General features: G+C 53.6%; 47 protein-coding genes and 1 pseudogene (2 of these 48 cut by a window edge). 25 read left to right on the forward strand and 23 right to left on the reverse strand.

The genetic code is table 11. From position 1 onward, the window contains the following. Both ftsH and rsfS read right to left on the reverse strand, forming a co-directional pair. Positions 1-2,010, reverse strand: the 5' portion of a protein-coding gene (ftsH, locus tag KIS77_20625) for an ATP-dependent zinc metalloprotease FtsH (GenBank protein ID MCW5924736.1). Its footprint begins 30 nt before the window's first position; the window shows 2,010 of its 2,040 coding nt (coding positions 1-2,010); it begins with the start codon at positions 2,008-2,010; its stop codon lies off the left edge, out of view. 24 nt (positions 2,011-2,034) lie between these two features. After that, complete coding sequence (gene rsfS / locus KIS77_20630; protein MCW5924737.1) at positions 2,035-2,382, reverse strand: ribosome silencing factor; 348 nt, start codon at positions 2,380-2,382, stop codon at positions 2,035-2,037. Positions 2,383-2,602: 220 nt separating this feature from the next. Between rsfS and KIS77_20635 the strand changes: the two genes are divergently transcribed. Together KIS77_20635 and KIS77_20640 are read left to right on the forward strand one after the other, a co-directional pair. Next, positions 2,603-3,412 (forward strand): biotin--[acetyl-CoA-carboxylase] ligase, encoded by an 810-nt coding sequence (locus tag KIS77_20635; GenBank protein ID MCW5924738.1) that lies wholly within the window; start codon positions 2,603-2,605, stop codon positions 3,410-3,412. Between the two features lie 409 nt (positions 3,413-3,821). Continuing rightward, positions 3,822-6,248, forward strand: a complete 2,427-nt coding sequence (locus KIS77_20640; GenBank protein MCW5924739.1) for a TonB-dependent receptor — start codon at positions 3,822-3,824, stop codon at positions 6,246-6,248. A gap of 180 nt (positions 6,249-6,428) precedes the next feature. Here the strand turns inward: KIS77_20640 and KIS77_20645 are convergent, their stop codons facing one another. The 12 genes and pseudogenes from KIS77_20645 to KIS77_20700 form a co-directional block, all read right to left on the reverse strand. Further along, on the reverse strand, positions 6,429-6,995 hold the full coding sequence (locus tag KIS77_20645; GenBank protein MCW5924740.1) for a 50S ribosomal protein L25: 567 nt from the start codon (positions 6,993-6,995) through the stop codon (positions 6,429-6,431). Between the two features lie 107 nt (positions 6,996-7,102). Further along, positions 7,103-7,783, reverse strand: coding sequence for a hypothetical protein (locus KIS77_20650; GenBank protein ID MCW5924741.1), 681 nt, complete (start codon positions 7,781-7,783; stop codon positions 7,103-7,105). 54 nt (positions 7,784-7,837) lie between these two features. Further along, a complete protein-coding gene (locus KIS77_20655; protein MCW5924742.1) occupies positions 7,838-9,196 on the reverse strand; it encodes a 4Fe-4S binding protein in 1,359 nt (452 codons plus the stop codon). Between the two features lie 15 nt (positions 9,197-9,211). Continuing rightward, a complete protein-coding gene (locus KIS77_20660; GenBank protein ID MCW5924743.1) occupies positions 9,212-10,555 on the reverse strand; it encodes an NAD(P)/FAD-dependent oxidoreductase in 1,344 nt (447 codons plus the stop codon). A gap of 475 nt (positions 10,556-11,030) precedes the next feature. After that, positions 11,031-11,477 (reverse strand): NfeD family protein, encoded by a 447-nt coding sequence (locus tag KIS77_20665; GenBank protein MCW5924744.1) that lies wholly within the window; start codon positions 11,475-11,477, stop codon positions 11,031-11,033. Positions 11,478-11,486: 9 nt separating this feature from the next. Further along, on the reverse strand, positions 11,487-12,401 hold the full coding sequence (locus tag KIS77_20670; protein ID MCW5924745.1) for a paraslipin: 915 nt from the start codon (positions 12,399-12,401) through the stop codon (positions 11,487-11,489). Positions 12,402-12,529: 128 nt separating this feature from the next. Beyond that, positions 12,530-13,330, reverse strand: coding sequence for an SUMF1/EgtB/PvdO family nonheme iron enzyme (locus KIS77_20675; protein MCW5924746.1), 801 nt, complete (start codon positions 13,328-13,330; stop codon positions 12,530-12,532). Positions 13,331-13,453: 123 nt separating this feature from the next. Then, on the reverse strand, positions 13,454-15,709 hold the full coding sequence (locus KIS77_20680) for a class I tRNA ligase family protein (protein MCW5924747.1): 2,256 nt from the start codon (positions 15,707-15,709) through the stop codon (positions 13,454-13,456). 6 nt (positions 15,710-15,715) lie between these two features. Next, positions 15,716-17,395, reverse strand: a pseudogene (locus tag KIS77_20685) (class I tRNA ligase family protein). A 29-nt stretch (positions 17,396-17,424) separates the two neighbouring features. Continuing rightward, entirely contained in the window at positions 17,425-18,462 is a 1,038-nt protein-coding gene (locus KIS77_20690; GenBank protein ID MCW5924748.1) for a DUF1016 family protein, read from the reverse strand. Between the two features lie 379 nt (positions 18,463-18,841). Then, positions 18,842-19,798: a methylenetetrahydrofolate reductase [NAD(P)H] gene (gene metF / locus KIS77_20695; GenBank protein MCW5924749.1), complete on the reverse strand. Its 957-nt coding sequence runs from the start codon at positions 19,796-19,798 to the stop codon at positions 18,842-18,844. A 76-nt stretch (positions 19,799-19,874) separates the two neighbouring features. Next, the gene (locus tag KIS77_20700) at positions 19,875-21,842 is read right to left on the reverse strand and encodes a hypothetical protein (GenBank protein ID MCW5924750.1); all 1,968 of its coding nucleotides are present in this window, start codon (positions 21,840-21,842) and stop codon (positions 19,875-19,877) included. A 539-nt stretch (positions 21,843-22,381) separates the two neighbouring features. Between KIS77_20700 and KIS77_20705 the strand changes: the two genes are divergently transcribed. From KIS77_20705 to KIS77_20760, 12 genes are all read left to right on the forward strand, one after another. Further along, positions 22,382-24,097, forward strand: a complete 1,716-nt coding sequence (locus KIS77_20705; GenBank protein MCW5924751.1) for a PDZ domain-containing protein — start codon at positions 22,382-22,384, stop codon at positions 24,095-24,097. Between the two features lie 233 nt (positions 24,098-24,330). Next, positions 24,331-27,000, forward strand: coding sequence for a carbohydrate binding family 9 domain-containing protein (locus KIS77_20710; protein ID MCW5924752.1), 2,670 nt, complete (start codon positions 24,331-24,333; stop codon positions 26,998-27,000). A 472-nt stretch (positions 27,001-27,472) separates the two neighbouring features. Further along, positions 27,473-29,710 (forward strand): S9 family peptidase, encoded by a 2,238-nt coding sequence (locus tag KIS77_20715; GenBank protein MCW5924753.1) that lies wholly within the window; start codon positions 27,473-27,475, stop codon positions 29,708-29,710. 101 nt (positions 29,711-29,811) lie between these two features. Continuing rightward, positions 29,812-30,504, forward strand: a complete 693-nt coding sequence (locus KIS77_20720; GenBank protein ID MCW5924754.1) for a hypothetical protein — start codon at positions 29,812-29,814, stop codon at positions 30,502-30,504. Positions 30,505-30,586: 82 nt separating this feature from the next. Next, positions 30,587-31,030, forward strand: coding sequence for a hypothetical protein (locus KIS77_20725; protein ID MCW5924755.1), 444 nt, complete (start codon positions 30,587-30,589; stop codon positions 31,028-31,030). A gap of 131 nt (positions 31,031-31,161) precedes the next feature. After that, positions 31,162-31,905: a subclass B1 metallo-beta-lactamase gene (bla, locus tag KIS77_20730; GenBank protein ID MCW5924756.1), complete on the forward strand. Its 744-nt coding sequence runs from the start codon at positions 31,162-31,164 to the stop codon at positions 31,903-31,905. 380 nt (positions 31,906-32,285) lie between these two features. Continuing rightward, positions 32,286-34,262, forward strand: a complete 1,977-nt coding sequence (locus KIS77_20735) for a sensor histidine kinase (GenBank protein MCW5924757.1) — start codon at positions 32,286-32,288, stop codon at positions 34,260-34,262. A 33-nt stretch (positions 34,263-34,295) separates the two neighbouring features. Further along, the gene (locus KIS77_20740) at positions 34,296-34,937 is read left to right on the forward strand and encodes a response regulator transcription factor (protein ID MCW5924758.1); all 642 of its coding nucleotides are present in this window, start codon (positions 34,296-34,298) and stop codon (positions 34,935-34,937) included. A 150-nt stretch (positions 34,938-35,087) separates the two neighbouring features. Further along, on the forward strand, positions 35,088-36,044 hold the full coding sequence (locus KIS77_20745) for a hypothetical protein (protein MCW5924759.1): 957 nt from the start codon (positions 35,088-35,090) through the stop codon (positions 36,042-36,044). Between the two features lie 224 nt (positions 36,045-36,268). Next, positions 36,269-36,751 carry a nuclear transport factor 2 family protein gene (locus KIS77_20750; GenBank protein ID MCW5924760.1) on the forward strand — a complete coding sequence of 161 codons (483 nt, stop codon included), beginning with the start codon at positions 36,269-36,271 and terminating at the stop codon, positions 36,749-36,751. A gap of 605 nt (positions 36,752-37,356) precedes the next feature. Next, positions 37,357-37,899 (forward strand): hypothetical protein, encoded by a 543-nt coding sequence (locus tag KIS77_20755; GenBank protein MCW5924761.1) that lies wholly within the window; start codon positions 37,357-37,359, stop codon positions 37,897-37,899. A gap of 114 nt (positions 37,900-38,013) precedes the next feature. Further along, positions 38,014-39,039 carry a DUF1016 family protein gene (locus KIS77_20760; protein ID MCW5924762.1) on the forward strand — a complete coding sequence of 342 codons (1,026 nt, stop codon included), beginning with the start codon at positions 38,014-38,016 and terminating at the stop codon, positions 39,037-39,039. Positions 39,040-39,070: 31 nt separating this feature from the next. Here the strand turns inward: KIS77_20760 and KIS77_20765 are convergent, their stop codons facing one another. Next, positions 39,071-40,006, reverse strand: a complete 936-nt coding sequence (locus tag KIS77_20765) for a DUF2236 domain-containing protein (protein ID MCW5924763.1) — start codon at positions 40,004-40,006, stop codon at positions 39,071-39,073. A gap of 251 nt (positions 40,007-40,257) precedes the next feature. On the opposite strand from KIS77_20765, the gene KIS77_20770 reads away from it, so the two are divergent. Next, positions 40,258-40,752: a DinB family protein gene (locus KIS77_20770; GenBank protein MCW5924764.1), complete on the forward strand. Its 495-nt coding sequence runs from the start codon at positions 40,258-40,260 to the stop codon at positions 40,750-40,752. Positions 40,753-40,765: 13 nt separating this feature from the next. Continuing rightward, the gene (locus KIS77_20775; protein MCW5924765.1) at positions 40,766-41,806 is read left to right on the forward strand and encodes a proline iminopeptidase-family hydrolase; all 1,041 of its coding nucleotides are present in this window, start codon (positions 40,766-40,768) and stop codon (positions 41,804-41,806) included. A gap of 12 nt (positions 41,807-41,818) precedes the next feature. Here the strand turns inward: KIS77_20775 and KIS77_20780 are convergent, their stop codons facing one another. Next, positions 41,819-42,229 carry a hypothetical protein gene (locus KIS77_20780; protein MCW5924766.1) on the reverse strand — a complete coding sequence of 137 codons (411 nt, stop codon included), beginning with the start codon at positions 42,227-42,229 and terminating at the stop codon, positions 41,819-41,821. 182 nt (positions 42,230-42,411) lie between these two features. Here KIS77_20780 and KIS77_20785 point away from each other — a divergent pair, with 182 nt between their 5' ends. From KIS77_20785 to KIS77_20795, 3 genes are all read left to right on the forward strand, one after another. After that, positions 42,412-42,990, forward strand: a complete 579-nt coding sequence (locus KIS77_20785) for a protogloblin ApPgb (protein MCW5924767.1) — start codon at positions 42,412-42,414, stop codon at positions 42,988-42,990. 351 nt (positions 42,991-43,341) lie between these two features. After that, complete coding sequence (locus tag KIS77_20790) at positions 43,342-43,605, forward strand: DUF2024 family protein (protein ID MCW5924768.1); 264 nt, start codon at positions 43,342-43,344, stop codon at positions 43,603-43,605. A gap of 236 nt (positions 43,606-43,841) precedes the next feature. Then, positions 43,842-44,324 (forward strand): winged helix-turn-helix transcriptional regulator, encoded by a 483-nt coding sequence (locus tag KIS77_20795; protein MCW5924769.1) that lies wholly within the window; start codon positions 43,842-43,844, stop codon positions 44,322-44,324. 147 nt (positions 44,325-44,471) lie between these two features. Here KIS77_20795 and KIS77_20800 read toward each other — a convergent pair whose 3' ends face one another. Continuing rightward, positions 44,472-45,179, reverse strand: coding sequence for an SAM-dependent methyltransferase (locus KIS77_20800; protein MCW5924770.1), 708 nt, complete (start codon positions 45,177-45,179; stop codon positions 44,472-44,474). Positions 45,180-45,510: 331 nt separating this feature from the next. Between KIS77_20800 and KIS77_20805 the strand changes: the two genes are divergently transcribed. Further along, positions 45,511-46,311, forward strand: a complete 801-nt coding sequence (locus tag KIS77_20805) for a segregation/condensation protein A (GenBank protein ID MCW5924771.1) — start codon at positions 45,511-45,513, stop codon at positions 46,309-46,311. 30 nt (positions 46,312-46,341) lie between these two features. Here KIS77_20805 and KIS77_20810 read toward each other — a convergent pair whose 3' ends face one another. Then, positions 46,342-46,812 (reverse strand): hypothetical protein, encoded by a 471-nt coding sequence (locus tag KIS77_20810; protein ID MCW5924772.1) that lies wholly within the window; start codon positions 46,810-46,812, stop codon positions 46,342-46,344. An 85-nt stretch (positions 46,813-46,897) separates the two neighbouring features. Between KIS77_20810 and KIS77_20815 the strand changes: the two genes are divergently transcribed. The 5 genes from KIS77_20815 to KIS77_20835 all read left to right on the forward strand — a co-directional run bounded on the left by KIS77_20815 (position 46,898) and on the right by KIS77_20835 (position 53,140). Next, positions 46,898-47,284, forward strand: a complete 387-nt coding sequence (locus KIS77_20815) for a MerR family transcriptional regulator (GenBank protein MCW5924773.1) — start codon at positions 46,898-46,900, stop codon at positions 47,282-47,284. Positions 47,285-47,384: 100 nt separating this feature from the next. Beyond that, positions 47,385-50,099: a 4-alpha-glucanotransferase gene (locus KIS77_20820; protein ID MCW5924774.1), complete on the forward strand. Its 2,715-nt coding sequence runs from the start codon at positions 47,385-47,387 to the stop codon at positions 50,097-50,099. A 72-nt stretch (positions 50,100-50,171) separates the two neighbouring features. Next, positions 50,172-51,065 carry a hypothetical protein gene (locus KIS77_20825; protein MCW5924775.1) on the forward strand — a complete coding sequence of 298 codons (894 nt, stop codon included), beginning with the start codon at positions 50,172-50,174 and terminating at the stop codon, positions 51,063-51,065. Continuing rightward, positions 51,062-51,349, forward strand: a complete 288-nt coding sequence (locus KIS77_20830) for a hypothetical protein (protein MCW5924776.1) — start codon at positions 51,062-51,064, stop codon at positions 51,347-51,349. Before KIS77_20825 ends, KIS77_20830 begins: the two co-directional genes overlap by 4 nt. Positions 51,350-51,352: 3 nt before the next feature. Beyond that, positions 51,353-53,140 (forward strand): DUF2326 domain-containing protein, encoded by a 1,788-nt coding sequence (locus KIS77_20835; GenBank protein MCW5924777.1) that lies wholly within the window; start codon positions 51,353-51,355, stop codon positions 53,138-53,140. A 103-nt stretch (positions 53,141-53,243) separates the two neighbouring features. Here KIS77_20835 and KIS77_20840 read toward each other — a convergent pair whose 3' ends face one another. The 5 genes from KIS77_20840 to KIS77_20860 form a co-directional block, all read right to left on the reverse strand. Further along, entirely contained in the window at positions 53,244-53,567 is a 324-nt protein-coding gene (locus tag KIS77_20840; protein MCW5924778.1) for a hypothetical protein, read from the reverse strand. Between the two features lie 12 nt (positions 53,568-53,579). Beyond that, entirely contained in the window at positions 53,580-54,899 is a 1,320-nt protein-coding gene (locus KIS77_20845) for a radical SAM protein (protein MCW5924779.1), read from the reverse strand. Between the two features lie 213 nt (positions 54,900-55,112). Continuing rightward, the gene (locus tag KIS77_20850) at positions 55,113-55,898 is read right to left on the reverse strand and encodes a prolipoprotein diacylglyceryl transferase (GenBank protein MCW5924780.1); all 786 of its coding nucleotides are present in this window, start codon (positions 55,896-55,898) and stop codon (positions 55,113-55,115) included. 24 nt (positions 55,899-55,922) lie between these two features. Continuing rightward, positions 55,923-56,819 (reverse strand): NUDIX domain-containing protein, encoded by an 897-nt coding sequence (locus tag KIS77_20855; GenBank protein MCW5924781.1) that lies wholly within the window; start codon positions 56,817-56,819, stop codon positions 55,923-55,925. A gap of 283 nt (positions 56,820-57,102) precedes the next feature. After that, positions 57,103-57,671, reverse strand: the 3' portion of a protein-coding gene (locus KIS77_20860; GenBank protein MCW5924782.1) for a hypothetical protein. It continues 325 nt past the right edge of the window; 569 of the gene's 894 nt are visible here — the last part of the coding sequence; its start codon lies off the right edge, out of view — the gene reads right to left on this strand; it ends in the stop codon at positions 57,103-57,105.

Raw genomic sequence — 57,671 nt, forward strand, 5'->3', positions numbered from 1 at the left:
GCGCGTCGGCTCCACTTCCGCTACCCGATGGCTTTCGCCGGGTGTTGGGTCGGCAAAAGGGCGTTTGCCGATGATGCGTTCCAAATCGGCGCGGTGCAGCACCTCTTTTTCCAGAAGCGCCTGTGCCAATGCGTCGAGTTCCTTGCGTTTTTCGCGCAGCAGATTTTTGGCGCGGGCATATTGCTCCTCTATCATGATTTTCACCTCTTGGTCAATGAGATAAGCCGTCTGCTCGGAGAAGGGGCGCGTATACGACTCGTTCATCATGGAGTAGTACGACACGTTGCCTACTTTGTCGTTGAGGCCGTAGTTGATAATCATGTCATAAGACAATCGGGTGACGTGGTCGAGGTCGCTTTGTGCGCCGGTGCTGATTTTGTCGAACACTACCGACTCTGCGGCACGGCCTCCGAGGGTCATGCACATATCGTCGAGCAATTTTTCCTTGCGTGTGATGTATTGCTCTTTGGGTAGGTATTGAGCGTAGCCCAATGCGGCAAGGCCGCGTGGCACGATGGTCACTTTCACGAGCGGGTGTGCGTGTTCGAGGAACCACCCGCATATCGCATGGCCCGCCTCGTGGTAGGCGATGATTTGCTTCTCTTCCGGGCTGATAATTTTGTTTTTCTTTTCGAGACCGCCAATCACCTTGTCGAGCGCATAGTTGAAATCTTCCATGTCCACGGCCTTTTTTTCCTTGCGGGCGGCGATAAGCGCGGCTTCGTTGCACACATTGGCGATGTCGGCACCCACAAACCCCGGTGTCATTTCGGACAAAGCCATGGCGGTGACTTCGGGTGCTACCTTGATGTTTTTCATGTGCACCTCAAAAATCTGTGCACGGCCATTCAGGTCGGGGCGACCGATGCCAATTTGCCGGTCGAAGCGCCCCGGGCGCATCAACGCATTGTCCAAAATGTCGGGACGGTTGGTGGCTGCCATCAGAATCACCCCTTTGTCGGTCGGGAAACCATCCATTTCCACGAGCAGCTGGTTGAGGGTGTTTTCGCGCTCGTCGTTGCCGCCTTGAATGGCACCGCGTCCGCGTGCGCGGCCAATGGCATCTATTTCGTCAATGAAGATGATGCAAGGTGCTTTTTCACGCGCTTGGCGGAAAAGGTCGCGCACCCGAGAGGCTCCCACGCCCACAAACATTTCCACGAAATCAGAACCAGAAATGGAGAAGAAGGGCGCGCCGGCTTCTCCGGCTACTGCTTTGGCCAAGAGGGTCTTGCCCGTGCCGGGAGGGCCGACCAACAACACGCCTTTGGGGATTTTGCCGCCCAGCGTGGTATATTTTTTCGGATTTTTCAAAAAATCCACCACTTCCATCACCTCTTCCTTGGCTTCGTCAAGACCCGCCACGTCCGCAAAGGTGATGTTGACCTTTGTGTTGTTGTCAAACAAAGTTGCCTTCGACTTGCCGATGTTGAAAATCTGCGACCCCGGCCCGCCTGGCCCACCGCCCATGCGGCGAAGGATGAAAAGCCAGAGGCCGATGAAAATCAGCAAAGGCAACAAATATGTGAGCAAGGTGGCCGTCCAGTTGGTCTGGGGGTCCATGATGGGGATGATTTTCGGCTTTTTCTCTTTGAGCAATTGCTCGTTCACCTCTTTGAGCCAGGGCTGATAGACCTCTGGCTTGCCGATATTCACCACATAATGAGGCAGTTTGTTGTCAGCCTCTTTGAGTTCGGGTTTCAGGTTGTCGTGGTCGGGCGAGATGAGGGAGTCTTTCTTGATGAAGATTTGTGCTTCCGTGTCGCTGATGATGACAATTTTATCCACCTGACCTTTGCGTGCCCATTTGTCCAAGTCGGGCATGGTGGCTTTCTGCGAGCCGCCCATGAACTTGGCCATTTGCAGCCCCAGCAGCGCGAGACCCACGAGGATGTAAATCCACATGAAGCTAAAGCGCGGCATACCGTCGCCGTTTGGTTCGCTGTCGCGTTGCGGGCGCAGTTCGTCCTGCTCCTCGTCGCGTTTATTTTTTCCTTTTTGCTCTTCCATGTTGAAAAACGGTTTTTGGATGGTTCATACTTCGCCAAACTCGGTTGTTTCCGCGTCGCTCCAGAGGCTTTCTATTTCGTAAAAATGACGGGTCTCTGGGTAAAAAACGTGCACAACCGTGTTGAAATAGTCCATTAGAATCCATTTGGCATTGCTCGACCCCTCCGTGTGAGAAGGCATCGTGTGCATTTCCTCCTTCACTTTTTTGTAAATACTCTCGGAAATCGCCTTTACGTGGGTGTTGGAATCGCCCTCGCAGATGATAAAAAAATCAGCGGGAGCATCGCCGAGTTTCCGTAGGTCGAGTTGAACGATATTTTTGCCTTTTTTATCGCGGATGCCCTCGACGATGAGGTGGTTTAGTTGTTCCAAGTCTGTTGGGCGGGAAGTTGCCCGCCGGGGTGCTGTGGCTGTAATCAAAATTTTATTGTTGATTTGTTGAATCGTTTATTTGTTGAGTTCAAACAGGCGGGATAAAGGTAAGGTGCAACGATGACCTGCAAAAACGTCGTTTGTTTTATTATCGTTTTGATAACGACGGGCAACTGCCGTGACTGTATGACCTCAATGCTTGCAATGACAAAATTTGCGCATGGCAAACACACTTTTTATCGGAAAAGTTTACCACCGTTTCGACGAACTGCCCTCGACGAACGATTGGGCGCTCGAACTTATCGCTGCGCCCGCCTCGTCGGGGCAGGGGGCAGCAAAAAGCAAGCCACCGGAAGGAACGGTCGTCAGGGCTGACAGTCAGTCAGCCGGGCGCGGACAGTTTGGCAGTCGATGGGAAAGCGAACGCGGGAAAAACCTCCTGCTCAGCGTGATTTTGCGCCCCACTTGGCTGGAGGCAAAGGCGCAATTTTATCTGAGCATGGCCGTAGCCTTGGCGCTCCGCGACACAGTGGCCGATGCACTATCCACCGTCAAATGGCCTAACGACCTCTGCCTCGGCGCTCGAAAGACCGCTGGTATTTTGATTCAAAACAGCCTCTCCGGGCAGTTTTTGCAGACTTCTGTCGTCGGCATCGGCTTGAATGTCAATCAAATGGAGTTTGACCCAGCGCTGCCCAATCCGACTTCGCTGGCCTTGTTTTTTGGAAAAAAATTCGAGTTGGACGAAATAACCGAATGCATTTTCGAGCGCCTCGAAAGGCGCTATTTGCAACTCAAATCAGGCCAACGAGCGGCTATCAAGGCCGAATACGAACGGGCGTTGTATCGCCTCGGCAAGCCGTCGAAGTTCGTTCGTGCCGCCGATAATTCAGAGTTTGGAGGCATCATTCGAGGGGTGACGGAGGAAGGGCGGCTGCGCGTGGAGACTGAAACCGGGGGGGAGACTTTTGAGGTGAAGGAGGTGCGTTTGCTCCACTCGTCCGACGATTTCGATTCGTCGGAGGAATAGAACTACCCACCCGGCACGTTGTCGGCAAGGATGCACGACAACGGCAATGGGGTTTGAAAAAGCCCTATCCCTGCCACTCATCCAAAACTTTCAAACTTTAACTATTGAGTTTGCAACTTGGCTGTAACCTTTCTGTCCTTCGCCCTGTCTTTGCGGACACTTGTGGTTGGGAACAAAAGCCGGAGGTGTTGCAAGGGATGGGGTAGCCGCTTCCACTTTCGTCGTCAGGGAACGGCTTTTAATAGAAAGGTGTATTGGATTGGTAGGTTCTTTGTTTTGCAAAATACTCACCCTCCACATCTTTGTTCCATCAAGCATGGCGGGTAGCGCCCGCAAAGCATAATCCGAGCACCCGCGCAGACAAGCGGGAGAAACAAAAACGAGATTTGTCACAACTAAAAATTAAGCAATGAAAGCCTTCCTGTTTGGCCTTGCCGTGCTGTGCGCGGCTGCTACGCTCCATGCCCAGAAAATCAGTGGTCGGGTGGCACAACCCGACAACAAGGCTGTCGAGTTTGCCACCGTCACCCTCCATCTCGCCTCCGATTCTTCGCTTGTGAAAGGTGCCATCACCGACGAGCATGGTCATTTTGAGTTCGAGCACATCGCGGCTGGCCGTTACTTCATCCAAGCCAACGTGGTAGGCATGGGGAATGGCTCTGTGGCTGCTTTCGACTACACTGGCGACGACCGCTTGCTCGAAAAAATCACATTGGAAGAATCCTCCACTTCGCTCGGCCAAGTCACCGTGGTGGCACGCCGCCCCATTGTGGAGGTGAAAGCCGACAAGACCATCATGAATGTGGAAGGCAACCTGAACGCACAGGGTCAAAATGCCCTCGAACTGTTGCGAAAGGCCCCCGGGGTGACGGTGGACAACAACGACAACATCATGATGAAAGGCAAAAATGCCGTGCGGTTTCAGATTGACGGTCGTGACGTGCCGATGGACTCCAAAGACCTCGCTGACTACCTCAAGGGACTGCGTGCCGAAGACATCGCCGCCATTGAGTTGGTCACCAATCCATCGGCCAGATATGATGCTTCGGGCAACGCGGGCATCATCAACATCAAAACACGCAAAAACCGCGCGTTCGGCACCAATGGCTCTATCGGGGGCGAGGCGATATACGGCGAAAGCCTCAAAGGGGGCGGGCGCTTGTCGTTCAACCACCGCAACAAATGGGTCAATGTGTTTGGCAACTACAACAACCATTTTGGCGACTGGCACAACGAAATGCACCTGCGCCGCGACCAAGATGAACGCCGATTCGACCAGTCGAGCACCATGAAGGACAATAACAACAACCACAACTTCAAACTCGGCTCGGACTTTTTCCTCAACAGCAAGCACACGGTCGGCTTCGTCGTGGACGGACGCACCGCACAAGGCCCATGGCGCAACGACTCCCGCACCCCCATCTCTAACCTAGACACTCCCGACAAGATTGACTCCGTGCTGGTGGCGGGCAACTATGTGCCGCAAAACCGCGTGAATCTCAACTTCAACCTCAATTATCGCTTCGCCGACACCTCTGGCCGTGAATTGAGCGTAGATGCCAACCGTGGGCAATACCGCTACCGCGCCAATTCGTTGCAGCCCAACTTTTACATAAACCCCACGGGAGACGAGGTGCTGTCCAGACGCATCTACCGCAACAACACCCCGACCGACATAGACATCACCATCGTGAAAGCCGACTACGAACAACCTGTGCTGAAGGGCAAGCTGGGCGTAGGCTTCAAAATGAACCGCGTCGTGACGGACAACACGTTCGACTTCTTCGACGTGATAAATGACGAGTCTATCCTCAACATTGACCGCAGCAACCGCTTCCAATACGATGAAATGGTGAATGCGGGCTATGTGAATTACAACATTCAGGTAAAAAAGTGGGGTTTTCAGGCAGGTATTCGCGCCGAGCACACCAATTGGGAAGGCAAGCTGACCAGCCAAAAGCCGGGTGCCAACGAAATGGTGGAAAACAGTTACCTTAACTGGTTCCCAAGCGCGGCCATCACTTATTCCCTGAACGACAAAAACCAGTTCAACCTGACGTACAGCCGCCGCATTGACCGCCCGAGCTACCGAGACCTCAACCCGTTTGAGGACAAGTTGGACGAGTTGACATACAAAAAGGGCAATCCTTTCCTGCGCCCGCAATACACCAACAGCGTGGAACTGACGCATACCTTCATGGGCTTTTTCAACACCACGGTGGGGTATAGCAACACCAGCGACGTGTTCACCGAATACATTGACACCACAGGCGGCGGTGCCTCGTTCCTCCGCCAAGGAAACATTGCCGAACAGAACAACCTGACCCTAAGCATCAGCGCGCCCATGCCCATCGCCAAATGGTGGGAAGGCTACCTGAGCGTCACAGGCATCATCAGTTCGTTCGATGCCAATTTCCGCGAGGGGTTTGCATACAGCGAATCGTTCAAGACCCTCAATCTGTACAGCGAGCAAAACTTCATCCTGCCAAAAGGGTGGCGCCTTCAGGTGTCCGGCTGGTTCAACAGCCCCAGCATCTGGCAAGCAGTGTTTCGCAGCAAAGCCATGGGTGCCATGGACGTGGGGGTGCGCAAACAAATACTCGACGGCAATGGCACCATCAGCTTCGTCGTGGGCGACGTGCTGGGCACTGCTGGCTGGCGCAGTGTCAACGATTTCACCCCCGGCCTCTACATGCTCGGACGCGGCACTTGGGAGAGCCAAACCGTGCGCCTGAACGTGGACTATAAATTCGGCAACAAAAACGTGAAAGGAGCCAGACAGCGCAAGACTGGCACCGAAGACATAAACTCCCGCATTCGTTCGGGTAGAAATTAAAAGAATGAAAGTTTGATTTGGTTTTTCGGAGAAAGCGCCTCGCCTGTGTAATACTGGCGGGGCTTTTTGTTAGGCCACGAACGAACCAATACCATGGAAAAAACAAGAGCCATCACCGAACAATCGGGATGGCTCTTGCTGAATTTTTTTCTTTGAATCGAAATGAAACAGCGACGAAGCTTACTTGCCTTTGAGCGCGCGTGGAATCTCGATGGAAGCTACAGGCACGGCACTGGTGTTGGTGATTTCCACACCTTCCGTAGGTGTGATGTCGCGCACCCGAATCGTGGAGCCGAGTTCCATCGTGGAAATGTCTGCCACCACCTCGTCCACAGCTTTTTCAGGCGTGGTGAGGATGTTGATTTGGCGCATGCGCGGGATGAACTTGCCACCAGCTTTCACACCGGGAGCCTGACCGATAAATCGCAAGGGTACAGTAGCCTTGAACTTGACACCGGGAACCAACTCAAGGAAATCAAGGTGCAGCACCGCGTCCGTCACCGGATGGAACTGGATGTCTTTCACGATGCATTTGTGCGTCGCGCCATTGATGGCAATCTCGGCCATTTTGAATTTGGAGGTGTAAACCAAATGGCGAATATCGGACGCATTGAGCGCAAACTGGGTAGCCTCGCCACCGCCGCTTTTATACATCACCGCCGGAATTTGATTGTTGCGACGGATTTTTTTTGCCCCTTCTTTGCCGGAACCTTCTTTGAGATGCCCCTGTAAAGCAATGATTTCCATTGTGTTATGCTCTAAAAGTGATACTTGTTTCAAAAAACGCCCGCAAAGGTAGATATTCGGAGGCAGAAATTCCAAGGGCAATTCAAAAAAACTCCTGACAAGTTTATCTATCGGGAGAGCGTCCACACGGTTTCCCCGTCGCTGCGGCGCTTGATTTTTTTCACCAAGCCCCTTGCTTCCAGTTCGTCCAGTTTGGTTGCCACTAATTTTTCCTCAAGCCCCGAATCCTTGCACACGCCGCGCAAGGAACGGAAGGCATATTTGCCTGATTCAAAGACCCGGAGTATTTTTTGCTCCTCCGTGAGGGCCGGTGGCGCGCTGGTGGCTTTTTTGCTGCCGCGAGTGGAAAATGACTCGAAAGCTTCCTCCTCTTCTTCGGCGGTGGTAGCACCAGAGGCTGCAAAATCATCAGGGTCCGAGTTTTCGCGCACCAAGACATCTTGCGTTTCCGCTAACTCCTCTTGTCGCTGCCTCACCTCTTGCACTTCTTGTAGCAGTTTGTCTGCCAATGACTGCAAAAACTTCGAAGAGAAAATGGCCGCGACGGCACAAAAACCAAAAAAGACAAAATGCGAGATGACATCGCCGTTCAGACAATCCTGCATCAAATTGCTGGATACCGTTTTCAAAAACAGAGGCACGGTGGCGGCAGCCGTCAGACCCAAAAGCGAGGACTTGACGAAATCGTGGCTATACCAGCCACGGTCGGTTTTGTTCATGTAATAGTTGGCTACGCCCCCCAGCAGCCCCGCTGTGATGATGATGGCGACAAGGATTCCGATACCCATGTTGAAAGCTGATTTTAGGTGTGAATTGAGCCGCCAAAGTAAGGAGATTTTTATCTATAAAATCTTCACGTCCTCCAACTTAATATGCACCGTGCGTGTCGCCTGTGTGCGCTGCCCTACATCTGCGGAAGCGCCTTCTAGACGCAACACGCCACGCGGGCAAACAGCCGCGCAGATGCCGCATCCCACGCAGGAGGCACGTACCACGTCCTGACCGCGTTGGGCGTAGTGGCGCACGTCAATGCCCATCTCGCAATAGGTAGAGCAGTTGCCGCAGGAAATGCACTGGCCGCCGTTGGTCGTGATGCGGAACTTTGATTTTTTCTTTTGCAAAATACCCAAAATCGCAGCCATCGGGCATCCGAACCGACACCAGACTCTGCTGCCCATGAGCGGATAGAATCCCACGCCCACCACGCCGCTGAATGCCATGCCGATGAGGTAGCCATAGATGGCGGAATAGGTCTGCGAAAACGAGCCTAACACCCCGCCCTTTTGCCACGAATTGAGCCACAACAACCCAGTGAGCAGCACTACCGCCACCAAGACCGAGTGAATCATCCAGCGCTCTATCCTCCACGCCCGCAGGCTTTTGTCGGAAAGATGGCGAAACGGGTCGCCAGCCGTCTCGGCCAAGCCGCCGCATCCGCACACCCATGAGCAGTACCATCTTTTTCCCAGAAAATAGGTCAAAACGGGGGTGGCGACGAACGTCATGAGTGCGCTGAAAATGATGAAATACACACTGATGCTCGTGGCCGAGCCATAGTAGCGCACCGCGCTGGGCGAGCCATAGTAGTCTTTCAAAGGCCAGAAATAGGTGAAATAATACTCTGGCTGCTGCATCAGTTGCAGAAATGCCGGGATGAGGTAGGCAAAGCCCAACTGAAAAAACATCACCGAAACGGTGCGCAGCAGTTGGTAGCGGCTGTGCCGATATTTGTAAATGAACTTCACGCCCAAAGCCAGAATGGAAAAAGTGTAGAGCGAGCCATAGACGAACCACTTGTCCGCAGGCATTTTGCGCAACCCGCGACTAAGCGGGTCGAACACCTGCGTAAGCCCGCCCAACCAGCCTTCCGGGAAAAAATACAACACGGTGTAGAAGCCCGTCAGAACGATGGCTGCCAGCCAGCCCCACACGCCGCGAGCCGACAGGCTCTTGAACCACACCCCATTGTTTTTGATGCCCTCCGGGCGACGGAGGTATTCCTCGCGGACAAAGAGCCATACGCCAGCCGACATGAGGCCAAGCGAGGTCAGCAGTAGCAATAGGGGCGAAAAAGCATGGCCGCTTGCCCACGTTATGAGCAGCAGCAGCACCCCGATGCCAGCCACGGCCAGCGCCAGCTTTTGCTTCCCGCTCGTAAGGGAGGGGTTGGGGGTAGCGACTGAGAGTGATGTGTCTTTCATTGTTTTGTAGCTTGTTCATTTTAAAAACGCCAGCACGCCCTTCAAGCCGCGACGCTGTTTCAACTGCAAGTCTCTGCCCGTTTGTCGGTTGTATAGCCGCACCAATTCCGCTTCGTGTTGCGGATAAAATTCGGGGTCGAAATTGGCCAATCCGAGGTGTTGGAGCACCTCCTCGATGTGCGCATGAGTGCGAAGCCACTTGTCGCAGACCTCATGCCGATAGCGCACGCCCATGAGGTTGAACCCGACGACGCGCCCGCTCGATTTGTCGTAGTTCAGGCGAATGCTCTTGTGGCCGTCAGGGTGCTCCCAGTAGAGAGTGGCCTGTTCGTCCGGGAGTTTAGCCTGAATGTCTCCATAAACCTGATACTCGATATCGAAGAACTTGGCGGAGTTGAACCAGATACCGGGATTGTAAAATTGCGGGCGCGACTCACCTATGATGTTGTGCGCAGCGGTTTCGCCCATCATGCGCCCCGTGTACCACACTGCCTCTATGGCGCGGCGTCCCGGGGATGGCTGGCGCAGCTCCGCGCAGTCGCCTGCCGCAAAAACATCAGGAATGTTGGTTTCCAGAAATTCGTTGACGAGGATGCCGCGTTGGGTCTCCAATTCGGTATTTTTCAAGAAGCCGATGTTGGGGCTTACGCCCACGGTAAGACCCACGAAGCCACAACCGATTGTCTCACCTGTATTGGTGACGACCGCCGCGCATTTTTTGCCAGAGGTATCTGGCATGATTTCTTTCAATTCCGTCTGCAAGCGCAAATCAATATGGTGCGCCCGCAAATGGCGGCTCACCATGCGTGACTCTTCGGGCGGCAAAACGATGCTCCAGAAATCCGGCTCGCGTACCAAAAACGTGACCGCGATGCCTCGGCTGTGAAACATCTCGGCCATTTCCACCCCGATGAGGCCGCCCCCCACCACCACGGCGCGTTCGAGGCTGGGCGTGTGCCGCTCCATAGCTTCCAAATCCTGCAAATGATACAGCCCGTGCACGCCTTCCAGGTCTTGCCCCGGCCAGCCAAACTTGTTGGACTTGGACCCCACGGCAAGCAGCAGCTTGTCGTAGGTGATGGTTTCGCCAGCGGTCGAGTGTAATTTTTTTTCCTGAAAATCAACGCGCTCCACACGAGCGCGAAGGCGCTGGATGCGATTTTTCTCCCAAAACCACGGCTCGTAGGGCTGAGTGTCCTTGAATCTCAGATGCCCCATGTAAATGTACATCAGTGCCGTGCGGCTAAAAAAATAATCCGACTCGTCGGACACTACCACTATCTCATGGTCGCTCATCTTGCGGATGTGTCGGGCGGCGGTGATGCCTGCGATGCCGTTGCCAAGGATAACTATTTTCATGATGAGGGTGGAAGGTTGAAGCTAGATGAGGTGGGGCATTTTAGATACGCGCAAAAATTTGCGTTGGATTTCTTTGAGAGCCAAAGTTAAATGGGCTGCGACGACTGGCTCCAAAAATCGGGGAGGGCGAGCGCCGCAGTTGTCGTTGGGCGGACGCTTGTGGCGCAAAAAAAACCCGGACTAACTTGCGTCGCCCGGGTTCACGTAGTCAAATTCCTAACCTTTAAACTACTGAAATCTGTATCCAATTTTTGAAACACAGGGATGGCGCGTTGTGGAAGCAAGGCAGTCCTTGTGAATGTTTGCGAAGGTGAATGTTCGGCTCGAACGGGATTTTCAAGCGCAAAAATGCCCCGAAGTGTGCTGAACGAAGGTCAAAAGCACTTTAAGTCAATGTTAATTTTCAAAACACGAAAGGGCCAGCCGCTTCAAAGCGGCCAGCCCTTTCTGGTTCGTTGTGCCCAGCGCTTTCGACTCAAATGTCGGCTGCTTCCACGATGACGCGGATGCCGTCCATTTTTTTCACCACGACGGAGGTGCCTTCGGCTAATGGGATGCCTTTGTGGCTCAGGGCAATCCACTCGGTGCCCCGATAATGAATTTTTCCCTCACCATTGGCCGGGATGGAGAGCGACACGACGGCGCGGTCGCCCACAAAGCTTTGGTAGCTGTCCACGCGCTCGTTTTTCCCAAAAATGCGCAGCGCGTATTTGCGAAACAGTGCGAGGGAGACGAGCGAGACGACCACAAAGCACAGCAGTTGGCTGGTGCTATCGGGTGTGATGCCCAACCACGTCAGCAACGCGGTGATGGCAGCGCCGACGCTCAGGAAAAAGAAAAAGAAAGAGACGGTGAAGAGCTCTGCGATGAGCGCAAACGCCGCGACGATGACCCACATTTGGGCCGCTGATAGCCATTCCATAGCGACTGGTTATTTTTTGTCGGATTGGTGTTTGACGACGGACATGGCACCTGCAATCAAGGACGAAATGTCGCCAAAATTGGCAGGTAGGATGAGCGTGTTGTTGGTGCGAGCGAGGTTGCCGAACTGCTCCACCATTTGCTCCGCCACCCGGAGCTGCACGGCTTCCATGCCGCCTTTGGCTTGTATGGCATCTGCCACTTTCACCAAGGCTTCGGCAGTGGCGGCGGCCACTGCGCGGATGGCTTCGGCTTGGCCGTTGGCCTCGTTGATTTGGCGCATTTGCAAGCCTTCGGACTCGAGCACGACCTTCTGCTTTTGGCCTTCCGCCACGTTGATGGCGGATTGCTTTTCGCCCTCCGATTGGAGGATGCGGGCGCGTTTTTCGCGTTCGGCTTGCATTTGTTTTTCCATCGCGTGTAGTACGGACTGTGGCGGCGAGATGTTTTTGATTTCGTAGCGCAACACCTTTACGCCCCAACCAATGGCGGCCTCGTCAATGGCATTGACCACGGCGCGGTTGATGGTGGTGCGTTCCTCAAAAGCGCGGTCGAGGTCAATTTTGCCTACCTCGGAGCGCATGGTGGTCTGGGCCAGTTGCGTCACGGCGAACACATAATTGTTCACACCGTAAGAGGCGGTTTTAGGGTCAACCACTTGCAAGAATATCACGCCGTCCACTTGCACCTGCACGTTGTCTTTCGTGATGCAAATTTGTTCGGGAATGTCGTAAGCCTGCTCTTTTAGGCTGTGACGGTAAGCAGCGCGGTCGAAGAAAGGGATGATGAAATTGATGCCGGGGTCGAGCACTGCATGGAATCTGCCGAGGCGCTCCACCACGAAAGCGGTTTGTTGCGGCACGACTTTAACGGCTGACATGATGACCAGAACGGCCAAGATTGCGATAATGAGAAGAGGCGTCATAAGCTGGAATCGTTTTAATATCGGAATTTCAAAAAATGTTGAATGCGTACAAAAAACGCCCTAAGGTAGGCAATTGGCAACAAGATACTGACAAAACTGCGAAAACATCGGACGAAGTGTGTGAAGGTTCAGTCATGTGCCAACCGTAATCCCATGTTCAAATAACGCGAGGTGGGCTCCACGCCCATGCGTTCTGACACGCGGCAGGCGTAGTAACTGCTGCTCCAAGAGCCGCCCCGGCAGTTGCGCTTCACACCGAGGGATGCCTCCGTCGGGCAGTTGGGATAGCTTTGGTATATATCTTCGCACCATTCGCGCACATTGCCGCTGAGGTCGTATATCCCCAACGAATTTGGCGATTTCTCTCCTACGGGATGGAGCTTATTGTCGCTGTTTTCATTGTACCACGCGATTTTTTTCAGGTCGTTGCCGCCGGCGTAGAGAAAATTTTGCTTTGAACCATCGGCACCGCCGCGAGCAGCATATTCCCACTCTGCCTCGGTGGGCAAGCGGTAGCGACGGCGCGTGATGGCGTTTAGTTTTTCGATAAATTGCTGGGCATCGTACCACGAAACGTGGTGGGCAGGGCAGTTGAGACATTCGGGGAACGCGCCGGGATTGTTGCCCGTCACTTGCAACCATTGGTATTTTGTGACTTCGTAGATGCCTATTTTAAAAGTATTTACCGTGTCGAGGTGAGCGCACTCGTCGGCATCGTAGCCTTTTTTGCTGTTGGTGTTGCCCATCTTAAAAATGCCTCCGGGCACGGTCGCCAATGGGTAGTCAAACTCAAAATTCGGGTCGTACTTGACGGGCGGGGCGGCGGTGGAATCCAGCAGGCTTTGTATCGTGGACGGGCCGGATTGGGGGACTTCGACGCAGCCAGTGAAGTTAAAAAGGATTGGGAGGAGGAGAAAGCTGGTCTTCATAAAAAGATTGTTTTGTTGGGTAGCAACCGCTTGGCGAGGGGAAATGTTCCTGCGGCTTAGGAATTTGAATCGTGAAATAACCGTGGCACTGCTCTGCGTAGAGCAGTGCCACGAATCAGGAACTCAATTCACGCTCACCTCAATCCCCACCGCCACCCCATCCTCCAATTCCACTTTTTCGCCGTCCACTTTGTCGGCCAGCACCAAATCCGTCGCCAGCACTTCGGCTTTGATGTAGTCGCGGAAGCGTTCCACCGCGTCGAGGATGGCGGCGTGTTTTTCCAGAGTCACCGTCACGCGGTCGGTCACGTTGAAGTCTTTGTCTTTGCGGATGTTCTGGATGCGGTTCACGAGGTCGCGGGCCGTGCCTTCGGCCAGTAGTTCGGGCGTGAGCGTCACGTCGAGCGCCACCGTCAGGTCGCCGTCGGTGGCGACTTTCCAGCCGGGCAGGTCTTCGGTCGTGACAATCAAATCTTCCGGCGTGAGCGTGTAGGCAGTGCCGTTGACGCTGATTTCGAGCGAGCCGGATTTTTCCAAAGCGTTGATGTCGTCGTTGGAAAAATTGGCAATCAAGGCCGCCGCTTCTTTCATGTCCTTGCCGAGTTTGGCGCCCAAAGTCTTAAAATTCGCCTTCGCGCCTTTTTTCAACAAACCCGACGCATCGGTGACGTACTCCAACTGTTTCACGTTGATTTCCGACAAAATCAAATCTTTCACCCCATCCACTTCAGCGATGAAAGCCTCGTCGAGCACGGGCAAGAGGATTTTTTGCAAAGGCAAACGCACCCGCAATTTTTCTTTTTTCCTGATACTCAATGCCAACGAGCAAATCCGCTGGGCGTAGTCCATGCGTTTTTCCAAATCCTTGTCCACTTTCGATGGGTCTGGCTGCGTCAAATCAGACAGGTGAACCGAGTCGTGGCGGAGCGGGGTGTTTTTCGCTTTTGCCACATCTTTGATGGGTGCGGTCAAATTCCGGTAGAGCCAGTCGGAGAAAAACGGCGCGACAGACGACATGAGTTGGCTGGTCACAAGCAGGCACTCGAAAAGGGTTTGATAGGCCGCCGTTTTATCGGCACTCATTTCGCCTTTCCAAAAACGGCGGCGCGATAGGCGCACATACCAATTTGACAAATGCTCGTCCACAAAATCTTCGATGGCACGGCAGGCACGGGTCACGTCGTAGTCGTCCATAGCGGCGCGGTAATCGGCCACGAGCGAGTAGAGTTTGGAAATGACCCAGCGGTCGAGTTCGGTGCGTTGGTTGTAAGGCAACACATTGAACTCGTCGTGCTTGAAGCCGTCGAGATTGGCATAGAGCGCGAAGAAATTGTACGTGTTGTAGAGCGTGCCGAACAACTTGTTGCGCACCTCGATGATGCCTGCCGCGTCGAATTTCAGGTTGTCCCAGGGGTTGGCGTTGGCCATCATGTACCAGCGCGTCGCGTCGGCGCCGTACTCTTCGATGGTCTCGAAGGGGTCAACGACGTTGCCTTTCGATTTGGACATTTTGTTGCCTTCTTTGTCCAAAACGAGGCCGTTCGAGACAACGGTTTTGTAGGCCACCGAATCGAACACCATCGTGGCGATGGCGTGGAGCGTGTAGAACCAGCCGCGCGTCTGGTCAACGCCTTCGGCGATGAAGTCGGCAGGGAAAGCCCCCCCTTGCCCCCCCATTGAGGGGGGAAACTTCTCCTGATTCTCGAACGGATAGTGCCACTGGGCGTAGGGCATGGAGCCGGAGTCGAACCACACGTCAATGAGGTCGAGTTCGCGGAACATTTTTTTGCCGGAGGGGGAAACGAGGACGATTTGGTCAATGTAGGGGCGGTGGAGGTCAAAATCGCGCGTCCTTGCCTCCCCCCCCGACCCCCTCTCCAAAGGCGAGGGGGAGCGCGATACCGCGCCCATCTCTGTCTCCCCCTCGCCTTTGGAGAGGGGGTCGGGGGGTGAGGCAAGGACTTTGCGCAACTCGTACAGCACCCCCTTCAAATCACTCAACACTTGTTGATTCGTAAACCGAACCACCCGAAAACTCGCATCATTCAAATAAGCCGTTCGTGCTTCATCAAATTCTTTTTGCTCGGCAGTGTTGTGGTACTCGCCATCCACTTCCACGACCAATTTTTCAGAAATGCAGGCGAAATCAGCTATGAAGGCACCGATTTGATGCTGTCTGCGAAATTTGTATCCATCCAATTGGCGGTTTCGGAGAGCTTGCCAAAGTGCATCCTCGGCTTCCGTCGGGTTTTTGCGATTGTCCCGGCCATGTGCTTTTAGGATGTGCCAAAAAGTCTTGTCGCCCGTAAAGACATATTTTGAAAGGGCATCCTCCTCTTCATTTGCTTCTCCGGATTTTTTGAAAGGATTTTCTCTCATAAATCCAGCCTTGACAGCCTTATCTACCTCTTGGCTTAATTTCGCGACCGACTCGATGCAAAGTTCCTCCTCTGCATCCTCCGTCCGCCAAACCGGCAGCGGCACGCCCCAGTAGCGCGAGCGCGAGAGATTCCAGTCCTGCAAATTTTCGAGCCACTGACCAAAACGCCCCGTGCCGGTGCTGGCGGGTTTCCAGTTGATGGTTCGGTTCAGTTCGGCCATGCGTTCTTTGGCCGCCGAAGCCCGCACGAACCACGAGTCGAGCGGGTAGTACAAAACGGGTTTGTCTGTCCGCCAGCAGTGGGGGTAAGGGTGTTTGTATTTTTCAATTTTGAACGCCTTGTTGTCCTCCTTGAGGCGCAAAGCGATGAGCAAATCCGTCGGTTTGAACTCCTTATCTTTTTGAATTTCAGCCGAATAATACTCGGCCTTGACGTAGCGCCCGCCGAATTCCGGCACTTCATCCACGAATTTTCCCTGCTTGTCCACGAGCGGGAAAGGCAGGTCGGGAGCCTTCGGATTGGGCAGGCCGATGAAGGGCACGCCTGCCGCTTTGCAGGCGCGGAAGTCGTCGGCGCCGAAGTAGGGAGCCGTGTGCACCACGCCCGTGCCGTCTTCTGTGGTGACCCAGTCGCCGGGGATGACGCGGAAGGCTTTTTCTTCGAGTTCGGGCGTAGCGGCGGCGGGCGTTGGCAGCAGTTGTTCGAAGCGAACACCGACGAGAGCGGAGCCTTTGATGCCGCTTTTTGTCATTCTGTAAGGAATCTTCTTATCGCCAACCTTGAAGTTCTCAAAAGGCTGATTCTCGTCTTCAGCGTTGAAATAAGCCGCCAAACGGTCTTTTGCCAAGACGACGCTGACAGGTTGGCCCGTGTACGGATTGAGGGTTTTCACCTTCGCGTACTCGATGTTCGGGCCGACGGTGAGGGCGACGTTGGAGGGCAAAGTCCAAGGGGTCGTCGTCCAGGCGAGGATGCGGATATCTTCGTTGTCATCCTCGAAGAGGAAGGCCGAAACAGCGTTTCGGCGTACTTTGAACATCGCCACAACGGAAATATCCGTCACCTCCTTGTAGGTGCCGGGCATATTCAGTTCGTGCGTAGAAAGGCCGGTTCCGGCGGCGGGGCTGTAGGGCTGTATGGTGAAGCCTTTGTAGAGAAAACGCTCGCCGGAGGCTGTTTTTTTCTCATACAGTTGTTTCAAGAGCCACCATACCGACTCGATGTAGTCGTTCTCGAACGTGATGTAGGGGTTGTCCAAATCCACCCAATAGCCCATGCGCCGGGTGAGGTCGTCCCAGAGGTCTTTGTAGCGCATCACCGTGCTGCGGCAGGCTTGGTTGTACTCCTCCACCGACACTTTTTTGCCGATGTCCTCCTTTGTGATGCCGAGTTCTTTTTCCACTTGCAACTCGATGGGCAGACCGTGCGTGTCCCAGCCTCCTTTGCGCTCCACGCGATGGCCTTTGAGGGTATTGTAGCGGCAAAAAAGGTCTTTCACCGTGCGCGCCATCACGTGGTGGATGCCGGGTTTGCCGTTGGCGGACGGCGGGCCTTCGTAAAACACGAACGACTTGTCGGTCGGGCGCTGGCTGACGGATTTTTCAAAAATTTGTTCGTCCTCCCAAAACTGGCGGATTTCGGCGTCAATGGAGGGGAGGTGGAGGTGTTTGAATTCGCGGTACATACAAGTGCGTGGGTTCGTAAGTGGGAGATTCAAGGTTTCAAAAATCGTTCAGAAAGTTCTGTTTCCAACTGCTCAGTCGTTGGAAAGGCCGATTGAATATGTTCTGGCAGTGATTGAGTCAACATCCACTGGCTTACTCCAATGGGTTTGTTCAGGTCGCGCAGGGCATATTCGACTTCGATGCGGTCTTTTGTTTTGCAAAGAATGACCCCAATGCTTGGGTTGTCGGTTTCGTTGCGAAGCAAGTCATCTATTGCTGAAAGGTAAAAATTCATTTTGCCCGCGTGTTCTGGTGCAAACGACTCCATTTTCAAATCAACGGCCACAAAACAACGCAGGCGGATGTGGTAAAAAAGCAGGTCGAGGAAATAGGTTTTGTCGCCAACCGCAAGCGGGTACTGCCGCCCGACAAAGGCAAAGCCGGCTCCAAGTTCTAACAAAAACCGGACGATGTGGTCGGTTAGTTGCTTTTCCAAATCCAGCTCGTGTATCGTCGGGGTTAGCGCCAAAAAGTCGAAGAGGTAAGGGTCTTTGAGGGTCTGTTGCGCCAGTTCTGCTTGAGGACTGGGCAAAGTCTGGGCAAAGTTGGTAATGGCCTGCCCTTGCCGCTCATGCAAGCGGGATTCTATCTGAATGGCAAGAACATTCCGCGACCAGCTGTTTTGGAGGGTGGCTTGGAGGTAAAACTTTGCAGTTTCCAAAGTGTCCGACTTGGTGAAAATCAGGATGTTGTGTCCCCAAGGAATTTGTCCAACAAGCTGTTGAACAAATTCACCAGCATCTTGGTAAAAACGATAAAACTGTGCCATGTAGGCAAGATTAGTCCTCGAAAATCCCGTCATTAGAGGAAATTCGTCTTTCAAGTCAGAAGACAGTATTTTCAAAACATCTGCTCCCCACTGCGCATTTTCCTGCCGCTCGGCAATCATCTGTCCCAACTCCCAATACAGCCTGATAAGCTGTGTGTTGACGGACAATGCAGCTTTGATTTGCGCCGACTGAATTTTGGACTTGAAGTGCTCAAGCCAAAAGCGATGTTCGGATGTCAGGGTGACGGATGCGCTCATTTTGTCTGCGGGTGGAAGAGTTTGAATGCGCGGTACATTATTTCGTTGTTCGTTGCTTGTTGTTGGTTGGGGGCGCAAAAGTAAAAAACCCCGCTCGGCGCACACCGGGCGGGGTCTTGTGTTTTTTCCAAACAGCCTTACCGCGTCAGGTGTGCGTACACTGGCGAATAATAATGCTGTCGGAAATGAGTGTTTGAAACATGATGGGGCAAAGGTAGATGTTTTCAGGAAAACAAAGCAATCATGTATACCTCGCGCCGTTAGGTTTTGGGCATGGCTGCAATCGCAATCTGCTAAAAATCAGGGGCATCAATCATGTTCATCTGACAAATCCTAACGAATCAGGGTATAAAGTCACTGAAAGCCAGAAATTGCCTGCTCACGCTACTGCTGCCGCGATAGACTTGATGGTGTCCGTGTCGCCCATGGTGTAGTAGTGCAGGCATGGCACCCCCGCGGCCTTCAATTCACGCGACTGCTGCACGCACCATTCAAGGCCGACTTGCAACACCGCGTTGTCGTCTTTGGCTTTCATCACTTCGCGCACCAAGTCTTCCGGCATATTGATGAAAAACTTGCGCGGGATGGAGTTGAGTTGATATTTTTTGGTCAGCGGCTTCAGGCCCGGCACTATCGGCACCTCGATGCCCTCCTTGCGGCAAGCCTCCACGTAGTCGAAGTATTTTTTGTTGTCAAAAAACATTTGGGTCACGATGTAGCCCGCGCCCGCATCCACTTTTTCTTTCGTGAAATGCAGGTCGGTGGGCAAATTAGGGGCTTCAAAATGTTTTTCCGGGTATCCGGCCACGCCGATGCAGAAATCGGTTTTTTCGCCATTGACGATGTTGGAGTCCAGATAGCGGCCTTGGTTCATGCCCACGATTTGGCGCACGAGGTCGAGCGCGTACTTGTGGCCGTTGTCGTTCGGCATGAATTTGTCCTCGAACTGCCGGGCATCGCCGCGGAGCGCCAGCACGTTCTTGATGCCCAAGAAGTTGAGGTCAATGAGGGCGTTTTCCGTTTCTTCCACCGAAAAGCCGCCACACAGTAGATGCGGCACGGCATCCACCCCGTAGCGGTGCATGATGGCCGCGCATATCCCTACCGTGCCGGGGCGCTTCCGAATAGCCGTCTTTTCGTAGTAGCCAGATGGGCGTTGCTTGTAAAGAAATTCCTCGCGGTGATAGGTCACGTCAATGAACGGCGGTTTGAATTCCATGAGGGCGTCCAACGTGTTGAAGATGGCTTGCATGCTGCCGCCTTTGAGGGGTGGCAGCACCTCAAACGAGATGAGTGTTTTGCCTTTTGCTTTTTTGAAATACTCTGTGACTTTCATAATTCAAGCGGTTCGAATTGTTGAGGCTGGGAGAAAGCAAATATCGTGCGATTTGTTGCGGGCGCGGAGCATTTCCTCAACGCTGCGCGTTGGCACGCGCTTTCATCTCGGCGGATTTGGCTTGGTCGCCTAGGGCCGCGTAGATTTCCGCCGCATCGTCGAGTAGCCGGATGTCCTCCGTTTGTCGGTTTATTCCATATTGGATGAACTTGAGCGCGGTTTGCGCATCTTTCCTTTTTTGCCAATAAAATTCATAGCCCACGCGGTGACAGAACGCGACGTATTTGTCGGCGTTGGAGGCACCGTCCAAGTAATCCATGTATTTGTCGAGGAACTCGCGGAAGTTGTTGTTGTAAGGTATTTTCTCCACGATATACTCGAACTCGTGGAAGAGTTTGTCCAACTGGCGGTCCTGTTCAAAACGAGCCGCTGCCACGGCGGATTTCATCACCAAGGCCGCGCCGTAGTTGGGGTTGATGGCGAGCGAGCGGTTGATGTGAAATTCCATCGTATCCACCAGCGCGGCCTTTTTTGCGGGGTCTTTTGTGTTTTGATAAACCTCTTTGTAAATCGAGGTCACATAAAAACAGTGGGAGCGGGCACTGTTGTAGGAAACCTTGATGGCTGCCTGATTGAGCGAGCCGGCATCCTTCCAATCGGGCACACGGGTGAAAGTGCGCCAGCCAAAAAAACCGACTACCGCGAGCGCCAGCCCGGCTGCCAGGATGCTGGGGCGGTCGGGTTGTTCCCTCGTCCAGCCGGGGAGCTTGCGGGCCAAAAACCACCCCGCCAGTATGCAGAATGCCACAGAAGGCATATAGGCAAAGCGTTCGTTCATGAAGGCGCCCACCGTCACGAACAGGTTCGACACGATGCTCAGGGTCAGCAGCCAGAACACGATGGAGTAGGCCGGGATGTCGCGCGAGCGCACCTTGAGCAAGGCCCATGCGCCCATGCCCAAATAGAGCGCCAATGAGGCCAGGGCGCGCCAATCCGACCAGTTCACTTTCGGCACATGATAGGGGTAGTAGTCGTGCGTGAGCGGGTGGGGGTAGAACAGGAGTTTTACATACCACCCAAGCGTCATGAAAATAGTGGCCAATTTTTCCCCTCCCGTCATGTCGAGAAACGGGTTGTTCATCAGGTCGGTGGTGGCTCTGCCGTGGTCGAGCATGAAGCCAAGCGCCCGATAGCGCACCAATACAAATAAGAGCGTGGCGACCAGCAGCGGCCATGACGCGGAGAGGATGCGCCCGAGGGGTTGCTTCGTGAAAAACCAGACGGTGAACGGAATGACGGCCACAAACGTGAGCGCGTTTTCTTTTGCCAGCATCCCCGCGAACAAGAACAGCCCCGAAAGCCACAGCCACAGCGAGCGATGGGTGTCGAAATACTTGAGCGTGGCATACAGCGCCGCAAGACTGCCCAATAGTGCCAGAATCTCGTCGCGGCCTTTGATGTTCGCCACCGCCTCGGAGTGCAGCGGGTGCAGCACAAAAACCGCCGCCGCGATGAATGGCACACCAAAATACCAGCGCCCGCCTTCTTTCAAGGGGAACAAGCCCAGCAAAATGCGGTAGAGCAGCACGCCCGTGAGGCCGTAAAGCAGGATGTTGATGAAATGGCTGATGTGCGGCAGGCTTGCATGGTCTTTTCCAAAAATGCCGACCTCGATGGCAAAAGTCGCCAGAGAGAGCGGGCGGTAGCGCCCTCCTTCGAGCAAGAAGAGTTGTTCCTTTTTTTGGAAATAGCCCATGAAACTATCGTAGGCAAAAATGTCGCGCAAGCCATCGAAGCCCTTCATGGTGAACACGTTTTTGTGAATCACCATTTCATCGTCGAGCACATAACCATAGCCGATGGAAGCCCCATAGAGCGCAAACGCTGAGCATAATAGCAGCAACGCAGGCAACCAATGGTGGCTCCAAAATCCCGGCTGAAAAGTGTGGGTTAGCGGTGGTGCCGCCTTCGTCGGGCGAGCGGGTTTGGGTACAGGCGCTTTGGTTGGGACGGGTTTATGCTTGGATTTGTTTTTCGCAGACATCGTTTCAACATTTCAGGCGGCAAATATCGCGCTTTGTATGGGAGAACAACCGTGGCGAGGGATTTTTAGAGAGATTGGGCACACTTTCGCCATACAGGTCATTGCCCAGCAAACGCCGCCCCTTACACCGCTCTCGTCGAAAAATTTTTCCCAAACCTCCCCACCTTGCGCAACTTGGGACATTGGGCGACTGTCTTTGCCTGATTGTTAAGATCGCGCTAAAACCTGTAATTTTCTCAAAACTACGAAATCGTTCGTAGTAATTTTCCCTCCGAATTCCAAAGTGCCGAGCACCCGGCGAAGACCGAGCCAAACACTTTGTTTTTTTGTAAAAACTTAGGCAGGACAGCAGACATTGAATCTTTGACAGGATTTACAAGATTTACAGGATAGAAGGAGTGGCTTCACCGCTAAAAATCCTGTAAATCCTGTCAAAAACCTATAAGCCTGCCAACAGAGTCTTATACGCTTGGGGCTGCCTAAGTTTTTACGTTTTTTTTAACTAATCACTCACGACAAAAACAATTTGCACAAAAGTTATGAAAACAATAGCTCACCTCCTTGCTATCTTCTTCATTTTGATGCCTTGGTGCCGCTCGCCGCTGTTTTCTCAACAAAACACCGCCAACAGCGAAAAAGTAATCACCATCACCAAACGAAGCGTTGACAAAGACGGCTCCGAAACCACCGAGACGATTGTCAAAAAAGGCAAAGCTTCCGAAAACTTTGATGTGGACAAGTACATATCGGAAAACAGAGCCGACAATGTGCAGGTGGAAGTGCGCGTGGAGCAACGCTCCAATGAGGAAAGCACCGTCACCATGAAACGCTCGCCCAGCAAAGCCAAAAGCCAGAGCACACATCCCGAAGATGGCTATGCAGGCATCTATGGCGCAAAGAGCAACGAGCCTAAGCCCTTCCTCGGCGTGGAAGAAGACTCCGACGAAGACCCCAACGAGCCGGGATTGGTAGTGGACGTTGTGCGCGGCTCTGCGGCAGATTTGGCGGGCCTGCGCGACAACGACGTGATTATGTCGCTCAATGGCGCCCCGATAACTCGTTGGAGCGACCTTTCCAACTTTATGAAAACGGCCAAAACTGGCGACAAGGTCAAAATCGTCTATCGTCGCAATGGAAAGGAAGCCACCACCGAGGCCACGCTCATCACACGAAGCGAGGTGAAAAAGGAAACGCCCGCGCCACGTGGCTTTCTCGGCGTGTCGCCCAAAGGCACCGACGACAAGGCCCCCGGCACCATCGTCAGCATCACCAAAAGCTCAGCCGCCGAAAAAGCAGGGCTGCAAACCGGCGATGTCATTTTCCAACTCGACGACACCACCATCGCCGACTATGAAGACATCAGCGACTTCATGCGATACACCAAGCCCGGCGACAAAGTGCGCATCGTGTTCGAGCGCAACGGCCAGCGCAACACCACCGAAGCCACGCTTGGCGAGCAAAAGGCATGGGACTGGGAAAACTGGAACATCGGCAACCTCAATCTCGACAACCTAAAAATTGACATCCGTGATAAAGCCGCCTGCCTCGGCGTGTATAGCGTCAATGCAACCGTGGACGACCAACAAGGCACCCAAATCACGGGGTTCACCGAAAAGAGCGCCGCACGCGAGTCCAATATGATAACGGGCGACCTTATCACCAGCATCAACGGCCAGCGCGTGCGAGGCCACGATGACCTTTGGAACGAAATCGCCAAACTCAAGGTGGGCGACAAAGTGGTGGTGGGTTACTTGCGCGACAAACAGCTCGCCACCGTGGAAACCACCCTGAAAGCCTGCCGCGACCAAAGCCGCGTGGAAATGTCGGAAACCGACGAGGACGGCAACAGCCAAAATCGGCGCTTTTTCACTTGGAACTGGGACCAAGACGAACAACAACGCCTGCGTACCAACCGAATCATCACTATCCGCAAACCAACCGACGGCGATGCCACCAACGCCGAACTGGCACCCGAGCAACCCACGTCGCAAGACCGCATCCTGACGCTCGACTCCTTCCGTGCCTACCCCAATCCCACGCAGGGGCAGGTGACCATCTCGTTCAAAGCAGCCCCGATAGCCACTGTGGTCACCCTATACGACATGAACGGGCGCCAGCTCTTCCGCGAAGAGCTCAATTATTTCAGCGGCGACTATCACCAGCAATTCGACCTCTCGGACTACGCCAAAGGCACGGTCGTCGTCCGGGTGCAGCAATCGGAAAAGGTGTTTACCAATCAGATTGTGGTGAACTGAGCTTGCGCGTCGGATTTGGATGACCGCCCGAACCTGCGAATGTGCGTCCCATAGCATGAACATGAGCCATCCCGAATTTCGGGATGGCTCATGTCCCTGACAGGATACGCAAGATTGACAGGGTATAATGCCCCCCATTATTAGACCACTTCTCTGCACGTTTGCTCCTTGACAACTTTGCGAATTTTTTGGTCGCGACAGTCATTTCGAGCCTGCTCGAATCTGCTCTTGCTATGAACATTCATCTCCTTCCTATCTGTTTCGTCCCGTTATACTACTATCCGGTCTTTGCTCAACCCCCACGGTTGGACACCGACCCGCCCAAACGGCAGTATTTCACCCAGCGAATAGCCAACGATGCCATTGCCTTGGACGGGAAACTGGACGAACCCGTCTGGCAAACCGTAGCCCCCGGCAACGACTTCATCGAATACCAGCCCGATGAGGGCACGCCGCCCAGCCAACCGACCGAGTTTCGGATACTCTACGACGACAAGTACCTGTACATCGGTTTTCGGATGTTCGATTCCGCGCCCGACTCGCTCGTCCGGCGCATGGACCGTCGCGACGAATTTCCGGGCGACTGGGTGGAAATCAACATAGACAGCTACCATGACCTGCGCACGGCGTTTTCGTTCACCTTTTCGTGCAGCGGGGTGCGCGGCGATGAGTTTGTCAGCAACAACGGCGAAGACTGGGACTCCAACTGGAACCCGATCTGGGACGGCAAATCCCAGGTGGATTCGCTGGGCTGGACGGCCGAGGTGAAAATCCCGTTCAGTCAACTGCGCTACAACAACGACCCGGAGCAGGTGTGGGGCTTTCAGGTGCAGCGGAACATCTTTCGAAAAAACGAACGCTCTACCTTCCAGCACATCCCGCAAAGCGGCAGCGGCTGGGTCAGCAGGTTCGCCGAACTGCACGGACTGAGCAACCTGCCGCGCAACAAGGGCATGGAAATCGCCCCCTACCTGTTGGCCAAAACCGAGCACTTTGAAAAACAGCTGGGCAACCCCTTCGCCGACGGCTCGAACCAGCAGGTCACGGTGGGCGTGGACGGCAAGTTCGCCGTGACCCGCGACCTCATCCTCGACTACACCGTGAACCCCGACTTTGGCCAAGTGGAGGCCGACCCCGGCGCCGTGCGGCTCGACGGCTACCAGATTTTTTTCAGCGAACGCCGCCCCTTTTTCATGGAAAGCCGAAACCTGTTCGACTACAACCTGACCGGCTCCGCCACGGGCTTCGATTTCGACGGCGACCTGCTGTTCTACTCCCGACGGATCGGCGGCGCGCCACACGGACGACCGCACTTGAACCCCGGCGAATTTGCCGATGTGCCGCAAGCGACCTCGATTTTGGGCGCAGCCAAGTTTTCGGGAAAAACCAAAAAAGGCTGGTCGGTCGGTCTTTTGGAAAGCGTGACCCGCCGCGAAAACGCTCAAATTGACCGCAACGGCGAGCGCCGAAAAGAATTGGTGGAGCCGCGAACCAACTATTTCGTCGGGCGGCTGATGAAAGACTACGACCAAGGGAACACGATTATCGGCGCTGTTTTCACGGCGGTGAACCGCGAAAAGGGCCTCGATTGGCTGCACCGCAGCGCCTACTCCGGCGGGCTGGACGTGCAGCATTTCTGGAAAAGCCGCTGGTGGAACGTCACGGGCAAACTGCTTTTCAGTCGGGTGCAAGGCTCCCCGGAAGCCATATTGGCCACTCAGCGCAGTTTCGAGCGCTATTTCCAGCGGGCCAATGCGCCGCACCTTCGGCTTGACCCCACCCGCACCGCACTCACCGGCACTGGCGGCACCGTCAAAATCGGGAAGTACGGCGGCAAGCCGGACAAATTGGGCGGCATCGTCAAATTCGAGGCGGGCGGCACCTGGCGTTCGCCCGAGTTCGAGGTGAACGACATCGGCTTCCTGCAAAGTGCCGACGAGGTGAACCACTTTGTGTGGGCGGGCTACCATATCCAGCAGCCGTTTTCGGTGTTTCGGAATATACGCTTCAACTACAACCACTGGTTCCGGTGGGACTTTGGCGGGCGGCACCTGTTCACGTTTTACAACGTGAATGCACACGCCTTTTTTCAGAGCAACTGGAATGTGGGCACGGGCTTTTTTCTCAACCCGCACGATATCTCCAACAATGCCCTGCGCGGCAGCGCGCCGTTGCGTCGGCCTAACGGTTATGGAGCGTTTGCCTACTTTGATTCGGATGAGCGGAAAAAGATGTCGTTCTACGGCAATGCCAATTTTTTCAACGGATTCGAGCGCGTCGTCACCTCGCGGAGCGTAAACGTCGGCATCAATGTGCAGGCCACCGATGCCCTACGTTTCGGCCTTTACCCCGGCTACGACTACGCCTGGCGGAAGCAAGACCAGTATGTGCAAACTGTGCGCCGGGGCGACGAGACCCGCACCATTGTGAGCGAGGTGAAGCAGCAGAGTTTTTCGCTAACCGGCCGCCTGACCTACAACCTGACCCCCAACCTGACCGTCCAGTATTACGGCCAACCCTTCATTTTCAGGGCGCTGTACAACCACTACGGCATCGTGACCGATCCGTTGGCGCAGGGTTATGACACGCGTTTCCATCGGTTCGGCGAGCAAGAGCTCACGGCCAAAGACGGCTTGTTTTCGGTGGACGAAAACCGCGACGGCACGACCGACTACACATTCTCCAAGCCCGATTTCAATTTTATCCAGTTCCGCTCCAACTTGGTGGTGCGCTGGGAGTACATCCCCGGTTCAGAGATCTTTTTGGTGTGGTCGCAGGGCGCCACCCCCGATGCGTACCACGATTTGGACACCCCGGTCATCCGCAGCCTGTTCGGCAATGTGTTCGACGTGCAGCCCGTGAACATTTTGTTGGTGAAGGCGACGTATCGGTTTTTGAAGTGAGTGCTGTATCGGCTATGAGAAACTTTGGTCATACTGTTTCCCCAACAATCAAGAACAAGGCCTTTTGCAAGGTGTGTTTGACCGCTGATTCGTCGCATCGAGCACTTGCCATGCGGCACGCTTCTCTTGAAAAAATACCGGTCTGGTTGTGGAAAACCTACCTAGGCTTTTAAAAGTGTGTTTGAAAAACAGGCTTAGCATGGCCGCTCATGTGGATTTTATTTTATACTTCGCGCCGCCAAGTTTTGGGCATGGCTAAAAGCGCAATCTGTTCAAAATCATGAAATCAATCATGGTCATCTGACAAATCCTAGCGAATCAAGGTATAACATTGCTCTCAAAGCAGTCAAGCCACACCCACGCAATGGCGTTTTTCAAACAGTTTTTATGAGCGCCTTGTGTTCGGCAAAACCACATCGCCACAGGAATTTCCCAAAAATGAATGACTTTCGCCTTGCCGAAATCGTTGTCTATGAAAAAAACAAATGCCTTACCCGCCGCCCTTCTGACGATAGTGGGCCTCCTTCTGCCTCCCGCGCTGCTTCCCGCGCAAAAAGCCATCACCCTCGACGACTGCTTTGTCTATTTCAGGTTCTACCCCGAACCGGGCCCCCATTTTCATTTTCTGAAAGACGGGGTGCGCTATGTGGAAGCCGACGACAAAGGGCTGCGCATCCATGACGTGCGCAATGCCGATTTCGATTCGCTGGTGCCGCTCAACCTGCCTCCCGAAGCGCGGGAATACGACGAGTTCACGTTCAGCGAGGATGAAACCAAACTCATCTTGCGCACGAAAAAAGAATCGGTGTATCGCCACTCCGTGTTGGCCGACTATTTTGTGTACGACTTCACGACAGCGGCCACCACATCTGTCTTCGAAGCAGGCAAGCAGCAATTTGTCGCGTTGGCACCCGACGGCGCTCATGTTGCCTTCGTGGCAAACAACAACTTGTACGTCAAGGATTTGGCTACCGGGGAAACCACACAGGTCACTCGCGATGGCGAACGCAACCACATCATCAATGGATTGCCCGACTGGGTTTATGAGGAAGAATTCAGCCCTGTCAGCGGCGAGGGCATGGTAGCGTCGAAATGGAGTCCCGATGGCTCCAAAATCGCCTTCCTCCGATTCGACGAGCGCGAGGTGCCAGAGTTTCCCCTCACATGGTATGAGGGCGGGATGTATCCGCGCCAGTCGTCATTCAAATATCCAAAGGTAGGCGAACCCAACTCGGTGGTCAGCGTGCACATCTACGATGTGGATGCGCGTACCACAATCGGTCAAATAGATGCCTTGGAAGCCGACGATTATGTGCCGCGCATTCATTGGACGACCGACAATCAGCTCGTCGTCACGCGGCTCAATCGCCCACAAGACACGCTCGAACTGCTGCTTGCTCTTTCCAACCGAGTGCTTCACGACGCGGCAGAAAACAAAAACTGGATACCCGTGCGCCCCCTTTTGCGAGAGACCGACCCCGCCTTCGTGGAAATCCACGACAACCTGATTTTTCTGAAAAACGGCCAGCAGTTCATCTGGACAAGCGAGCGCAACGGCTTCAATCACGTCTATCTGCAAAACATGGACGGGAAAACAGTGCGCCCACTCACTTTGGGCGACTTCGATGTGACGGCATTCTACGGCGTGGACGAAGAAAATGGTAAATTTTATTACCAAACAGCCACGCCCACCCCGCTCGACCGACAAGTGTGGGAAGGCTTGCTCGCGGGCGGCGAACCCAGATTGATGACCCCCAAACTCGGCATGAACGAAGTGACCTTCAGCCCTACCTTCGACTTCTACACGCACACTTGGTCGGACATCAACACCCCCCCGGTAGTGACGCTTTGCCGCCGCAATGGCGAAGTGCTGCGCACGTTTACCGACAATGAGCGCGTCCACCATTTGACTAAAGAATATGGCTTCGCTCCCAAGGCGTTTTTTGCCTTCGACCTTGCCCCGACAGCATCGGGAGCAGGACTGCCGCTAAACGGTTGGATACTCAAACCCGCCGACTTCGACAGCACGAAAAAATACCCTGTCCTGTTCGACATTTATGGTGGCCCAAACTCCCAGACCGTTCAGAATCAGTACAATGGCTACATCGGGGCGTGGCACCAATTGTTGGCACAAAAAGGCTACATCGTGGTCAGCGTGGACAATCGAGGCACGGGCGCTCGCGGACGCGACTTCAGAAAGTGTACCCAGCTCCAGCTCGGCAAACTTGAGACCGAAGACCAAATCGCCGCAGCCCGCTATTTCGGTTCTCTCCCTTGGGTGGATGCGGGGCGCATTGGCATCTGGGGCTGGAGCTTCGGCGGCTACCTGAGCACCTCCTGTATTTTGAAGGGCAACGACGTGTTCAAAATGGCCATGGCCGTCGCCCCAGTCACCAACTGGAAATGGTACGACACGGCCTACACCGAGCGATATATGCGCACCACCAAAGACAATGCAAGGGGCTATGAAGACAATTCACCCATCAACTTCGCCGACCAACTGCGCGGGGGAAACTACCTCATCTGCCACGGTATGGCCGACGACAACGTGCATTGGCAACAAACAACAGAGATGATAAATGCCTTGATAAAAGCGAACAAACAGTTCGAGACTTATTACTACCCCAACCGCAATCACGGCATCTACGGGAAAAACGCCACGCGCCACCTATTCACCAAATTGACCGCGTTTGTGTTGGAGAAACTGTGATTCGGATATTTTCGGAAAAAATACGGGTATTTTGAAACCTCAACCCAGACAGCGTTAGCCCTCTAAACCCTATCTTACCTCCGAAAAAAATCCTCCCGCGTATGAAACACTTGCTCGTCCTTGCCGCTCTGTGCCTGCTCGCCCCGAACCTCGAAGCGCAAAAAGCATTTGGCAAGCTCGTCGTCGGCCTTGAAATGGGATTCGATGTCAACCAGTTCACCGAAGGCATCAAACCCCGATTCATACCCGGCATTCAGGCCGAGGCACCCTGGGGGCCTTTTTCCTTCGGCATCGGCTTGGGCAGGGAAATCTACCGCGAGTACGACTACTACACCTACACGGGCCAGTCCGTCACCCGCATCGAGAACGAGCAAGCCGTCACCTACTACCTCTCCGATGCCCACGCCTTTCGCCCTGCCTATTGGACCATCCCCATCAAGATTGACTACCGTTTCCACAAGTGCCACTGCGTTTTTCTGCACGCAGGCGTGACCTTCGATTTTTTCAGCGACAGCCCGCCCGACCGCATCACGTTTCGCAATGCCGAGCTGCGCCAACAGCTATTGACGGAAGTGGGGCGCGAGCTCTTGTTCAAACAACGGACAAAGAGCTACGAGTTCGGCATCGGTTTCAAATTGCACTCCAACGACTACTTCCGCCTCGTGGCGCGGCCCTCGGTGGTGTGGAGCGAAAATCCCGAGATATACACCGACGCGCCAGCGTACATCCCCACGCTGCGCATGACGTTTGGGGCGCAATATGCTTTTATCCGGTACGGAAGTAGTAAAAAGTAGCGCATGAAAAGTAGCGGCAGCCACAGCAGAATCATTCGGTCAGCACAATAGCAACTCACCTTTTTCTAAATTCAATTTCATCATGAGAAAGCAAGTTTTATTTCTGTGTTCCCTTATTGCCTTCATAGGCATCGCGCTCAATGCTAATGCACAAGCACGCACGGATGTGCGAGACTTCGTAGCCGCCGCCAAAGAGACCGGCGAACAATTGGAAAGGCTGCTCCCATCCATGCAGAAAGACCGCAAAGCCACAGCATACGTCCCAATAATCGAATCTGCCATCAGGCTATCCGCACGCGTGCAGCAAGCAGGAGCCGGAATGAGCCAAAAACAGTACAACGGCTTCCAGCGCGAATTGGCCAAAATCGAGGCAGATTTAAACACCCAAACCACACAAGAACAAACCCCACACACCTGCCATGGCAAATGCGAGGCTGACTTTCCCGGAAAAGGCGGAGGCAAAGGCTGGAAGCGATTCTGGTGCAAAGTTGCCTGCATCAAGCTTGGACCGATTAGTGGGCAGTAGAAGCATCTGCGAATAAAACTACTTCGCCGTTCCATCGGAACGATACCTCGCTCATTTAGGTACCGTTCTGACGGAACGGCGAAAACTTCCTTTAGCACGCCCCCCCATTCTCCAATCATCCCATTCCATCCATGCCCTTTTACCCTCGTTTTTTGGCACTGTTTCTCCTTGCCGCCTGTGCTTCCGTCAAAAAACCTGCGCCACCGCTTCTCCATTCGGATACCCTGAAAATAGAGGCGCTGACCCCCGGCGTGTTTGTGCATATTTCCTACTTCGAGAGCGAACAGTTCGGGCGAGTCCCTTGCAACGGCATGGTTTACTTCCGTGACAGGGAAGCCATTGTTTTCGATACGCCAACCGATAGCGCCGCTTCCGCAACACTCATCCACTGGATTGAAAACAAGTGGAAAAAGCGCGTCAAGGCAGTGGTCATCAACCATTTCCACGAAGATTGTCTCGGTGGGCTGGCAGCATTTCATGCGCACGGCATACCGTCTTATGCCAACCAGTTGACCATTGACCTTGCTCGCGCCAACGCAAGGGCGGTGCTGCCGCAATACGGGTTCGATTGGATGCTGACCCTCTTCTGCGGAGACCGAACAGTGGAAAACCGTTTTTTCGGCAAAGGCCACACCCACGACAATATCGTATCATACCTGCCCGCGGAGAAAACACTCTTTGGCGGCTGTCTCGTCAAGGCCATGAACGCCGGGAAGGGCAACCTCGCCGATGCCGACACCACCGAATGGTCGGCAACCATAGAATCGGTGAAGCAAGCTTACCCGGACGTGAAATTTGTCGTTCCCGGTCACGGCGCATCGGGCGGCGCCGAGCTGCTCGATTTTACTTCAAAACTTTTTAGAGAGGGGCAATAAAGTTAATTACGTTGCCAAGCGTCACCCTCTTGACAACCTTTGGATTTTAAGAGAGTGTTCAGAAAAGTGTGTCAAACCATACCGGATGTTTTCTTTTTACGCAATGCACGCCGCGCTTAAATGAATGTAAATTATTGAAAACCAAAACTCTGTGCCCTTCGTGCCTCTGTGTTTTCTTATCGTCTCCATTGGGATGACACAGTTTTCTGAACACGCTCGATTTTAATTATTGACTACTTTTAACCCGCAAAACACGCCTGCAAATGGGCTTGTCGTACTTGTCCCCGAAATGATACTTCGCCATATTTGAGGCGACAATTTGAAATGTACCCGTTGCGGGTATGAAAAACACCAGCGAAAAACGAAAACACCGATACCCTATGCGTTGCGCATCCTTCCTCTACCCTCGCGCTTTCGACGCGGCGAAAAGGCATTTCCTATTCGCCTTTGTTGTGGCCACTTTCGCCTCCAATGCGCTGTTGTCTCAAGACAACCGCCTGCTCGACAGCCTGTACACGGCCTTTCACGCCGAGAAAGACCCGTTCAAAAAAATTGACCTGCTCTACAGCATCGCCGACGAGCAAGACGACTCGGGCAAGCCCGAAGACTGTTTCCGATATGCCGACAGCCTCGAACAGCTGTCGAAAGCCGCCCGCTACGAAAAAGGCTTGGCGCACGCATTCGATATTCGGGGACAGGGCCTGCGCAATCAGGGGAATTTTTCCGCTTCCATACCCGTCTTTCACGCGCAGTTGGCCATTTTTTCAAAAACAAACAACCTCGAAGGCCAAGCCCGAGCATTAAATAACATAGGTGCCAGTTGGCACGATATGCAAGTGCCCGACTCCGCCATCGTATATCAACTGCGCTGCCTCGACATAAAGGAACAGCTCGGCGACAAGGGCGCCGTCGCCTCGACAATGGCGAACATCGCCAACACCTACAGCGACATGAAGGCGTACGACAAGGCCATCAGCATGCTGCTCCGCGCCCTGCAAATCCGCCGCGAACTGGGCGAAGAGAAGCGCAGTATGTTCACCCTCAACAACTTGTCCGTAGCCTACGGCAAAAAAGGCGATTCCGAAAAATCCATCGCCTACGCCGACACGGCCATTGCCGTCGCGCTGAAATACGGAAACAAGATGGTGGCCGGCGTCGTGTGCGGCGGCATGGGCCACGTGCTCAACGAGCAAAAACGCTACGAGGAAAGCATCCAATGGTGCGAACGTTCGATGGCTTATTTGACAGAAGCCAACCGCGAGGCCAACATGGTGTACCCGCTGTGCAACATGGCCGCGGCCTACATCGGTCTCGGCCAATACGCCAAAGGGCTGGAGGTCAACCAACGCGGTTGGGCTATCATGCAGAAACTCAACTTGCAGGAGCCGCTCGAACCCTACTATGAAAACTTTGCCAACGCCTACGCGGGCTTGAACGACTACAAAAACGCCTACCACTGGCACAAAACCTACTCGGCCCGCATAGACTCCATGGCCGACAAGGACAACCTGAGCAAAGTCGCCAACATCGAAGCCAAATACGGCTTGGAAAAAAAGGAGCGGCAACTCAGCGAGCAACGCGCCGAAAACTTCCGTCAGCGCGTGGGCATTTACACGCTGATAGCCGCACTGGCAGCCTTTCTCGTGTTCGGCTATCTGTTTTGGAACCGCTACACCCTCCGCAAAAAAGCCGAACTCGACGCCGCCGTCATCCGTGAGCAAAAACTCGGGCTGAGCGCCGTCATCGAAGCGCAGGAAGCCGAGCGCAAGCGTATCGCCAAAGACCTGCACGACGGCATCGCGCAAGAGCTGGTGGCCCTCAAACTCGGGTTCGATGCCCTCGGCCGCCGCATCGGCAAAGTGGCCCCGGAAGAAACCGACCGCTTCGCCGACCTCAACGCCCAACTCGATGCCTCCTGCACCGAGGTGCGCGGCATCGCCCACACCATGATGCCGCCCACCCTCGAGCAGCACGGCCTCGCCCCCAGCCTCGAACTGCTGCTGCGCCATACGGCCCAACCCGCCGGGTTGCAAGTGCAATTCGACAGCCAAGACCTGCCCAACGCGCTCGACGAAAAAACCCAAGTGGGCCTGTACCGTATCGCACAGGAATTGCTCAACAACATCGTGCGGCACGCCGAGGCGAGCAAGGTGCTGGTGCGGCTGTTCCGCAGCGGCGACCACCTGGTGCTGCGCATGGAAGACGACGGCCGGGGCTTCGATTTTGAAAAAGCCCGCCAAAAAGGCACCATGGGCATCCTGAACATCCTCAGCCGCGCCGGCGCGCTCGGCGGCGAGTTTTTCTCCGAAAAAAACACCCCCCGCGGCACCGTCTCCGTCGTGCGGGTGCCCGTATAACCCAAACCGTCCACCGTCTCTCGTTCACTGTCCATGACTACCAACCGCATCTCCATCCTGCTCGCCGACGACCACCACCTCGTGCGCAAAGGCTTTCGGGCGCTGCTCGAAGAACTCGACTTTGTGGACATCGTGGGCGAGGCCGCCAACGGCAAGGAGGTCATCAGTCAGTTGCGCAACGGCGCCAAACCCGACGTGGTGCTGCTCGACTACGAGATGCCCGTGATGAACGGCCTCGAAGCCGCCGAGCACATCAGCCGCGATTTTTTCGGCGTGAAAACCATCATGCTCACCATGCTCCAGAGCAAGGAATTGGTGCAGGAAGCCGTAGAAAAAGGCGTGCGCGGGTTTTTGTTCAAAAACGCCTCGCTGGAAGAATTGGGCGAGGCCATCCGCCGCGTGGCTGCCGGCGAGCAGTACTTGGCCACCGAGGTCGCGCTCACGTTATTGAAGCCCGCCCACAACCCCGACGCGCAACTGCTCACCCAGCTCTCAGAGCGCGAAATCGAAATCCTGCGCTTGGTGGCGCAGGGGTTCTCCAGCACCGACATCGGCAAGCAACTTTTCATCAGCCCCCGCACCGTGGACACTCACCGCAACAACATCGTCCACAAACTCGGCGTGCAGGGCATTGCGGGGCTGACGCAGTTTGCCCTGCGGAATAAGCTGGTTTAGCCCTCCTTTTCACAGCAATTACGCACATCTGCGTACCCACTTTACGCAGACCTGCCGACGCTCCCGCGTCCGGAGCGCCCCCACCTTTGTCCTGTCAATCGGGACGTACTTCCTGCGGCCATTTTCAAACGTTCAAAACAGATACCCACCATGAGAAAGGTTTTCAAAGTCCTCGGCTATTTGCTCGCAACGCTCGCGCTGCTGCTCCTGTGCGTCGCTGCCTGGGTCAAATTCACCCCGATGCCGACCTACGCGCCCAAGTCCCTTCCGGTCGTGATACCGACCGACTCGGCTGCGCTGGCCGTCGGTCGCAAAATCGTCGAAGTGGAGTGCACGCTCTGCCATTTGGGCGACGACGGCAAACTGAGCGGTCGCCTGTTCAGCAAGCCCGACGACCCGTTTGGGGTCATCTGGTCGCGCAACATCACCCAGCACCCCAACAAGGGCATCGGCGCCTACACCGATGGCGAATTAGCCTACTTGCTCCGCACGGGCGTGACGCGTACCGGCAGTTGGGCGCCCTACATGCTGCTGCCCAACCTGTCGGACGAACACCTCGGCGCGCTCATCGCCTACCTGCGCTCCGACGCGCCGCTGATGCAGCCCTCCGAGTCCGACCCGCCGCCGGTCAAGTACAGTTTTTTGGCAAAGGCCTTGGTCAAGTTCGGATTGTTCGCACCCAAATTTCAAGAAATCAAACCCATTGAAACGCCGGCAACCACCGACAAGGTCGCCTACGGCAAATATCTGGCGACCGCGATGCTTAGCTGCTTCAAGTGCCACTCAGCCAGTTTTGAAACCAACGACGATTTTACACCCGAAAACTCGGCGGGTTTCTTTGGCGGCGGCAACCAGGTGGATGACCCTTCCTTCAACGTCGTTCTTTCGTCGAACCTCACCATGAGCAAAGACTTTGGCCTTGGCCAATGGACGGAAGAGCAGTTCCGCCTCGCCGTGCAGACCGGTCAGCGCCCCGACGGGCGCATCCTCAGCCCCGCCATGCCGCGCTTCGCCGCGTTCAGCGACGACGACATCAGCGCCATCTGGGCATACTTGCAGACGGTACCCGTGCTCGAAAACAACGTACAGGCGCTGCCGGCGAAATGACCTGTGGACACCTACACTATCCTCTTTTCACTTTGACTCTACAACCATGCAACTGTTCGAGATTTCACTGCTCATCGTCGGCTTGGCGGTGGGAGCCGTCGGGTTCGCATCCTGGGTTCAAGCACGCCGGACTTTGTTGAAGCTACCCAACCACAACGGCTAAGAAACCCTTCAAAAACACGAATTTTCAAACTATCTCACTCACTTTTTAATTTTTTCAAACAATGAAAAACATCTTGTTCAGCACCCTCACCCTTTGCTTTTTCGCACTGTTCACCCCAAACGCACAAGCCCAAACAGCTGCCGACGAGGCCGCCGTCCGAAAAATGTGGAACGAGGCTTGGGCCGCCTATCAAGCCCTCGACGTAGAAAAAGCCCTGACGTTCTATGCCGACAATGCCACCGAGGTTGGCCCGGATGGCCGCAAGGTGTCGGGCAAAAAAGAAATTCGCGAGATGTGGGCCGGCATGTCGCAAATGTTCGATGAAAAGCCCACATTCACGCCGTCCAACCTGTCGGTGCGGTTCATCACGCCGGATGTCGCGCTGTTGGACTGGGACACGACGAGCAGCATGAAAATCGGCGGCCAGCAGGTGGGAGGCAAGAGCAAAGACACCGCCGTTGTGCACAAAGTTGGCGGCAAGTGGCTCATCGAATTCGACTCTGTGACCCTGGTACAAGAAGCGCCCGAAGCGGCAGGCAAGTGACCTGCTCGGTAGGCATCAAACAAGCAGATTCAATGGGTATCTGGACAAGTGCCGGGTGTGGGCTTCGAGCCTGCCCCGGCCTTGTTCTTTTGGAAATTTTTTTATTAAAAAAACGTGAGTTCGGAGTTGAAACTTTTGAAAATCCAGCGACGGTGCCCTGAAACACATTCCGGGGCGCTGCCCTCCATCAAACAACATAGAGCATCTCCTACCGATTTTTCGGGGCGCTGCCCCTGCCTGAGTGGTCACAAAAATTCAAATGCCGCAAACGTTTGATTTCCATAAAGTCATTTTAGTACCTCAAAGAGGTGAAAAGTTGATAAAAATCGGGAATCAGTCGGCGATGCTCGCTTTGTCGGGTTCTGAGGTGTCATCCCGGAAGCATGGAGGGGTGACATATCAAGGACAGGCCGAGATGTCACCTTTTTCGTTCCGCAAAAGATGACACCTCTTGCAAACCGAGAGTGGCAGGGAATCAGTTTAGTCAAGCGCCATCTGTCAGGTCAAATATCTTCGAGCTCGAGTTAAAAAATTTAAAAAACTTTTTGTTTTCAAATCGTGATTTTTACTTTTGCAGCATCGTTAACATCTAAAATTATACTGCCATGAAAAAACAACTTGTTGGAACACTCGTCGGCGGCATCATTCTCTTCGTGTGGCAATTCCTGTCGTGGGCCATGCTGCAAGTACACAAGTCCGAATTCGGCTACACGCCCAATCAGGACAAAATTGTCGCCTTTCTAAGCGAAAACTTGAGCGAGGAAGGCACCTACATGCTCCCCTTACCGCCGCCCGGCACGCCCATGGACCAAGAGCAAAAATTCATGGAGCCTTATGCGGGCAAGCCGTGGGTGCACATCACCTATCACAAGTCCATGAGCATGGAGATGGGCATGAGCATGTTCCGGGGCTTTGTAGTGGACCTGCTCGCTGCGTGGCTGCTCGTGTGGCTGCTTTTGCAGTTCCAAACGCTCAACCTGCGCACGGCCCTGCAAGCATCGTTGGCCGTGGGCATCATCGGCTACCTGACCATCCCGTACCTGAACAGCATCTGGTTCGAGACCAGCTCCATGGCCTACCTCATTGACGCGCTCGTTGCTTGGGGGCTGGTAGGACTTTGGTTGGGGTGGTGGTTGCCGCGACGATAAGTTTATTTGACCGCCCCCAACTCCCCAATCACATACCCACCCAGATACGTCGGGGTGGGTATTTTTCTCAACAGGCTTATGCCTCGGATAAGCCATGCAAATGCAAGCAACACCATGAAAAGCATCAAGAAAATACCGCCCCCATCGCCCGAAGAGCCTTTGTTTCAAGACCTCAGCACCCTCATCGAGCAGAGTCGCAGGCAGGTGGCCATCGTGGCCAACAGCGCCGTGGTGATGCTGTACTGGCAGATAGGCCAGCGCATCAATACCGAAATTTTGCAAAACAAGCGCGCCGTGTACGGCCAGCAAATCGTGCCCGCCGTAGCGGCCCGATTGGAACAGCATTACGGCAGGAGTTTCCAGGAGAAAAACCTCCGCCGGATGATGCAATTCGCCGAGCAGTTCGAGGACGAGGAAATTGTCGTGCCAGTGGCACGACAATTGAGTTGGTCGCACATCATCGCAATCCTGCCGCTTAAGAGACTGGAAGCCAAGTTGTTTTACGCCCACGCCTGTGCAGAAAATATGTGGGGCAAGCGAGAATTGCGAGAACAAATCCGCCGCAAAGCCTTCGAGCGGGCCGAAATAGCCAACCTCCAAGTCGTCCAACAGCCGAGCCTGCCTCTGGACACGTTTCGAGACCCCTACATCTTGGACTTCCTCCAATTGAAGGACGGGTATTTGGAAAAAGACCTCGAGCAGGCGATTCTGCGGGAGTTGGAGCAGTTCATCTTGGAAGTAGGCAAGGGCTTCGCCTTTGTGGAGCGTCAGAAGCGGATGATAATTGACGGTGAGGACTTCTACCTCGACCTGCTGTTTTTCCACCGCAGGCTCCGACGCTTGGTGGCGATTGAGCTGAAATTGGGCAAATTTCAAGCCGCCGACAAAGGGCAGATGGAACTCTACCTAAAATGGCTCGACCGCTACGAGAGACAGGAGGCCGAAGAACGACCCGTAGGCCTGATTCTGTGCGCCGAGAGCAGCCGCGAACAAGTGGAACTGCTCGAACTGCACAAAGACGGCATCGTCGTGGCCGAGTACTGGACAGACCTGCCGCCCAAAAAAGAATTGGAAAAGCGCCTGCACCAAGCCCTGCGAAACGCCCAAGAGTACTTGGAGCGGCGGAAGTTGATGGGATAGAAAAAGTGAGCGGCGCAGGCATTTCTACTGCTTACTGACCGGCCCCCAACTCCCCGATCACATACCCGCCCGGATACGTCGGGGTGGGTATTTTCGTCAGCAGGCGCGGCTCGCGGCGCGGCGGCAGCAGACGCACGAGCCGACCGCGCAAGCGTACAGCCCCGCGCACGAGGTGCTGGAGCCAACGCGGGGCGGGCTTCAAGCCTACGGCCGCGAGCAGGTGGTCGTCCAACAGCGCATGGACGACCGGCGCGCCCAGCCCGTACAGCCAGCGCGGCAGAAACCACGACAGGAACAGGTTGCGCGTGGCCCGGGCGATGAGCTCGTTGTCGGGCGAGTAGCGGAACTCGGCGGCTTCATATTCGCGGTTGAAGCGGTCGTAGGCTTCGAGGCTCTCCGGGATGTCGCGGATGCCCATGCGGCGGCCCACTTCGCGCCAGAAGTAGTACGAGGCCTGCCGCTCGGCTTCGGTGAGCGGGCGCCAGCCGTAGCGCTCGTTCCAGCGGATGGGTTCGAGGATGAAGGTGGAGAGGGTGTACAGGTACTCGTCGTTGGGGATTTGGAAGCGGCCGTGCTGCTTGTTCATGCGCACGAGGGCGGCATGGCCGCGCGGGGTGTCGTAGCCGCCGCTTTCGAGTATCTCGGAGAGGATGAGCACCGTGTCGTCGTAGCGTTTTTGCGTGCGCTGCACAAACTCGCCCGTCTGCACGAGCAGGGGCGTGCCCTTGGCCACGCCAAACACGCGGAACAGGGCCAGTTCGAGGGCACGGGTGGTGTCCCACGGAAACTCGTAGCAGGCGCTCAGGTAGGCGATCTGCTGGCAGTCCCGCTCCGGGTCGAGTGTAGCGATGTAGTCCCGCAAGGCCATGCGCTTGCGCGAGCGGATGGCGTGGGCGGCTGCCTGTTCCCAAGGGGCGGGTGGGGCTTCGGTGTTTTTGAGGGTGGCGGTGGCGGCGGAGTCTGTCATGGTGCAAATATCGGGAATCCCGGCTCTGGGGAAGCGAATCGAACACTACTGGACAATTTCAAATTCACCGCGGAGACGCGGAGACGCAGCGTTTTTATTTTTTTGAAAATCAGATTTTTAGAAATCCTCCGCGTCTCTGCGTCTCTGCGGTTGGAAAAATGTCCGGTAGCGTGACCAAATTGGCATATAGTGTGCGCCATGAGCGATTGATCTACCTTTGCCCTGCAAAACACATAAAAACACCGCCCACCATGACCCAAGCACAAGCATTGGCCGCTCGGCTGCGTGAAGTCCTCCTGAGCGGGACTTGGATAGCCAACACCAACTTCAAGGATCAACTCGCGCGTGTGGACTGGGTGCAGGCAACCACCCCAATCGGCGACCTGAACACCATCGCGCTGCTGACTTTCCACATCAACTATTACCTACAAGGCCTCATCCAGGTCTTTCAGGGCGGCCCGCTCGACATCCGCGACAAGTACAGTTTCGACCTCCCCGAAATCCAATCGGAAAATGACTGGAACGCGTTGGTCGAGACTTTTCTCGACAATGCCGAGCGGTTCGCCAAACATGTGGAGCAAATGGACGACGCTCAGTTGGACAGCGCCTTCGTGGACGAGAAATACGGCAACTACCAGCGCAACATCGAAGGAGTCATTGAGCACAGTTATTACCATTTGGGGCAGATATCCCTGATTCGGAAAATGGTCGTGTCGGCACAGTTTCCCGTTGACCGTTCAACATAAAACAACTTCGACTATGAAAAACATCGGCATCCTCCTTTTCGCTTTTTTGATGCTTTTGGCCGCCTGCGGCAAAAACACGTCCGGTACAAACGCCGAGCCTACCCTGCAATCCTATTTTGCGCATACAGAGCCGGGCGTACAAACCGGCGGGGTGAAAATCGTCACGCTCAAAACGGACAAGGGCGATTTCAACCTGTGGACCAAACGCTTCGGCAACAATCCCCGCATCAAACTGCTGCTGCTGCAAGGCGGCCCCGGCTGCACGCATGAGTACTGGGAGTGTATGGAAAGTTTCCTGCCCGCCGAAGGCATCGAGTTCATCTACTACGACCAGTTGGGCACGGGCAACTCCAGCAATCCCGACGACACGACGTTCTGGGATTTGCCGCGCTATGTGGAAGAGGTGGAAACCGTGCGCCAAGCCTTGGGCCTCACCAAAGACAACTTTTTCCTACTTGGGCACTCGTGGGGAGGCATACTCGCCATGCAGTACGCGCTCAAATATCAGGACAACCTCAAAGGGCTTATTATTTCCAACATGATGGCGAGCTGCCCCGAATACGGCCAATACGCCGCCAATGTGCTGGCCAAGCAGATGGCCCCGGAAGTGCTGACCGAGATACGAACCATTGAGGCTAAGGGCGATTACGACAACCCGCGCTACATGGAACTGCTCCTGCCGAATTTTTACGCCAAGCACGTCTGCCGCATCCCGTTGGAGCAGTGGCCCGATGCCGTGAACCGCGCGTTCGACAAGATCAACCACAGCCTGTATGTGACCATGCAAGGCCCCAGCGAGTTCGGCATCGCCGGGCGGCTGGCAAAGTGGGATGTGAAAGACCGGCTGCCGTCCATCAAAGTGCCCACGCTCAGCATCGGCGCCACACACGACACCATGGACCCCGAGCACATGAAATGGATTTCCACGGCCGTGCAAAAGGGTCGCTTTCTGCTCTGCCCCAACGGCAGCCACATGTGCATGTGGGATGACCAAAAAAACTACATGGAAGGGCTGAGCGCGTTTTTGAAGGATGTGGACGCAGGTCGGTTTTGACAGACAACTCGCCTAAACAAGCACGGTCACCGGCTTCACAGGCAATTGTTCCGACACGATATCCGCTGCCTGCTCCGCTTCCGTACCGGGCTTTGGCCACAAGTGGAAACCACCCGACCACCCGGCGCCGATATGCCAAGTTCCCCAGATGCCGTTTTCGTCCACGTAGCCGCCGTAGCGGACGATGTGGGTGGCGTAGTGTTTTATCATATTGCAAAGCAATTCCTTCGTATCGTACACACCGCGCCAATCAAAGGGCGCCACATCATCGGCGCCGCTGCCCGTGACAATGCCGTTTCGGAAATCCAGAAAAAAGGCCATAAGGTGCTGCTGCTTCGACCAGCTGTAGGTGTAAAACCCCTCCCATTCGCCACTCGGAAACAAGGGGTGGGGCTCCGCTGCGCTGTTGTTGTCCGGTATCATGGTGAATTTTTTTGATGGTGCCCAACGCTTGTCTTTTAGGCACGCCTCGCGACGGGGCGAATCTCGCCTAAAAAATTCCCTTAGGCAATGTTTTTTTAGTTCGGATAACTAACATACTTTTGTCGCAACAAAAATAGTTCGGATTCCAAACATTAAAATCATCGTCTTAAATTTTTAAAACCATGTCCAACAACATCGCAGGCTACACCTACGGCCAAGTAGCCACCTCGCCCGTTACCCTCGCCGACCTCGCTCTTTTGAAACAAACCGTGCTGTTCACCGACGACGATGTGCGCCACCTGCGCCTTGCCGGCGACGTGTTGGCCGACCAAACCGATGCCATTCTCGACCTCTGGTATGGGTTTGTGGGCGGGCATCCGCACTTGGTGCATTATTTCACTCACAACGGCACCCCCAACATGGACTACCTCGGCGCCGTGCGCAAACGCTTCGGTCAATGGATTCTCGACCTCTGCAACCGCGACTACGACCAAGATTGGCTCAACTATCAGCACGAAATCGCCCTGCGCCACCACAGCGCCAAAAAGAACCGCACCGACGGCGTTCAGGCCGTGCCCATCGTGCATTTCCGCTACCTCGTGGCATTCATCTTCCCCATCACATTCACCATCAAGGGCTTCCTTGGCAAAAAAGGCCATAGCGCCGAACAAGTGGAAGCCATGTACGCCGCGTGGTTCAAGGCCGTGACCCTCACCGCGCTGCTGTGGTGCCATCCGTACATCAAGGAGGGCGAGTTTTGATAGACTTGTTGCGGTGCAGGCCTTTGGCAATGGGAAAGTCCTTTTTCCGACTGGTTTCGTTAAATTTTTCGCCGAATATGCCCGATTTCGACTGCAAAATTTGCCTTGCCAGTCGAAAAAATGACAATCCCCTTCACTCAAAGCCCTCCACCGCAACAAGTCCAACGTTCACCAACCTATCACCACACCATCACCATGCTCAACAAAAATTTTTTCAAAAAATTTGGACTCGCGGGCTTTGCCCTCTTCCTGCTCAAAGGGCTGCTCTGGCTCGGCATCGGCGGTACGGCGATGCTCGGCCTGTCCTCCAAAAACAGTAAACCCGACATGACAACAACATCCGATATTGCCATGAAAGTGGCCGTTTACGACACTTATGTGCCCAAAAAACAGGGCGGTATCATGCACTTCGATATCCTCGTAGATGCCAACGAGCGGGATTTGGAAAAAATTTACGCCTACGGACGAGAATATCTCGCCTCGAAAGGCCAGGCCGGCCAACCGCTCACGGCGAAGGAATGTCGCTTTTGCCACGTCGAAAATGCCAAAGGCCCCATCGAGGCCGCCATTCTCAAAAAAGGGTATTACATTATCGAAATGGAAGGCTGCAACTGACAAGCAGTGCGAGTGCATAGCGCGTACACTACTTTTGTGCTTTCCCGTCTTGTGGAGGCGCTGTGCTGGGCACGGCGCCTCCGTTTCGTCGCCACACAAATACGTCAACCAAGCGCATGAGCATATTCGACCCGCAAGCCCAGATACACAGCCCCGACTTCAAAATCGTGGCCGCGCTGGAACGCCTCGCCGAGGCGTTCCGCGCGTTGCTTTGGGACAAGTCCAAAGTGCTGGGCATCAGTCCCATCCAAATCCAGATTCTGCTCTTCGTGCGTTTTCACACCGACGACAAGTGCAAGGTCAGCCAGTTGGCGCAAGAGTTCAACGTGACCAAGCCCACCGTCAGCGAGGCGGTCAAGTCACTAGAGCAAAAGGGACTGCTCGAACGAAACCCCGACGAATCCGACACGCGCAGTCATACCCTGCACCTGACCGTCGCGGGCATGGACGCGGTGGCCCAAACCGCTGACTTCGCCGCTCCCATGCTCCGGGGCGTGTCGTCGGTACCGGCAGCCGACCAAGGGCCACTGCTGGAACAATTGCTCGGTATCATCGGACACCTGCAACGCGCCGGCATCATCGCTATGCAGCGGATGTGTTTTTCCTGCCGGTTTTATCAAAACACAGGCAACGGACATTTTTGTCGGTTTCTGAACAAACCCTTGGCCAACCATGAGCTGCGGGTGGATTGCGGGGAGTATGAGGCGAAATCTGCTTAAAATCAAGGACATCAATCATGGCCACCTGACAAATCTTAGCAAATCAAGATAAAACATCCAACTGGCCAAAGTAGCCGTCATGCCGGATATTGAGGAGCTGGGTTCTTCTCAACCGCTTCCTGCAAGCGACCGACGAAGCGGCTTCATCTACGATTTGCGATACACCAAAAACACCGCAGGCAACTTTTCCAACGCTTTCCTTTCCCTCTTCTTCCAATCCCGCACCGGCAACGAGCGCACCATCTCTCCCGCGCCAGTCAAATCCTGCGCCACGCCAAACCAAGTGTCGGCGGCCAGATGCTCCAGCGCCACCTCCAGCACCATTTGCGAGCGGTAAGGTGTTTCGATAAAAACCTGTGTCTGGTCGTGTTGGCGGGCAAGGCTTTCGAGACGGCGCAAGTCGCGGGCGAGCTCGGGGCGCTTGGGCGAGAGATAGCCGTGAAAGGCAAACCGTTGGCCGTTCATGCCCGAAGCCATCAAGGCCAGCAGCAGCGACGATGGCCCCACCAACGGCACTACCTTTGCGCCCTCCTTATGTGCCAATGCCACAATCGCGGCCCCCGGGTCGGCCACGCCGGGGCAACCTGCTTCGGATAGCAAGCCCACGTCCTTGCCGGCTTTCATCGCTTCGAGAAAAGTTTTTTCCGCGTCGTCCGAATTTTGATTTTCAGGAAGTTCAACAAAAACCATCTCCTGAATCGGCCTCGACGGGTTCAGGCTTTTGATGAAATGCCGCGCCGTTTTTGCCCTTTCCACAACGAAAACATCCAAACCGCGCGCAATGTCCTGCGCGTAAGGCGGAATGGTGTGAAAGGCATTTTCAGCGATGGGCGTGGGAATGAGGTAAAGAGTCATTAGAGTGTCATTAAAAGGGTCATTAAGGGTCATTAAGGGTCATTAGAGGGGTCATTGGGGGTAATTAAAGGTCATTAAGGGTATTTTGTTGTTGTTGGCCACCTGCCCAATAATGCTGCTCAAGCAAAAAAGGAGATTTATATGTTGGGCGAAGATAAGGCGCAAACTTGCTTCACGAATTCGACAACCTCTTTCCTACATTTGCCAGTCTGAAAATGTCTCTAATGCTCCCCAATGACCCCTCTAATGACCCTTAATTACCCCCAATGACCCTTCTTAATAACCCCCAATGACCTTTAATTACCCCCAATGACCCTTTTAATGACCCATAATGATTTCCACCTTTACCATAAAACTCCCTGCCTTCGAAGGCCCGTTCGACCTGCTCCTTTTCTTCATCGAGCGGGATGAATTGGATATTTACAACATCCCGATTGCCAAAATCACCGACGACTTCCTCGGCTATCTGCACCAAGCGGAAGCGATGAATATTGACTTGGCCTCCGAATTCATCGTCGTGGCCGCCACGCTCATGCGCATCAAGGCCAAGATGCTGCTGCCACGCAAACAGCTCGACGACGAAGGCAACGAGATAGACCCCCGCCGCGAACTCGTGGACCGCCTGCTCGAATACAAACGCTACAAAAGCGTGCTCGACGAACTTCGCCGCCTCGAAGAGGTGCGTGCCTTTATGAGCCCGCGCGGCTACGCCACCACCGAACTCCGCAAACTCGCCGAAACCGCCCTCGCCGATGCCGAAATGGAATCCGTCACGCTCTACAAACTGCTGCGCGTGTTCGAGCGCCTGCTGACGCGATTCGAGGAAGACCAAAAAACCAAGCGCATCCACACCGTTTACAACTACAACTACACCATTCAGGAGCAGCGTGGTTATTTGTTGGAAAAATTGAAAAAAGGCAAAAAAGCCAATTTTGAAAACCTCTTCTTGTCGTTGGAAAACCGCATCCATGCCATCGTCACCTTTTTGGCCTTGCTCGAACTCTTGAACGAACAAGCCGTTTCGCTCGTGCAAGGCGAGGGCGTGAACAATTTTTGGCTGACCTTGCCGGAAGAAAAGCCAAGCCACCCACCAAGACAATCGTCCGACGAATTGAAATCGTCGGACGAATAATCAGGGCGCGATGTTTTCAGACCCCTTCCGCTAATCCTGCCCCAGTCGCGGGAGCGCCCGGGCAAGCTCCTTTTTGAAACCGGCATCGCCAGTGATGCGCAACCGGATGGCTCGTTCTGCAAAAAAGGGGGCTAATTCCCAAGTCGCGTTGGAGCAACATTTTTGCTCGAAAGCGACGAAGGCCTCCAACTCCGAGCGGGTGCCGTCGTCGTCGGGAAAAACAAGCTCGAAGCCATCGGGCAACTCTGCCGACGATTGAGCCTTTGAAAACAAAGCCGCGCTCAGCCCGTTCAGGCGCTCGTGTTGCGCCTCGGCAGAAAGCGAGCAAGAAGAGATAGGCTTCTCGCTATCAGCCCCCGCGCAGCAGGCATTTTTGCCCCTGCAATTGATGGAGCAAAACTCGCCCGTAGGCGACGTGGAGGAGCGAAGCTGGCTGTAAACAAGCACGGACATCGCTGCCGCAAACAATGAAAGCCCTCCAAAAACAAATGTCTTTTTCATGTGAAACCAATTTTTACACAAATTTGAGGCTTGGAGTATAGTCCAATGTCAAGCCTTTTTGGCAAAAAAATTTTTTTCAGACACCATGCTCATTGGAGAATTATCGGAAAAAAGCGGATTTTCACGCGACACGATTCGATATTATGAAAAACTTGGCCTGCTCAAAATGAGTCGGAAAAATCGCTTGCCCAACGCTTACAAAGACTATCCTGCGGAAACACTCCTGCGCTTGGCTCACATCAAAAAGCTGAAACACATCGGGTTCACGCTGACAGAAATCGGCGGAGTGCTAGCATTGTTTGAGCGCAACTTGGCCTCTTGCGAAATGTTGAAAAAAATGGGTCGGGAAAAAATCGAGCAGATGGAAGAAAAAATAGCCGAACTCGAGCACTTCAAAAACGCGATGCGCCGCGAAATCGAACAATGCGACGGCAACTGTTTCGGTATTCGAGAGCAAGGGTGTTTTGTATAGGAGCTTGCCTGATTTGCCAGATGAAACTTTGAGGAAAATATACTTCTTTTGCCCCAAAGCTATATGGCAAAAGCCCACAGTGCGAAACCTATTTCCTTGCATGAAAATCCACTTCTACCTCCGCTACCACACCCAATTCGGCGAATCATTCTCCCTCCGCCTCGACGACGGGCAGTCCGTCGCGCTCGAATGCCTGAACGACGACCTCTGGCATGGCAGCATCGAAGTAAAGGCAAAAGGCGGCGCTTCGATACGATACTCATATATTTTTCATGACCTCAACGGCAACGAAAAACCGGAGGCTAGCACTGAACGCATCATCGCCCCTGCCGAGCTTCCCGCCGGTTCCGTGACGGTGTTCGACTATTACAACCCCGTCGGGGCAGTGGAAAACGTGTTTGACACACAGCCGTTTCGACAAATATTTTTCCCAAAAAATGACAGTCACGCTGCCAAAAGCACCTCGCCAAAGGCCCAATTCACGCACATTTTTCGCGTGAAAATCCCGCTCCTGAAAGCCGACGAAGTACCTTGCCTATTGGGACACGGAACGGCTCTTCGCAACTGGGACAGCGCCGCGCCAATCCTGCTTTCCAAACATGAAAACTGGTGGGAGACCCGCCTCGACCTTTCAAAAGAAGAACTCCCGCTCGGCTACAAATACGGCATCTGGAACACTAAAACCGGACGATTCACAGGCTTCGAAGAGGGCGGAAATCGAACCGTTTTTGCGCATCCGGGAGCCAACATCCACCATGACAACTACGCCCGCTTCCCCAACAACACTTGGAAAGGCGCGGGCGTGGCGCTCCCAGTTTTCAGCCTGCGCAGCCAACAAAGTTGGGGCGTGGGCGAGTTCGCCGATATGCGCTTGCTCGTGGATTGGGCCAAATCTGTCGGCCTCAAGCTCATCCAACTGCTGCCCGTCAACGACTCCACTGCCACACACACTTGGCTCGATTCGTACCCCTATTCGGCGGTATCGGCCTTCGCTTTGCACCCCATTTATCTGAACATGGAGCAGTTGGCCGGGAAGAAACACGCCGCGATGTTGAAGCCGTTTTTGAAAAAGCAACAGGAGTTAAATTCGCTCGAAGCCGTTGACTACGAAGGTGTGTTGCAAACAAAATGGGACATCATCCGCCAACTCTACGAGTTGCAAAAAGCCGATTGGCTCAACGACGCAGCATGGCTCGAATATTACGAGGCCAACAAACACTGGCTTGCGCCCTACGCCGCCTTCTGTTGGCTGCGCGATGCGAACGGCACGGCGGATTTCAATCAGTGGCCGTCGCACCAAACCTACAAGGCCGCCGAAGTAGAAAAACTTTTCTCACCCCTAAATCCTGCAAACCTTGTAAATCCTGTCAAAAAAAACACTCCAAAATCTGTCAACGACTTCGACCAAATCGCCATCCACCTCTTCGTGCAGTGGCACTTGCACCTACAACTCAAATCGGCGACCGACTACGCCCACGCCAACGGCATCGCCGTGAAAGGCGACATCCCCATCGGTATCTACCGCTATTCCTGCGACGCTTGGGTCGCGCCAGAACTCTACAATATGGACAAACAGGCTGGCGCGCCACCCGACGATTTTGCCGAAAAAGGCCAGAACTGGGGCTTCCCGACCTACAATTGGGAGCGCATGAAGCGCGACGGTTTTGCTTGGTGGCGGCAGCGCTTCGAGCAAATGAGCCTCTACTTCGATGCCTTCCGCATTGACCACATTCTCGGCTTCTTCCGCATCTGGAGCATCCCGCTAGACGCAGTGGAGGGCATTCTCGGGCAGTTCGTCCCGGCCCTCCCGGTCGCGGAAAAGGAGTTTCACGACGCGGGCATCGGCTTCAATCACAGCCGTTTGTGCGAGCCGTACATCACCGAGCGGGTGTTGTGGGAAATTTTTGGCGAGGACGAGGTACCCTTCGTGCGCGACCATTTTTTGGAGAAAAAACAAAACAGCCACCACTACGCTTTGAAGGCGGCATTTGCCACCCAGCGCAAAGTGGAGGCGTGGTTCGGCGAGCAAGTGGCGAATGAAAGAAATGAAAAATTGCGCGACGGGTTGTACAACCTGATTTCCAACGTCCTGCTCTTTCAGGAAGAAAAAGGCAAATACCATTTCAGGTTTGGCATCGAGAAAACCACTTCGTTCCAGCACTTGCCTGATGAGGTGAAAGAGCCGCTCAAAAATCTCTACATCAATTATTTCTATCGCCGTCAAGATGAATTTTGGAAAAAAGAGGCGCTCGAAAAATTGCCGGATTTGAAACGCTCCACCAATATGCTCATCTGCGGCGAAGACCTCGGCATGGTGCCGCACTGCGTGCCCGACGTGATGAACGAACTCGGCATCCTAAGCCTCGAAGTGCAGCGGATGCCCAAGCAAACTGGCCTGACTTTTTTCCACCCAAAAGACGCGCCTTATCTTTCCGTGGTGACACCCAGCACCCACGACATGAGCACGATACGCGGCTGGTGGGAGGAAAACCGCGAACTCTCGCAGCGTTTTTTCAACGAGACGCTCGGCTACGAAGGCACGGCGCCTTACTTCTGCGAGGCGTGGCTCAATCGCGCCGTCATAGCCCAACACTTCCATTCCCCGGCCATGTGGGCGATTTTTCAACTGCAAGACCTGCTCGGCAGCGACGAAAAACTGCGCCGCGAAAACCCGCACGACGAGCGCATCAACGTCCCCGCCAACCCGAAGCACTACTGGCGCTACCGGATGCACCTGACGCTGGAAGACTTGATGCAGGCGGAGAAATTCAATGCGGATGTGAGAAAGTTGGTGGGGGAGAGTGGGCGGGGATAAAATGTGGAAAATTATCTACTTTTGGGACATTCATCTTAGTGCTTCACATTCTTAAATTTACCCTTGAAAAAGATGAATCAGGCAATCCAAACCATTTTTGCTTCCAGAATTGAAAATCTACAAGGATTCGATTTTGAGGATTTTGTAAAAGAATTGCTCCTTGCTAAATATTCGCCCAGTGGTTTTAGCCCTACACGTCCTAGAAAAGACAGAGGAAGTGATGGGTTCATTTTGGATTCCCAAACAGTTGTTGCAAGTTATGGTCCGAAAAGATACAACCACAATGATTTCATAAAAAAAGTGAATGATGACTATGAAGAGTTTCGTAAGCATTGGCAGGCCACTTTCCCAAACTGGCAGATGTTTGTCAATCACAAGCTTGATCCCCTTCAACAACCCTACATCAGCTCGAAGCATTTTGGGTCAGTACTTATGGGGTTAGACCAAATTATGTCTATCATTGCTTATGATGTCAATATTAGTGCAACGGCAAGAAGGCATTTAGCAGATTTCTTGAAAATTGACCGAAGCCAATATTTCTCTAGTTATCTCTCCGAGTTACTCGAAAATCTTTTGTCTGGTACTCAAACTGATCCGACTCAACTAACAAATTTTGACCCTGATAGGCTTACAGCAATCAAAGATAAAATTCAATTGAATTATACGCAAGACGACCTAGAATCAGCTTACCAAGAATTTGAAACAGTGCTACCGCTTTTTGAAATTATTGAGAGTCACATGGCTAAATTTGACGATGATGAAAAAAGTAGGCTTAAATATCGAGTGGTAAAAGATTACAACCGGATGGGAGGAGAGTTTAAACAACGTTTAGATTCTCTCGTTGTCATATACTTACGAGAATTCGCTAATGAAAAAGATGACGATTATCAATATAACGTCACTGCCGTGTTGTTATACCTCTTCGAGCAATGTTTAATTGGTAAGAAAAAAGAAGCCAACCCATGATTTTACCGCATCCTGACAGCAATTTGAGTAACAACCTGATGGTTGTGGGGGCGGATATTGTCCAACTACTTTCTCGCCCCGGTATGAGGGACAATTTTGTTTTAGTGGATGATTTACTCCGTATTTTCTTAAAAAAGAACGAGAAAAGGAATCCTGAAATGTTCCTTCACGCTCTCACGTTCCTCTACGCAATGGATGCGATTGAAAGGAGAGGGTATCGAATTAGATTGATTCGCCAAAACCCACCAAAGAAGCAAAAAACCGAGCAACTCACTCTTTTTTGACTCATGCTTGTCAGACTTTATTCAGAAACGAACTTACTTCTGCACGATGTGCCCTTCGAACCGGGCATCAACATCGTGCTGGGGAGATATTCTGGCAAAAAGGAGGCAACAGGAGTGAATGGCATAGGTAAATCCTCATTAGTAAGGCTTATCAATTACTGCTTCTTGTCTCGTTCCGCAGAAAAAATATTTGAAAGTAACCAATACGAATTTCTGCGAAAGGATGAGCATAATATCGCACTAGAATTCCAAATGGGAGGCAAAAGGTATTTTATCAAACGGTATTTTGCTGAAAAAAGTAAGGTTCATTTCGGTACCCGCCCTGACCGTTTAGAAATGTACGAAAAGCAGGAGGCCAAAGAAGTCCTAAACAATATTTTTTTCCCAACGGTGGACAGCAGAGTGGTGTTAGAGGGGAATCGCTTTGGCACCCTGCTTAATTTCTTTGTCAAAGATGACTTGGAAAATCAAAAGAGGATTGAACCGCTTGATTTCTTTGATTATAGCGCGAGCACAAAAGACATCGCTCTTTATAATTTTTTTCTCTTGAACCTGCCAACTCGAAATCTTGCACGGTTTGCCGAACTGACCACAGAATCTAAAAGTAAAAGCGATACGGTGACCGAGTTGACAAAAACTTTAGAGGCAAGGACTGGTCGTACTGTTCAGGAATTTAGGAGTGAAAAACTGGAAATCGAGAGCAGGATATTAAGGCTCGAGAGGACCTTGGGCGATTACAAATTTCTTGAGCAGTACAAGAATATTGAAAACGAGTTAGTAGAACTGACTAAAAAAATCAACGATAGGCTTGAGGCATATCATTCGCAAAATCATGAGTTGAAACGTCTTCGAGAACTCTACACCCAAGATTTTCAGGTAGATACAGTTCAGGTACAGAAAATTTACAACGAGGTTCGAGAGACTTTTGGCGACTTGGTTCGCAAAAAATTGGATGAGGTAATTGCTTTCAGACAAGAGATATTAGAGAATCGAAATCGGTTTCTTTTGAAAAAAGAACAGCAACTGACTCTGGGTATCCAAAATGAGTTGTCGGCCATTTCAAAATTGGAAGAGCAGCGCAGCGTACTTTACCAAAAACTGAAAGAAAAGGGGGCGTTGGAGAGCATTGAAAACATCTATAAAGAGCTCATTAACGAAAGGTCTGGTCTTGAATCCGCAATGAGCAGCGTGAATGAGATTGACCGATTACAAGAAATTATCGCAGACCAAGAGGTCATCATCAGCGAAGTAAAAAGAGATATACAACAAGATTTGAAAGATTTTGAAAGCATCGTAGCCCGACATCGTGCCTCTTTCAAGGACATTCTCAACAATGCCCTTTTTCTGGGCGAAGGAAGTGAAAAGGCTTACTTCGATGTGGACATCGTGACATCTGCTAGGCAGCAGGGTAATCTTCCTTTCAAAATAAATGTCGAAATACCCAAGAGCAAATCTCACGGAAACTCTCGACTAAAACTTATCGCATATGATTTAATGGTGTTTTTGGGCAACATAAGACAAGGTCGAAAACTCCCAGATTTCTTGATTCACGATGGGGTCTATCATGCTATTTCGCACAAAACTAAAGTAAACACACTCAATTACATTGCTCATGAGTTCAACAAAAATCCAACTTTTCAGTACATTGTTACATTTAATGAAGATGAACTCGAAGTACCCGAAAGCAAAGAAGATTCTTTTGGTACCCTTGATTTTAATTGGCGGAAAAATGTAGTTATTGAACTAGAAGACACACCTGAAAAAATGCTTTTCAAACGAGACCTGACATGATTTCCCAAACATCATCCTTTTTACATTTCAACCTACAAGACTTGATGCAGGCGGAGAAATTCAATGCGGATGTGAGAAAGTTGGTGGGGGAGAGTGGGCGGAATTAACCAAACGCCGAATACTTCCCCAGACAAGCCCCAAAGCCAATCACTCCTACCAACAATCCGGCAAGCATCATGGCCTTGCCCAAAGGTTTGTGGTGAGTGCTACCGATAGTCAGCACCAAGCCCACAATAAGGTTGATGCCCGTCTGTGCTACAATCGCCATTGCATCCAACAGGATTGGCCCGTAGTCATGTCCTTTGCCGATGCCCGTAACGGCCAGATAGAACAGCATGATGCCAAAGTTGATAAGCACCACCTTGCCAAGGGGCATTTTTTGTGGAGGTTCGTGTGGGTGGGTGGATTGGTCGAGCGGTTCGTGCATAGCAAGATGTGGTTAGTGTGATAGTGTGGTCAATTGAGTGGTGGTTTCGTTTCGCAGTTGTTCCAAATACGCCCGTTTGGCCGGGTCGCGGTAAAACATATTCATCGTCTCGAAAGGGATGATTTTTTCGTCGTCCAAACTTACGATGTGCACACAGGATTTTTTAATCGCCCGCACATCAAAATCGTAAGCGTCAATAAATCGCATGATGATGATGCGGAAAAGGTTGTCGTAACCCAGGTTAGGGGCGCTGATTTGCGGCAGGCAACACATGATGCTGTGCAGTTCTTCGGTGGCGCACTCGACCGAATTGCCGGTGCTGAACAGTTGAATCATGTGCTCGTGGAGCCGCTCATCCTGCTCATACACAATGGTGTTGCGCGAGTTGTCGAGCAGGTCTTGCGGGTTGAGGTAGCGCGTGAGCGGGAACACCTGCCCGTCTATTTTCAGGGCGTAGGCCATCGCCAGCGCATCGGGGTTGCAAGGCACGGGTATGATGTCTTCGGGTTGGAAAATGAGCGATTGCCTCAGGATTTCCTGCCGCACTTCTGTCAGGGTGATGCGGTCGGTAGCCGGGTCGAAATGCTCGAAACGCCCGGCAGCCTGTGTCGGCTGAAAAGTGACGCCGCGCACACATTTTTGCTGCAACGCGAACTCGATGATGTTGCCGATTTCGCCGTCGTTCAAGCCTTTCTGCAAGGTGACGACGAGCGTGGTGGACAGATTTACTTTGTTCAAATTTTCCAACGCCCGCATCCGCACATCGAGCAAATTTTCTCCACGCAGACTTTCCAAAACCTTCGGATTCAGCGAGTCGAATTGCAGGTAAATTTCAAAATCAGGCATGTAACCCGCCAGCCGTTCGGTGAACGCGGCATCCTTCGCAATGCGGATGCCGTTGGTGTTCAGCATCAGGTGACGGATGGGTTTTCGTTTTGCAATATCCAGTATTTCAAAGAATTGTGGATGCACGGTCGGTTCGCCGCCGCTGAGTTGCACCACGTCGGGCTGGCCTTCGTTGGCTACGACGAGGTCGAGCATTCGCTCGATTTCTTCCAGCGTCCGGTGCCGCCCGTGGTGGGGCGACGACTCGGCGTAGCAGGTCGGGCAAGTCAGGTTGCAGCGGTCAGTCACTTCCACGATGGTGAGGCAAGAATGCTGTTCGTGGTCGGGGCAGAGGCCGCAATCGTAAGGGCAACCGAAGTGGGTGCGCGTGTTGAATCGGCGCGGCATTTCGCTGCGTTTGGCGTAGTTACGGGTGTTCCGATAATATTCTACATCGTTGGCAATCAACACTTTTTCCGCGCCGTGTTCGGGGCAGCGTTTGAGCATGAAGACTTTTTCGTCTTCAAAAATCACTTTCGCGTCCACGCGGCGTAGGCAGCGCGAGCAGAGGGAAAGCGTGAAGTCGTAGTAGATGTAAGGACGTTCCAAGTTAGTTGTTAGTTGTTGGTTGTTAGTTGTTAGTTGGTTGTTAGTTGTTAGTTGTTGGTTGTTAGTTGTTAGTTGTTGGTTGTTAGTTGGTTGTTAGTTGTTGGTTGGTTGTTAGTTGTTAGAAAGTGTTTTGGGGTAAAAAATGGTTTTTCGATAATAAAAAAGCCCGACGAGGCAGGCGAGTTGAATCGTGGAAAGCCCGAACGGGGAAACGTAAACTGGCTTCAGCCACTCGACAAAGAAACGCCAAATGAGGTAGCCGATGAGGAAAATTTTGAAACGGGCACCGTTGGCGAGCAGGTCAGACTTTTCAAGTTTTTGAAACTTGGAAAGTCTCGCGTTCCCCTTGTTTTCCAACAAAAAAATGAAACCCGCGAGCGCGGTGAGGAAAATGATTTCGTAAAAATTGACGGGGTGTCGCGGGATGCCGTCGCCAAAGTCAATGGCCCAGGGGAGTGACGAGGGCAGGCCGTGCGTGCCGTCCGTCAAGCCCGCGAAGTGACATCCCAGCCGCCCAATCGCAAGGCCGAGTATGAGTGGGTAAGTCATCAAGTCGCCGGAGGAGGGGGTGACGCCGATGATTTTTTTGGTGATTTCCACGCCCGCCAAGCCGCCGAGCAAGCCGCCGACGATGGTTTTGTTGCTCATCCAAGCGAGCAAATTCAGTTGGGAAAAATGTTCGGGATTTTCCAAAATGCCGAGCAAGTGACTGCCGAGCAAGGCTCCCGCCGCTGCGCCGATAAATATCCACCAGCGGTTTTCGTCGCTGATAGGGTCTTGGCTGCGAGCGCGTTGCCACGCATAGAGCCGATAGCCAAGCGTGTAGGACAGCATTTCAAAAAGAAGATGCGCTGAAAGGGTGGCTGTGCCGATGTGTAATTCGAGTGGGTATTGCACGGCGAAAAACGGGGTGGGGGTGGGTCAAATTTCTTTTTCCGATTCTTCCAAAAACGCTTTCAGCATTTCCCAAAGAGGCTGGTGTTCGGGCACGAACGAACGCTCGCTCAGTTTGTTGAGCTCGAACCAGCGCAATTCCGAAATGTCGTCGTTGGGTTGGGGGTCGCCCTCCACGAAGACGCAGGCGTAGAGATGGGTCATCACCACGTCCCAAGAGTTGCGGTAGCGCCAGTCGTCAATGCGGCAAGAGCCGATGTAAACGAGGCTCTCGATGTCCATCACCCCGCATTCTTCCACCAGTTCGCGCAGGGCAGCCTCCTCATAGCTGCCGTCGGATGGGTCGGTGAAGCCGCCGGGGAAACGGTAGCGGGTCTCGTTTTCCTTTCGGGCCAGCAGCAGCTCGCGTCCGTCGTTTCGAAACACCGCCACATCCACCGTGGGATAGACGGTGGGGAAGCGGCGCAGGTGGGCGTATATCATGCCAGCGCGAAAGTCGCGCAGCTCTCCCATTTCCACTTGTGGCGTATGTTTCATCTCCTCTTCGCTTGGCTCCAGCACTTCTGTGTGGTAGCGCCCGCTGTAACGCAGCACGAAATCTTCTTCGGAGCCATAGAGCGTCACCGTTTCCTCGGGGCGCAGTTCGAGGATGCGGCGGTCGAGTTCTTGGCTCCATATACGGTCGTCGGGCAAGTCGGGCATTTCCTCCACCACGATGTCGTCGCCATATCGGTCGTTGAACATGAGTTGGCGGAGTTCCAAGTCAATCGGATTGTAGAGGCTGGGCGCGGGGTTGGAGCCGAGAAACACGATGACGCGCTTGTGTCGCTCCTGTACCACGGCGATGAGCCGCTCGTGCACGGGAGTGAGTTCGAGTACCTGAAACCGACCGACGATGATGCCTGTGCCTTGCTTGTTGTCCATTTTGAAATTTGGTGCAAGGTTAGGGAGAATGATTGGTTTGACAGCGCCAATTGTGCCGATTGGCCGTATTTCAAGCCAAAAGCCACTACGGGTGGAGCGCGTCCCGATAGGGAGTTTTTGGGGTTTTGAGCGTTTGAGCGAGGATGCGTGCCACAACTATACCTTGATTCGCTAGGATTTGTTAGATGAACATGATTGATGTTCTTGATTTTTAGCAGATTGCGATTGCAGCCATGCCCAAGACCTAACGGCCCGAAGTGTAACAAACCCATGTAGAGTGTGCTTATTGCACCACGACGGCCAATTTGCCATCACCACTCACAGCCATTCGGCTTATGCTCTTCACGCCGTATTGGGAGAGGTCGGCGACCAATTTCCATTCGGTGTCGCGTCCTTTGGCGTATTGAAAAAGTTTGGCGCCGTTGCCAGTGAGATAGGTGCCATCGGCCAGCACCGCGAAATCCTCGCTGCCGGGGGGCATGATGGTCACGATTTCGGGGATGGGCTTGGTCACGTCCCATGTTTTCAAGAACCAAGTTTCGCTTGATTTGGTGACAAAGGCAAGGCGGCCGTCGGGGAGGGGCTGCAAGCAGCGACCGGGGTTGGCGGCGATGCGAAGCAGTTGTTGGTTGCGTGTGTTGGCGGTGCAGAGCGTATGTGCTGCGCCGTCGTCGCCCACGATGAACAATGCGGCCAATGTGTCGCGCAGCCAGCAGTGGTAGCCGACGTTGAAAATGGCGGGAAATTCGGGCCGACCGTTGTCGGAGCGGTCGAGCGGGAACGACCACAGGCGCTGGTTGCCGTCTTCTTCCACGCGTACGGCGGAGAAGCGCCGGCCTCCGGGCATCGGCA

It is taken from the genome of Saprospiraceae bacterium (assembly GCA_026129545.1).
Lineage (GTDB): Bacteria > Bacteroidota > Bacteroidia > Chitinophagales > Saprospiraceae > M3007.

Excerpts from the sequence above, each read along its gene's own strand:
- KIS77_20635 (MCW5924738.1), top strand. The coding sequence starts at position 2,603 with ATGGCAAACACACTTTTTATCGGAAAAGTTTACCACCGTTTCGACGAA.
- KIS77_20640 (MCW5924739.1), top strand. The coding sequence starts at position 3,822 with ATGAAAGCCTTCCTGTTTGGCCTTGCCGTGCTGTGCGCGGCTGCTACG.
- KIS77_20645 (MCW5924740.1), bottom strand. The coding sequence starts at position 6,995 with ATGGAAATCATTGCTTTACAGGGGCATCTCAAAGAAGGTTCCGGCAAA.
- KIS77_20650 (MCW5924741.1), bottom strand. The coding sequence starts at position 7,783 with ATGGGTATCGGAATCCTTGTCGCCATCATCATCACAGCGGGGCTGCTG.
- KIS77_20655 (MCW5924742.1), bottom strand. The coding sequence starts at position 9,196 with ATGAAAGACACATCACTCTCAGTCGCTACCCCCAACCCCTCCCTTACG.
- KIS77_20660 (MCW5924743.1), bottom strand. The coding sequence starts at position 10,555 with ATGAAAATAGTTATCCTTGGCAACGGCATCGCAGGCATCACCGCCGCC.
- KIS77_20665 (MCW5924744.1), bottom strand. The coding sequence starts at position 11,477 with ATGGAATGGCTATCAGCGGCCCAAATGTGGGTCATCGTCGCGGCGTTT.
- KIS77_20670 (MCW5924745.1), bottom strand. The coding sequence starts at position 12,401 with ATGACGCCTCTTCTCATTATCGCAATCTTGGCCGTTCTGGTCATCATG.
- KIS77_20675 (MCW5924746.1), bottom strand. The coding sequence starts at position 13,330 with ATGAAGACCAGCTTTCTCCTCCTCCCAATCCTTTTTAACTTCACTGGC.
- KIS77_20680 (MCW5924747.1), bottom strand. The coding sequence starts at position 15,709 with ATGAGAGAAAATCCTTTCAAAAAATCCGGAGAAGCAAATGAAGAGGAG.
- KIS77_20690 (MCW5924748.1), bottom strand. The coding sequence starts at position 18,462 with ATGAGCGCATCCGTCACCCTGACATCCGAACATCGCTTTTGGCTTGAG.
- metF (MCW5924749.1), bottom strand. The coding sequence starts at position 19,798 with ATGAAAGTCACAGAGTATTTCAAAAAAGCAAAAGGCAAAACACTCATC.
- KIS77_20700 (MCW5924750.1), bottom strand. The coding sequence starts at position 21,842 with ATGTCTGCGAAAAACAAATCCAAGCATAAACCCGTCCCAACCAAAGCG.
- KIS77_20705 (MCW5924751.1), top strand. The coding sequence starts at position 22,382 with ATGAAAACAATAGCTCACCTCCTTGCTATCTTCTTCATTTTGATGCCT.
- KIS77_20710 (MCW5924752.1), top strand. The coding sequence starts at position 24,331 with ATGAACATTCATCTCCTTCCTATCTGTTTCGTCCCGTTATACTACTAT.
- KIS77_20715 (MCW5924753.1), top strand. The coding sequence starts at position 27,473 with ATGAAAAAAACAAATGCCTTACCCGCCGCCCTTCTGACGATAGTGGGC.
- KIS77_20720 (MCW5924754.1), top strand. The coding sequence starts at position 29,812 with ATGAAACACTTGCTCGTCCTTGCCGCTCTGTGCCTGCTCGCCCCGAAC.
- KIS77_20725 (MCW5924755.1), top strand. The coding sequence starts at position 30,587 with ATGAGAAAGCAAGTTTTATTTCTGTGTTCCCTTATTGCCTTCATAGGC.
- bla (MCW5924756.1), top strand. The coding sequence starts at position 31,162 with ATGCCCTTTTACCCTCGTTTTTTGGCACTGTTTCTCCTTGCCGCCTGT.
- KIS77_20735 (MCW5924757.1), top strand. The coding sequence starts at position 32,286 with ATGCGTTGCGCATCCTTCCTCTACCCTCGCGCTTTCGACGCGGCGAAA.
- KIS77_20740 (MCW5924758.1), top strand. The coding sequence starts at position 34,296 with ATGACTACCAACCGCATCTCCATCCTGCTCGCCGACGACCACCACCTC.
- KIS77_20745 (MCW5924759.1), top strand. The coding sequence starts at position 35,088 with ATGAGAAAGGTTTTCAAAGTCCTCGGCTATTTGCTCGCAACGCTCGCG.
- KIS77_20750 (MCW5924760.1), top strand. The coding sequence starts at position 36,269 with ATGAAAAACATCTTGTTCAGCACCCTCACCCTTTGCTTTTTCGCACTG.
- KIS77_20755 (MCW5924761.1), top strand. The coding sequence starts at position 37,357 with ATGAAAAAACAACTTGTTGGAACACTCGTCGGCGGCATCATTCTCTTC.
- KIS77_20760 (MCW5924762.1), top strand. The coding sequence starts at position 38,014 with ATGAAAAGCATCAAGAAAATACCGCCCCCATCGCCCGAAGAGCCTTTG.
- KIS77_20765 (MCW5924763.1), bottom strand. The coding sequence starts at position 40,006 with ATGACAGACTCCGCCGCCACCGCCACCCTCAAAAACACCGAAGCCCCA.
- KIS77_20770 (MCW5924764.1), top strand. The coding sequence starts at position 40,258 with ATGACCCAAGCACAAGCATTGGCCGCTCGGCTGCGTGAAGTCCTCCTG.
- KIS77_20775 (MCW5924765.1), top strand. The coding sequence starts at position 40,766 with ATGAAAAACATCGGCATCCTCCTTTTCGCTTTTTTGATGCTTTTGGCC.
- KIS77_20780 (MCW5924766.1), bottom strand. The coding sequence starts at position 42,229 with ATGATACCGGACAACAACAGCGCAGCGGAGCCCCACCCCTTGTTTCCG.
- KIS77_20785 (MCW5924767.1), top strand. The coding sequence starts at position 42,412 with ATGTCCAACAACATCGCAGGCTACACCTACGGCCAAGTAGCCACCTCG.
- KIS77_20790 (MCW5924768.1), top strand. The coding sequence starts at position 43,342 with ATGAAAGTGGCCGTTTACGACACTTATGTGCCCAAAAAACAGGGCGGT.
- KIS77_20800 (MCW5924770.1), bottom strand. The coding sequence starts at position 45,179 with ATGACTCTTTACCTCATTCCCACGCCCATCGCTGAAAATGCCTTTCAC.
- KIS77_20805 (MCW5924771.1), top strand. The coding sequence starts at position 45,511 with ATGATTTCCACCTTTACCATAAAACTCCCTGCCTTCGAAGGCCCGTTC.
- KIS77_20810 (MCW5924772.1), bottom strand. The coding sequence starts at position 46,812 with ATGAAAAAGACATTTGTTTTTGGAGGGCTTTCATTGTTTGCGGCAGCG.
- KIS77_20815 (MCW5924773.1), top strand. The coding sequence starts at position 46,898 with ATGCTCATTGGAGAATTATCGGAAAAAAGCGGATTTTCACGCGACACG.
- KIS77_20820 (MCW5924774.1), top strand. The coding sequence starts at position 47,385 with ATGAAAATCCACTTCTACCTCCGCTACCACACCCAATTCGGCGAATCA.
- KIS77_20825 (MCW5924775.1), top strand. The coding sequence starts at position 50,172 with ATGAATCAGGCAATCCAAACCATTTTTGCTTCCAGAATTGAAAATCTA.
- KIS77_20830 (MCW5924776.1), top strand. The coding sequence starts at position 51,062 with ATGATTTTACCGCATCCTGACAGCAATTTGAGTAACAACCTGATGGTT.
- KIS77_20835 (MCW5924777.1), top strand. The coding sequence starts at position 51,353 with ATGCTTGTCAGACTTTATTCAGAAACGAACTTACTTCTGCACGATGTG.
- KIS77_20840 (MCW5924778.1), bottom strand. The coding sequence starts at position 53,567 with ATGCACGAACCGCTCGACCAATCCACCCACCCACACGAACCTCCACAA.
- KIS77_20845 (MCW5924779.1), bottom strand. The coding sequence starts at position 54,899 with ATGCTCAAACGCTGCCCCGAACACGGCGCGGAAAAAGTGTTGATTGCC.
- KIS77_20855 (MCW5924781.1), bottom strand. The coding sequence starts at position 56,819 with ATGGACAACAAGCAAGGCACAGGCATCATCGTCGGTCGGTTTCAGGTA.